The organism is Nocardia acidivorans NBRC 108247 (assembly GCF_001625085.1).
Classification (GTDB): domain Bacteria; phylum Actinomycetota; class Actinomycetes; order Mycobacteriales; family Mycobacteriaceae; genus Nocardia; species Nocardia acidivorans.
Genome location: NZ_BDAW01000084.1, coordinates 1 through 43,336 on the forward strand (window position 1 = coordinate 1; position 43,336 = coordinate 43,336).

At 65.8% G+C, this 43,336-nt stretch carries 44 protein-coding genes and 1 tRNA gene; 29 read left to right on the forward strand and 16 right to left on the reverse strand.

All coding sequences use genetic code 11. The annotated features are described in order from the left end of the window. Window positions 1–87 precede the first annotated feature (87 nt). Window positions 88–336 (forward strand): hypothetical protein, encoded by a 249-nt coding sequence (locus NA10_RS29695; protein ID WP_040814762.1) that lies wholly within the window; start codon window positions 88–90, stop codon window positions 334–336. Between the two features lie 293 nt (window positions 337–629). After that, window positions 630–1,583, forward strand: coding sequence for a MerR family transcriptional regulator (locus NA10_RS29700; RefSeq protein WP_067573850.1), 954 nt, complete (start codon window positions 630–632; stop codon window positions 1,581–1,583). A 515-nt stretch (window positions 1,584–2,098) separates the two neighbouring features. On the opposite strand, the gene NA10_RS29705 is transcribed toward NA10_RS29700, so the two are convergent. The 4 genes from NA10_RS29705 to NA10_RS29720 form a co-directional block, all read right to left on the reverse strand. After that, window positions 2,099–2,172 (reverse strand) — tRNA-Met (locus tag NA10_RS29705). 99 nt (window positions 2,173–2,271) lie between these two features. Further along, window positions 2,272–3,048 carry a PP2C family protein-serine/threonine phosphatase gene (locus NA10_RS29710; protein ID WP_157556821.1) on the reverse strand — a complete coding sequence of 259 codons (777 nt, stop codon included), beginning with the start codon at window positions 3,046–3,048 and terminating at the stop codon, window positions 2,272–2,274. A 142-nt stretch (window positions 3,049–3,190) separates the two neighbouring features. Beyond that, window positions 3,191–3,958 (reverse strand): trans-aconitate 2-methyltransferase, encoded by a 768-nt coding sequence (locus tag NA10_RS29715; protein ID WP_067573852.1) that lies wholly within the window; start codon window positions 3,956–3,958, stop codon window positions 3,191–3,193. 1,414 nt (window positions 3,959–5,372) lie between these two features. Then, window positions 5,373–7,133: an RHS repeat-associated core domain-containing protein gene (locus NA10_RS29720; protein WP_169812668.1), complete on the reverse strand. Its 1,761-nt coding sequence runs from the start codon at window positions 7,131–7,133 to the stop codon at window positions 5,373–5,375. A gap of 113 nt (window positions 7,134–7,246) precedes the next feature. Between NA10_RS29720 and NA10_RS29725 the strand changes: the two genes are divergently transcribed. From NA10_RS29725 to NA10_RS37205, 6 genes are all read left to right on the forward strand, one after another. Further along, window positions 7,247–7,570: a transposase gene (locus NA10_RS29725; protein WP_067573854.1), complete on the forward strand. Its 324-nt coding sequence runs from the start codon at window positions 7,247–7,249 to the stop codon at window positions 7,568–7,570. Beyond that, window positions 7,570–8,496: an IS3 family transposase gene (locus tag NA10_RS29730; RefSeq protein WP_067573855.1), complete on the forward strand. Its 927-nt coding sequence runs from the start codon at window positions 7,570–7,572 to the stop codon at window positions 8,494–8,496. Before NA10_RS29725 ends, NA10_RS29730 begins: the two co-directional genes overlap by 1 nt. Window positions 8,497–8,738: 242 nt before the next feature. Next, window positions 8,739–9,155 (forward strand): YbaB/EbfC family nucleoid-associated protein, encoded by a 417-nt coding sequence (locus tag NA10_RS29735; protein WP_157556823.1) that lies wholly within the window; start codon window positions 8,739–8,741, stop codon window positions 9,153–9,155. A 67-nt stretch (window positions 9,156–9,222) separates the two neighbouring features. Continuing rightward, complete coding sequence (locus tag NA10_RS37200; protein WP_157556824.1) at window positions 9,223–9,525, forward strand: hypothetical protein; 303 nt, start codon at window positions 9,223–9,225, stop codon at window positions 9,523–9,525. A gap of 4 nt (window positions 9,526–9,529) precedes the next feature. After that, window positions 9,530–11,899: a TPR repeat domain-containing protein gene (locus tag NA10_RS29740; RefSeq protein ID WP_067573858.1), complete on the forward strand. Its 2,370-nt coding sequence runs from the start codon at window positions 9,530–9,532 to the stop codon at window positions 11,897–11,899. After that, on the forward strand, window positions 11,896–12,483 hold the full coding sequence (locus tag NA10_RS37205; RefSeq protein ID WP_157556825.1) for a hypothetical protein: 588 nt from the start codon (window positions 11,896–11,898) through the stop codon (window positions 12,481–12,483). The genes NA10_RS29740 and NA10_RS37205 overlap by 4 nt, the downstream gene beginning before the upstream one ends. Before the next feature lie 71 nt (window positions 12,484–12,554). Here the strand turns inward: NA10_RS37205 and NA10_RS29750 are convergent, their stop codons facing one another. Together NA10_RS29750 and NA10_RS29755 are read right to left on the reverse strand one after the other, a co-directional pair. Continuing rightward, the gene (locus NA10_RS29750; protein WP_067573861.1) at window positions 12,555–12,890 is read right to left on the reverse strand and encodes a DUF397 domain-containing protein; all 336 of its coding nucleotides are present in this window, start codon (window positions 12,888–12,890) and stop codon (window positions 12,555–12,557) included. Then, window positions 12,887–13,756 (reverse strand): helix-turn-helix domain-containing protein, encoded by an 870-nt coding sequence (locus NA10_RS29755; protein WP_067573910.1) that lies wholly within the window; start codon window positions 13,754–13,756, stop codon window positions 12,887–12,889. The genes NA10_RS29750 and NA10_RS29755 overlap by 4 nt, the downstream gene beginning before the upstream one ends. A 246-nt stretch (window positions 13,757–14,002) precedes the next feature. Between NA10_RS29755 and NA10_RS37210 the strand changes: the two genes are divergently transcribed. From NA10_RS37210 to NA10_RS39290, 8 genes are all read left to right on the forward strand, one after another. Beyond that, the gene (locus tag NA10_RS37210; RefSeq protein ID WP_157556826.1) at window positions 14,003–14,203 is read left to right on the forward strand and encodes a hypothetical protein; all 201 of its coding nucleotides are present in this window, start codon (window positions 14,003–14,005) and stop codon (window positions 14,201–14,203) included. Continuing rightward, window positions 14,203–14,556, forward strand: a complete 354-nt coding sequence (locus NA10_RS29760; protein WP_157556827.1) for a hypothetical protein — start codon at window positions 14,203–14,205, stop codon at window positions 14,554–14,556. Before NA10_RS37210 ends, NA10_RS29760 begins: the two co-directional genes overlap by 1 nt. Before the next feature lie 292 nt (window positions 14,557–14,848). Beyond that, entirely contained in the window at window positions 14,849–15,124 is a 276-nt protein-coding gene (locus NA10_RS37215; RefSeq protein ID WP_157556828.1) for a hypothetical protein, read from the forward strand. A gap of 479 nt (window positions 15,125–15,603) precedes the next feature. Next, window positions 15,604–15,786 (forward strand): hypothetical protein, encoded by a 183-nt coding sequence (locus NA10_RS29775; RefSeq protein WP_067573868.1) that lies wholly within the window; start codon window positions 15,604–15,606, stop codon window positions 15,784–15,786. Window positions 15,787–15,844: 58 nt separating this feature from the next. Then, entirely contained in the window at window positions 15,845–16,162 is a 318-nt protein-coding gene (locus NA10_RS29780; RefSeq protein ID WP_157556829.1) for a hypothetical protein, read from the forward strand. A 292-nt stretch (window positions 16,163–16,454) separates the two neighbouring features. Continuing rightward, on the forward strand, window positions 16,455–17,528 hold the full coding sequence (locus NA10_RS29785; RefSeq protein ID WP_067573912.1) for a tyrosine-type recombinase/integrase: 1,074 nt from the start codon (window positions 16,455–16,457) through the stop codon (window positions 17,526–17,528). Continuing rightward, window positions 17,529–17,855 carry a helix-turn-helix domain-containing protein gene (locus NA10_RS29790; protein WP_067573873.1) on the forward strand — a complete coding sequence of 109 codons (327 nt, stop codon included), beginning with the start codon at window positions 17,529–17,531 and terminating at the stop codon, window positions 17,853–17,855. A gap of 3 nt (window positions 17,856–17,858) precedes the next feature. Continuing rightward, on the forward strand, window positions 17,859–19,490 hold the full coding sequence (locus tag NA10_RS39290) for a tyrosine-type recombinase/integrase (protein ID WP_218021613.1): 1,632 nt from the start codon (window positions 17,859–17,861) through the stop codon (window positions 19,488–19,490). 119 nt (window positions 19,491–19,609) lie between these two features. On the opposite strand, the gene NA10_RS29800 is transcribed toward NA10_RS39290, so the two are convergent. Together NA10_RS29800 and bioB are read right to left on the reverse strand one after the other, a co-directional pair. Beyond that, a complete protein-coding gene (locus NA10_RS29800; RefSeq protein ID WP_084515448.1) occupies window positions 19,610–20,164 on the reverse strand; it encodes a DUF4442 domain-containing protein in 555 nt (184 codons plus the stop codon). A 75-nt stretch (window positions 20,165–20,239) separates the two neighbouring features. Further along, entirely contained in the window at window positions 20,240–21,304 is a 1,065-nt protein-coding gene (bioB, locus tag NA10_RS29805; protein ID WP_067573875.1) for a biotin synthase BioB, read from the reverse strand. A gap of 334 nt (window positions 21,305–21,638) precedes the next feature. On the opposite strand from bioB, the gene NA10_RS29810 reads away from it, so the two are divergent. Next, entirely contained in the window at window positions 21,639–22,004 is a 366-nt protein-coding gene (locus NA10_RS29810; RefSeq protein WP_067573877.1) for a VOC family protein, read from the forward strand. 172 nt (window positions 22,005–22,176) lie between these two features. After that, window positions 22,177–22,677, forward strand: a complete 501-nt coding sequence (gene msrA, locus NA10_RS29815; RefSeq protein WP_067573879.1) for a peptide-methionine (S)-S-oxide reductase MsrA — start codon at window positions 22,177–22,179, stop codon at window positions 22,675–22,677. A gap of 126 nt (window positions 22,678–22,803) precedes the next feature. On the opposite strand, the gene NA10_RS29820 is transcribed toward msrA, so the two are convergent. Both NA10_RS29820 and NA10_RS37220 read right to left on the reverse strand, forming a co-directional pair. Continuing rightward, complete coding sequence (locus tag NA10_RS29820) at window positions 22,804–23,700, reverse strand: TRM11 family SAM-dependent methyltransferase (RefSeq protein WP_084515450.1); 897 nt, start codon at window positions 23,698–23,700, stop codon at window positions 22,804–22,806. A gap of 36 nt (window positions 23,701–23,736) precedes the next feature. After that, the gene (locus tag NA10_RS37220) at window positions 23,737–24,387 is read right to left on the reverse strand and encodes a hypothetical protein (RefSeq protein ID WP_157556832.1); all 651 of its coding nucleotides are present in this window, start codon (window positions 24,385–24,387) and stop codon (window positions 23,737–23,739) included. Window positions 24,388–24,871: 484 nt separating this feature from the next. Here NA10_RS37220 and NA10_RS29830 point away from each other — a divergent pair, with 484 nt between their 5' ends. The 11 genes from NA10_RS29830 to NA10_RS29880 all read left to right on the forward strand — a co-directional run bounded on the left by NA10_RS29830 (window position 24,872) and on the right by NA10_RS29880 (window position 38,890). Then, on the forward strand, window positions 24,872–25,738 hold the full coding sequence (locus tag NA10_RS29830) for a hypothetical protein (protein ID WP_169812669.1): 867 nt from the start codon (window positions 24,872–24,874) through the stop codon (window positions 25,736–25,738). After that, window positions 25,729–26,106: a pilin gene (locus NA10_RS29835; protein WP_245678016.1), complete on the forward strand. Its 378-nt coding sequence runs from the start codon at window positions 25,729–25,731 to the stop codon at window positions 26,104–26,106. Before NA10_RS29830 ends, NA10_RS29835 begins: the two co-directional genes overlap by 10 nt. Window position 26,107: 1 nt before the next feature. Further along, window positions 26,108–27,997, forward strand: a complete 1,890-nt coding sequence (locus NA10_RS29840) for a TrbL/VirB6 family protein (RefSeq protein WP_067573888.1) — start codon at window positions 26,108–26,110, stop codon at window positions 27,995–27,997. Continuing rightward, complete coding sequence (locus tag NA10_RS38320; RefSeq protein ID WP_067573891.1) at window positions 27,994–31,023, forward strand: PrgI family protein; 3,030 nt, start codon at window positions 27,994–27,996, stop codon at window positions 31,021–31,023. Before NA10_RS29840 ends, NA10_RS38320 begins: the two co-directional genes overlap by 4 nt. Window positions 31,024–31,061: 38 nt before the next feature. Further along, the gene (locus NA10_RS29850; RefSeq protein WP_157556834.1) at window positions 31,062–31,337 is read left to right on the forward strand and encodes a hypothetical protein; all 276 of its coding nucleotides are present in this window, start codon (window positions 31,062–31,064) and stop codon (window positions 31,335–31,337) included. After that, window positions 31,337–33,859 carry a type IV secretory system conjugative DNA transfer family protein gene (locus NA10_RS29855; RefSeq protein WP_067573895.1) on the forward strand — a complete coding sequence of 841 codons (2,523 nt, stop codon included), beginning with the start codon at window positions 31,337–31,339 and terminating at the stop codon, window positions 33,857–33,859. Before NA10_RS29850 ends, NA10_RS29855 begins: the two co-directional genes overlap by 1 nt. Window positions 33,860–33,921: 62 nt before the next feature. After that, a complete protein-coding gene (locus NA10_RS29860) occupies window positions 33,922–34,911 on the forward strand; it encodes a replication-relaxation family protein (RefSeq protein WP_067573897.1) in 990 nt (329 codons plus the stop codon). After that, window positions 34,911–35,909, forward strand: coding sequence for a C40 family peptidase (locus NA10_RS29865; RefSeq protein ID WP_067573899.1), 999 nt, complete (start codon window positions 34,911–34,913; stop codon window positions 35,907–35,909). Before NA10_RS29860 ends, NA10_RS29865 begins: the two co-directional genes overlap by 1 nt. A gap of 41 nt (window positions 35,910–35,950) precedes the next feature. Beyond that, complete coding sequence (locus NA10_RS29870; protein ID WP_067573900.1) at window positions 35,951–36,169, forward strand: hypothetical protein; 219 nt, start codon at window positions 35,951–35,953, stop codon at window positions 36,167–36,169. A 292-nt stretch (window positions 36,170–36,461) separates the two neighbouring features. After that, on the forward strand, window positions 36,462–37,256 hold the full coding sequence (locus NA10_RS29875; RefSeq protein WP_067573902.1) for a hypothetical protein: 795 nt from the start codon (window positions 36,462–36,464) through the stop codon (window positions 37,254–37,256). 203 nt (window positions 37,257–37,459) lie between these two features. Then, entirely contained in the window at window positions 37,460–38,890 is a 1,431-nt protein-coding gene (locus NA10_RS29880) for a cutinase family protein (protein WP_084515452.1), read from the forward strand. A gap of 144 nt (window positions 38,891–39,034) precedes the next feature. Here the strand turns inward: NA10_RS29880 and NA10_RS29885 are convergent, their stop codons facing one another. The 6 genes from NA10_RS29885 to NA10_RS29910 all read right to left on the reverse strand — a co-directional run. Beyond that, window positions 39,035–39,544 carry a hypothetical protein gene (locus NA10_RS29885; protein WP_157556835.1) on the reverse strand — a complete coding sequence of 170 codons (510 nt, stop codon included), beginning with the start codon at window positions 39,542–39,544 and terminating at the stop codon, window positions 39,035–39,037. Window positions 39,545–39,595: 51 nt separating this feature from the next. Continuing rightward, the gene (locus tag NA10_RS29890) at window positions 39,596–39,982 is read right to left on the reverse strand and encodes a restriction system modified-DNA reader domain-containing protein (protein ID WP_067573905.1); all 387 of its coding nucleotides are present in this window, start codon (window positions 39,980–39,982) and stop codon (window positions 39,596–39,598) included. A gap of 66 nt (window positions 39,983–40,048) precedes the next feature. Further along, window positions 40,049–40,306 (reverse strand): hypothetical protein, encoded by a 258-nt coding sequence (locus NA10_RS37225; protein WP_157556836.1) that lies wholly within the window; start codon window positions 40,304–40,306, stop codon window positions 40,049–40,051. Between the two features lie 34 nt (window positions 40,307–40,340). Further along, window positions 40,341–40,637, reverse strand: a complete 297-nt coding sequence (locus NA10_RS29900; RefSeq protein WP_157556837.1) for a hypothetical protein — start codon at window positions 40,635–40,637, stop codon at window positions 40,341–40,343. A gap of 107 nt (window positions 40,638–40,744) precedes the next feature. Further along, window positions 40,745–42,436: a vWA domain-containing protein gene (locus NA10_RS29905; protein WP_067573908.1), complete on the reverse strand. Its 1,692-nt coding sequence runs from the start codon at window positions 42,434–42,436 to the stop codon at window positions 40,745–40,747. Window positions 42,437–42,519: 83 nt separating this feature from the next. After that, on the reverse strand, window positions 42,520–43,336 hold an 817-nt coding region (locus NA10_RS29910; protein ID WP_067573922.1), incomplete at its 5' end, for an AAA family ATPase.

The window sequence follows — 43,336 nt, forward strand, 5'->3', positions numbered from 1 at the left end:
ACCAGGTCGGCTCGGTAGTTGTCATCACCGAAGGGCTGAAGATTGTTGGCTACTTCCACGTCGATGAACTGATCGAGGACTAACACCATGACTGGCAATATCTTCCAGGGGCGACAGATACAGATACTCGATGTCGACGATCTCAGTGTGGATCAGCGAGCCTTCGAGTTCACTGACCCGGCCATACCCGCGCCCGGCTCCCACTTCGCCGTTGTAGTCCCAGACGACGGAACATGGAACGATGCGGTGGTGCGCATCAGCCCGGCAGTAAATGAGGTTCCTGTCGATCTGCTGCTATGGGCGATCGCAAAGGCCAAAGAGGGCACCCGGTTGTAGCGGACTATCAGAGGTCCTGATTACCTCGCTGATCCCAGGGACCACCTGTTGCCAGGCCAGACCGCAATGACGCTGAGGGCGATGGGCTATTTTCGGCCTGTCCGCTCTTCGGCATTATGGTGCGTCGCCCCTGGCCGAACGAGGCTCTGCCCGTTGATTTTCCACAGGCCCGCGCTGGTGCTTTGAACCGCGCGGGAAGCGGCAGGAGAGGATGGTCGTGCATCGGAGGTTGCCGAGAATCTGCCGTGTTCGGGGCTTGAGTCTCCATCAGGGGGAGACAGGAGGGTTGGGGCATGGACGACGACACGCTCTTCACGATCGGGGCTTTGGCCGAGCGGACCGGGTTGACGGTCAAGACGATTCGGTTCTACTCCGACAAGGGGATCGTGCCGCCGACCACTCACAGCCCGACCGGCTACCGGCTCTACAACGCTGATGCCGCCGCACGCCTGGAACTGGTACGCACACTGCGCGAGCTGGGGATCGATCTGCCGACCGTGTCCCGGGTCCTGGCGCAGGAGACCTCTGTGGCCGCTGTTGCCGCGGCACATGCCGATGCTCTCGAGGTACAGATCCGGATCCTTCGCATGCGGCGAGCGGTGTTGCGAGCAGTAGCCGAGCGGGGTTCCCAGAGAGAGGAAATGGAACTCATGCACAACCTGATGCGCCTGTCCCAGGCCGAGCGACAGCGGCTGATCAACGACTTCGTCGACGCGGCCTACAGCGGTGTCGACGCGAACCCGGCCATGGTGGAGCTGGTCCGCACCAGCATGCCCGAACTCCCCGACGACCCGAGTACCGCTCAGCTCACAGCATGGATGGACCTTGTGGAGTTGGTGCAGGACACCGACTTTCGTGCCGCGGTCCGAGCCATGGCCGAGTATCAGGCTCGCGAACGCGCCAACGGCGACACCACCGGACTGCACCACGACCTGACCGAAGCAGTCCGCACCGAGGTCGGCGCGGCGCTCGCGGACGGACTGAATGCCGACTCGCTGGAGGCCGCCCGGGTGGTCGATGCCCTCACCGCCCGCTACGCCGAGACCTTCGGCAAGCCCGACGACGCGCTCCTGCGGCGCTGGATCCTGGAACGGCTCGAGGTCGCCAACGACCCACGTGTGGAGCGCTACTGGCGGCTGGTGTCCGCCATCAACGGCTGGCCCGAACTGCCCGACATGGCCCCGGTGTTCACGTGGCTCGCCACCGCCCTGCGCGCCCACCCGGGCGTGGACGCAGGACCCATGTAACCGCTAGATCTGGCGGGCCCGTCCGATCTGCGCGCCTGCCAGATCGCAGACATCACCGCGCGGGGAGCCAAGAAGTGAGCTGTCATCGGCAATACAGTGCACTTGAGTTGCTAGAGCTAGCCCTAATCGGCTTCCGAACGGACGGGCCCGTCAATGGACTCGCCCCTTCAGCGGAACCTATGACCTCGACCGCCGATAGCTCCGCCGCACCACCGGCATATCGGCGGAAATCCGCAGCTCACGGCGGATGAGCGTCTGTGTAGATGCCGTGCGTGCCACCCCGGAGATTCGAACCGACAACATCGAGCAATCGTTGAGCCAGCACCCCAACGAACGCAGTCCTCCCATGCAGTTCCACTGCGTCCAACGGAAAACGACTGGCAGCAATGGGTTTCACGGTGTTGGTCGTGCTACTGGGCAAGGACATACCGGACGGTTATCAAATCCGTTGCCACAAACCTCGATAAAGATTGAGGGCGGTCCTGAAACCTACCGGTCAGGACCGCCCTCATTTGTAGCGGGGACAGGATTTGAACCTGCGACCTCTGGGTTATGAGCCCAGCGAGCTACCGAGCTGCTCCACCCCGCGTCGGGTGAGAACGACGTTACCCCGGGGTGCCCGCAAACTCCAAAACGGGGTGATGCCTGCCTGTCGGAAGGGTTGTGCGGCGGCGATGGGCGCGGCGAGCTACGTGCGCTGAGCGGGCAGCGGCTGGGCGTCGACGACCAGGGCGGTGGCGTTGTCGGTGCCGCCGTTGGCGAGGGCGGTCTCGACCAGGATTTCGGCGGCGTGGCCTGCCGAATCACCCTTGGCCAGTAGGGATTTGATGGCGACCATATCGAGTTTCTTGCCCACGCCGTCACTGCACAGCAGCAGGCGGCCGGTGCTGGAGCCGGTGGCGGCCCGGCCGATGTCATCGGGTTGCACGGTGCGCGCGGAAGTCGTTACCAGATGGGCCATTCCGGGCATCGGCTCGTGTCCGCGCGACCGGAAGTATTCGGCCACGGTGTGATCGATGGTGATCCGCTGTAGCGCGCGGCCGTTCCAGCGGTAGGCGCGGCAGTCGCCGACCCAGGCGATATCGGCCGGGCCGTCGGGCCAACCGGCGGCGGGGACGACCGCCACCACCAGGACGCTGTCCGCCGCCTCCTCGGGCAGTTCGCGGAGCAATTCCTGTTGTGCCGCAAGGATTCCCGCGTGCGCACCCTGTACGACCGCCACCCGGGCGGCGGTCCGCGCCACCAGCCGGGCGGCCCGCGCGGCCGCGAGATGATCGCCGACGCCGTCCGCCACCACGAATGCGGTGCGCCCCAGTCGGGCATCGGTGAAGGTCGCGACGGCATCGGCATTGATGGTGCGGCGGCCGACCCGGCTCGCCGCCGACCCGGCGACCCGTCCCAACCACACCTGTCCGGCGGACTCCACGGGGTCACCGGCGCCGATCTCGATCGCCTCGCTGTGCATGGCCCCTCCTGGGACTCGGCCTCACGGGTGCTGTGGCCCAGCACTCCCCCATTCAACGACCGAAACCCGTGTGCTGCTCCCGATTTGCCTGTGCGATTGCTGTGGAATCCACCATAAGCCGAGATCAGACCGTTATCGCCGATCAGCTCGGAGTCTGCGCCACCGCGAAGATCCGTCGGAACGGCACCCAGGTGGTGCCATCGGATTGCTCTGGATACGCCTCGCGCAGCAGGGGCGCCAATTCCGCGCGGAAGTCCGACCAGTCGGCATCGTCGAGGACATCGCGCACGGGGGTCAACGCGGTCCCGGTCACCCACTCCAGCACCGGATCCGGACCGGTCAAACGCTGCAAATAGGTTGTCTCCCAAGCATCTACGACGCATCCGGCCGCGGTCAGCAATTGGGCGTACCCCGCCGGATCGAGCACCGCGCGCGGCTCCAGCAGTCCGGCCGGGGCCAGCGGCCCCCGCCACCGACCCGACCCCGCGAGCGTGCGGATCGCCCGATGCGACGGCGCGTCGAAGTTCCCGGGCACCTGGAAGGCGAGCCATGCGCCCGCGGGCAACGCACCGGCCCAGGCGGCCAGCAACTCTCGATGCTCGGGCACCCACTGCAGCACCGCGTTGGAGACCACCACATCGGTATCCGGGCTCGGCCGCCACTCCCGCACATCCAGCTGCCGCGCGTCGATTCCGCGCGCCCGGGCCGCCGCCACCATCTCCGGGGAGGAATCGCTCGCCTCCAGCGCCGCCCGGGGCCACCGCTGCCCCAGTGTCAATGTCAGATTCCCGGGCCCACAACCCAGATCCACCACGCGGCGCGGCTTATCGGCGTACACGCGCTGCACCAGATCGAAGAACGGTCGCGCCCGATGATCATCGAAGGCCAGATACTGCCGCGGATCCCACATGCCGCTCCTCCCGGACATCAACCGTGCCGATGCACTTCACCGGTACGGCAACACTTCGGCCAGAGAGACGACAAAGGCCCTCGAAGAAGATCTTCGAGGGCCTTTGTCGCTAGTAGCGGGGACAGGATTTGAACCTGCGACCTCTGGGTTATGAGCCAACACGACGCCATCCAGAACATTCCCGACCGCTCCAACACGTCCCGTCTGCACAGGTCAGAGAGTTTTCAACCGTCCGCCTTGTCCGGCTGATCCCACACCGTCCGTCAGGTCCCGCACTGTCGTGATGCCAAATTTGATGCCAAATCGACCCATTTGACCAGCAATTTCGACCGTCGGTGCAGTTCATTAGTGAATGCCCACACGTCCGGTGGTGACCGGCATAGATGAGGCATCCCGTCTCCGGCTAGCGCCCTACCGAACATGACGCACCAACCTCCACATAAACCCAGAACCGCATCCGTTCAACAGGCCACAGACCCACAACCGGCCGGAATCGCGCCCTGAGGAACGGCCCGATCGGATACATGGGTGAACCCCGGCGTCGTTCATCGATGAATCGTGACGATGGTCGAGACAGTCATGAAGCCGTATCAGCGAAATCTGACGCCAGACGACCGCTTGGCAGATGGCGCGTTCATCCGAGCTGAACGACCTTGTAAGCGGCTAGTAAGAGACTGGTGTCAGGATCAGATCCCATCCCATGTTGAGCACTCTCCAAGTATTGACCCAATTGACTGGGAATGGCCCGAAACCCGCAAGTTGCGAGCCATTCGCCTCAAGATAGTCAGTATTGCTTATGCAACCGCGCGGCGCCTGGGATGAAATGCATCGCCAGGGAGCGGCTTATGATACTTCCTTGCCCGGAGGGAAGCACCATTGAGGTTCACCGACTGCACCGAAGGTTCCGTCTTCTCCCACAGCAATGGCGGTCATCCTCCCATCAGATGTGACAAGCCACGCGAGTACCTCCTCAACCGGGGCGGGATCCTCCCCCCAGGGAAGTGTGCGGACACGCCAACCGGCCCCAGGTAAGGCGGCGACCACACGACCTGTCCGTTCGAGATGCGAGAAGTCCGGATAGTCTGTTACCAGGCGACGAACTCCCTGCTCGGCATCTACGATCAGGGCTGTTCCGGTGACTGGGTCCCAGCCATCGACGTCCCTTTGGCGAGCTATGACAGCCTCAGATCCACTGAAGTAGGCCATCCAGCCAGTGGTATTGAAGTCCCGAATATCCGACATGCCGAACTGCTCTCCTGATCTGCTGCGCTACGGCTGACGCCGCTTCTTTGTTCCGATACTCGTTGAGTTCCGGCTGGCAAACTCCGATCCTCGGAGTATCCGAATACTAGCCAGCCGAGAACTTTCGATCAACCGCCGCGTCGGCTGTCGCAAAACGCATTAGAAATGCCATCTAGATGGGATGTGCCGTAACAAGCTTGCCCTCCTTATCTATTACAACCTTAATTCCATTGCGCGGCTTGTTGGGAACCTTTGTATTTCCCGGGCCTTCTCTGCCGATTCGCTCACCGAAATCGTAGTCGAACTCGCGGCGATCGTCAGTTCTGGATCTCTCAAATCCTTTTTCGATAGCCTTCGCAATTCTATCCTTGATTGTCTTCTCGCTACCTTCAAAGATTCCCTTCGTAGGATCTGCCGGTTTCCCATTCAGCTCGGTGTGGTCGTCCTTGACGTGCTGCCAGTCGCCCTTTGCTACCGCGTCTTTGCCGTTCGGCCTGCCCTTCGAGGTGGGACTGTCAGCGGCGAGCGCTAAAGCTAGTGCACCCAGCCCGATACCGATAGCTAGACCGGTTCCGGCACCGCTGGCAGCCAAGGCGGCTAGCGCTGCGAGCTCCGCGGCCGTCAAGGCCTCATCATTCGTACCCGCCAAGTCAAGGTTGTTGACAGGGTCGCCAGACACGTAGTCGTAGGCATTGGCAGATCCGCCGGGAATTGGATCGACTTGCAGGAACCGACCGAGAATCGGCAGATACGTGCGCACTCCCATCTCGATCGATTGGATACCAGCGACATGTTCAACGGGGCGTTGATATTCACCAAGATATCCGTAATCCATGCCGCCCTGAGCCGTCGCCGCTATCGGGATATCGCCAAACGCGCCGGTCAAGGGGTTGATGTTCTGACCGTAAGGGTCGTAGAGGTATATCTGTGCGGATCTGGTGCCTGCGCCATCAGCGGTGAATAGGATGTCGCCGTGCAAATTCGGATACGACCAATTCGTCGATTGTGACTGCCCATATTTCTTTGTCAGCAGCACCCCGCCGGGCAGCTTTACGACGCGCTGTACCATTGCGCCGTTCGCGTCGAGAATTACATCTGCGCTATCGGATGCGGAACCATATCCGTAGCGAGTGCTGGTGTTGTCTGCTTGTTGGGCCGCCCCTGTCACGGTGCGGGCAATTAGTCGGTTGGCAGAATCAAATTTGTACGCGACCTGGGTTCCCGCAGAGGTTTTGGTGGAGATATGTCGATTGGTGGCGTCATAACCGAGTTGATCGCCTCCAACCTGGGTCGCGGAGCCGTGGTTGTCATAAGCGAACGAGAGCGCGGTTGCGCCACTGGTCGACAGCAAACGGTCTGCATTGTCGTAGCAATAGGTGGTGTTCGCGGGGGCCCCACCGTCGAACACATCGGAATACGATGTGCGGTTGGTGTTGTTGCCCGCGCTGACAGCGGGTCCGCATCCGTTCGCACCGTCGAACCGATAGGTCAGCTGGTGATGCGGAACGGTTGCGCCTACCAAGCGACCGATGGCGTCGAAGGTATAGGCGTAGGTGGCGACGGTCGTTCCGTCCGCAGTGATCACGTCGTCGGTGATCCTGTTGTTTCGGGACCGGGTCACTGTGTCCACTACGGTGGACTGCTTGGTCTTCCACGTCAACGCAGTCGGAACACCTGCACTGTTGCGACCCAACGCGTCGAGTCGAGAACCGTTGGCGTAGGCCACGCTGGCCAGTTCACCTGCATTGGTATAGCCAGGAGTAGCAACCGAGTTTCCGTCGAGACCGATAGACGTCAGCTGCGATGCATCATCCCAGCTATATGTGATCACGCTGGCAATACCCTTAACGGTGGTCGTACTCTTTGTCAGTCGCCCAGCAGGATCAAAGTTATTGTCGGACACCACTCCTGAGACGTCGGTGTATTTCACCACTTGCCCAAGCAAGTCGACCACAGTACTGATTGCCCCAGAGGCGTCGTGAGGTTCCCCCCGGATAGTGGACACCGATTTGGCAGGACCAGTGGTTCTGCTGGAAGGATGTCCATATGCCTCCTCGCAAGCGTCGGTCGTTCACGGCCGAGTACAAAGTCGAGGCTGCGCATCGGGTGATCGATTCCGATCGCACGATCACCGAAGTCGCGCGCGAGCTGGGCCTGAACGAGGGCCTGCTGAGCAATTGGGTCAAGGACGAGCGGCGCAGGATCACCGCCGCCGAGGTCCATGACGAGAAGCCTCTCGATGCGGCCGAGCGAGCCGAATTGTTGCGGCTGCGAAGGCAAGTCGGCGAGTTGGAGAAAGACAACGCTTTCCTGGTAAAAGCTTCGGCGTACTTTGCCGCGATGCAGAAGAACCGGCCCGGTTCGATCTGATGGCCAAGTACGCCGGCCCCGACGACGTCGCCGAGACCTCCGGCACTCCCACCCCGCAAGGGCAGCGATTCTCCATCACCCGCATGGCACGACTGCTAACCGTGTCCACGTCCGGATTCTACGAGTGGCGAAAACGCAGGGCCGCAGACACTTTGACACCACGACAGCAGCGGCGCGCGGACCTGACGGTGAAAATCCTTGCCGTGCACGCCGACTCCGACGGCACCTACGGATCACCGCGGATCACCGACGAGCTGCGCGAACACGGCGAGAGGGTCAACTACAAGACCGTCGCGAAGATCATGGCCGAGATTGGCGTCGAGGGCATCAGCCCGCGCACGTTCAAAGTCCGTACCACCGTGGTGGATCCGGATGCGTCGTTCCCGCCGGACCTGGTCTCACGGGAGTTCGATCAGGGCCGCCCCGATGCCGTGTGGACCACCGATTTCACGTACCTGACCTGCGGTGAAGGCGATATGTACCTGTGTGCCATCCGGGACGGGCACACACGCCGGGTCCTCGGGCACGCGGTGGCCGACCATATCGGCGCGGACGTGGTCGAGGCCGCGATCGAGCAGGCTGTGGCGGTACGCGGCGGCCGGGTACGCGGCACGATCCTGCATTCGGACCGTGGTGGCGAGTTCACTGCCGGTTTGACCGGGAAAGCCTGTGCCCGCCACGGTCTGCGCCGCTCGATGGGCGCTACCGGCATATGCTGGGACAACAGCCCGTCCGAATCGCTGTGGTCGACATTCAAACACGAGTTCTACTATCGGCACATCTTCGCCAGAAAGACCGAACTCGTTGTCGCAGTTGACAACTGGATCGACAGATACAACACTACCCGAAGACACTCAGCGATCGGCGGCATCAGCCCCATCCGCTACGAACAGTCCCTCACGACAGCATCGGCTAACGCCGCGTAACCAACTGTCCACAATTCGGGGGGAACCTCAAACCACCTTGATGCAATCAGAGGGTCGATCACCTTCGAACGAGCCCCGGACCGACGAGCCTCTCGGACTACCTGTTGCGTCGCCAAACCATAAGGGGGGCTTGCAATTACGCCAGGTAAGCTTCGAGACCGGCCTAAGATCAGAGGGGATCGACAACGGTCCGCATATCGGTACGTAGATTCATAGCGAACACACTCTCGAGGAGGGCGCGGATGAGTTCGCCACAATCAAGTTCACGTGGTTATGTCGAGTCTCTGGGCACCAAGATGGACCGGCTGGCCAGCGCTATGAGTAACGGTCGTGCTGCGCTGAGGGCCGAGGGAGTCTACGTCGATGTGTATGCCAATGGCCAGATACGAGCCGTTTCGATCGATGAGGCGGTGGCCCCGAGTGGCGCTCGACTCGGCACTCTGATTACTGATCTGATCAACAAGGCTCGTGAGCAGGCACAGGCTGAGATCGAGAAGCTCGTTCACGAGGTTCGGGCTGATCCACGTATCGCCAGCGCTGTCGAGCTAGTCGGCGACGCTCCAGCGCGGGCGCTTCCAGCACCTCCGGCCGCCGCCGAGGATCCTTGGGACGAGGACGACGATCCATATCGACGCAAGTCGCGGATCGCCGCGGACTGACTGCGACTCCACATCCGGTTACAGTGTCCAGCGAAGCTGACACAACAGACTCTCAGGGGGACCTGCAGTGAGCGCCGATGATTTCCTATACGTCGATCAGCCACGTGTGCGCGAGTTGATCACCGTTATGAATGCCAGCGCGGACACCCTCGGCACGATCCATGTGGATCAACAGGGTGGAGCAGTAGCTTCCGCTACCGCGGGGACAGGGGTGGGTGCAGCCTGCTCGTCTGGAGGACAGTCTGCGGCCTCGGCGATCGAATCGACGATCCAGCAGGTCCGGACTATGGCCAGCACCACGACATCGGGTTTGAATACGGTGGCAGCGACAGATCAACACAACGCTGGTCAATTCCCGCAGGGAAACTGATCCGATGGGCGAGACCGCGATACCCACTATCTCCCAGGTGAGCAGCTGGCAGCTCGACACTCTCGACACCCAGGCAACTACGTGGAAACAGCAGTCCACCACACTGAAAACCGAGCTCGACAGCGCATACACCAGCATCGGCAACTCGGCGGACTACCTGGTAGGCAAGTTCGGCAACGGGCTACGTGACAAGAGTTTGACCGTCCGAGACCAGGGCTACAAAACCGTCGGCGCGCTCGAGGCCGCCGGCACGGCCATCGCGATCGGCTCGCGCGGTATGCGGTTCGCGCAAACCACCGTGAGACAGACACTGGACACGGTTACCGCCGAGGGGTACCGCTGGGGCGAAGATGGCACGGTGATCTTGTCGCTGGCGCAAACAGCAAATGCGCTGTTGGACACGGACAATGCGGCCCTCAAACTCGGAGTGCTACAGCGCCAAGCTGACCAGTATTCGACCACGTTGAAAGGCGCGTTGCACGCCGCTTCGGTCGCCGCGCAAGGTGTCGTCGAGGGCATAACCAACGCGTTCAACGAACTGCCCCAAGCCTCTCAGGGTGCCAAGCCCGGCTCATTGACCAATCCTGATATCGCAAAGCAGCAGGGTGTTGACGACGGCAAGCTGGCCGCAGGCGGCAAGGCCACCGACGCCGACCTGCAACACATCGCAGCTCGACTATCCGCGGCGGGCATCGCACCCGCTGACGTCGCGGCGATCAACGCCGGACAACAGGTCACTCTGACCGAGGCGCAATGGGACTACCTCCACGAGTTCTACAACACCGCTGGCGTCAATGGACTGACCTCGATGACCGACCGTCTCACTGGCAACCACGACACCAATGCCGCAGCGACAGTGGCGAATCAGTTGAACACCCTGGCCAACCCGAACGTGCACTCAGCCGGGACGGAATCGCTGCTGGGAATTACCGTGCACCCCCAGGGCGGGCTCAACCAACTACCCTCGGATCTCCGTTCAGTGTTGACCAACAAGTACGAGGTCCACCCCGGTAAGCCGTACGCGAACTTGAACGCGAACGACCTGTCGAAGGTCACGAAGATGATGGGCCTCGCGGACTCTCGATCCGCACCGGGCAGTGACATCAACAAACAGCTATTGCTACAGGCATCAGCGATCGCCCCGCAAGCGAACTACGGCGTCAACGTCGATACCGACCACCGCCACGGCACCGGCGAGGGTCTGCTCCAGAGCCTGGTCGACGTCGGTGGCCGCGACAAGATCGCAGTGCACGACATCCTCACCGACACCGGTGTACCGGCTGGCACCAAAGACACAGCGATGGAAAATCTGCTGCACCACCATTGGGCCAATGATGGTGCGGGAGTGCAGAAGATGCTGTCCTGGGTGGAATCCGATGCCACCAACACGGACCCGAACGACCCGAATCACAATATTTCAGCGCGGGCTGGACAAACAGCATCCGCGGTCGCCGACTATGTCGCCGCCCACAAGGACAACCTGCTTCACCTCGACGGCGGCACCACGGCCTCGTTGGGCACCATCAATCCGCTTGCCGCGCAAGGACTCGGATCCGCTCTCAGCCCGTACATCGCCGACATGGTCGGAGTCCCCAAGGACTTCGTCAACACCCATGACTTCACGGGGCTTTCTCAAGATCGGGCCACCGCCGATCACTCCGGTGCGCGTGCGATCTTCTCGGTCATCGACACGGACAAGGATGCCGCTGTCGCATTCAACACCAAGGCGTTGTCGATAGCTCAGAACCTGCAAACCGAGTGGGTCCAATCGGTTCTCGTGGACCCGGCGAACCCGCATGGTGAGTTGGCATCCAAGTCGGGCGCGCTCCTCGGCATCGTCGATCAGGGGATTACCGGTCAATTGGATGCTCAGAAGGCGACCGATATCCGCGCCGCGATTCAGGACTTCGCCAAGGAAGGCGCGGGCTGGGACACCGGCAAAGGACTGCTGGCAACCGGGGTCAAATGGGCCCCGCTCGTGAGCCCGGTCCTCAAGGATGCGTTCGGACCGCTGTTGGATGTCTCCAACCCGTACGCCAAGATCAACATGATCGGATACGCCTACACCGCACCCGATCCCGCGCAAGCAAATTTCAGCAACGCTCACGACTACGCGCCAGCCCGCGCGCTGTACCAGGTCGCGCAAGTCCTGCAGTCACAGGACGGCACCCTCGCGCACGACCCCCGCTACAGCAACCTGTTCTCCGATGGCCAGCTGAAAAGCTATGAGGACGCCGCAAAAGCGGCTGGCGATGCGACCACCTTGGACTCGAACCTGGAGAACATTCTCGATTCTTATCGAGGCGGAATCCTCACTGATCAACTCGAGAAGTTCAAAACCCACATCCTGGAAGGCAGGGCCGCCGTCAAGTGAGCAACCGAGACCACCGCGCTCGTTCAGCGCGCCTTATCGCAGCCCTTGCTCCCCTGATCATCATCGCGTCCCTTGCCGGGTGCGATAGCAAGACCGACACCAGCAAACCGGCACCGACTGTCCAGGACTTCTGTGCTCCATTCCTGAACTACTTCCGTACCGACTTCCCGATCGACACCGTCAAACCGTCCTATCTCACTGGCAAACGCCAAGCGGATCAGCCCGTGAAGGACGCTTTCACCTGTGTCTTCAATCCGGTCACGGCTGGCAATCCATCACTCACCGCCAGCGTCGCACTCAGGCCGACCCGAGCCGACGAAGCAGATGGCGGCTTGACTCCCTATCTGAAGGAAAACAACTTCGCACCCCTGCCAGGGCACGGCAAGGAAATCTGGATCCACGACGCACGCATCAAAACGGGTCCGATCCAAACCAAAGGCGTCGTCGAACTCACCACCCGCATCGATCCATGGGTCGGTTCCATGGAAATCATCAATGAAAACGACACCCTGGCAATCACCGACGAACAGATAGGGAGCGCCGCCGAACTCCTCATCAAGAACATCGAGACCCTAAGCCAGTAGGCATAATCACCTAGCGTCGAAATCCGAGACCAGCACCGAACTGCTGTTTAGAGGCCCGGCCCAGCAACCGCTTACGCTGGTCGGCGGAATTGCTGGTCGACGATGCCTTTCAGGAAGGCATCCCATTCAGCCGCGGTGTAGTTCAAGGTCTGACCGCGCCCCGCGATCGATGCGCCCCCATCGTCGTGCACCGTCATGGCCAGCTCACCCAAACGCGCGGAGTTGCCACCGCGGGCAAGGTCGAGAAACTCTGTCCAGTGTGACGCCGGGACCGCTACCACTGGCCGAATCTCATCTGGCCCAACATACTTGCTGTCTCGGATCAAGACGACGTCGGAGCGATGAGCGATCTCCACGCAGCTTTGGTTCGCCCCGCTATAGGTGGACTTGAAGAACTCCGTGCTCACGTTTGCCCTATCTGACTTGCGATGCGGTCGATCAGCAGCAGGGAATCGTCCCCGCTCAGCGCAATTGCCCTAGCTTGCTCGTACAGGTACTGCAATGCATCAACTTTGCGCGCATCCTCGGTGAGTTCCCCGTAGATGGCCGTCTCCAACCAGCCTACGGTCGGGAGCCGTGCGCTCTGGAAGTCCAAGAGATGAAAAGTCGCGGCATTCAGGCCGGCGAGCGCATCGCCAGCCTCGAACGGGATCACCCGCAGGTCGACGGTGTTGGACCGATCCGCAGCGAGGTTTCGCAGGTGCTGCAGCTGCTGTTTGTGCACCTGCGGACCTCCGACCTGGCACATCAACACGGCCTGACCGATCACCACCGAAAACTGCAGCGGGTCCGGCGGGTCGAGACGACGCTGGCGATCCAACCGGGCACGGACTCGTTGCTCGGCTTCCGTGGGTCTGGTCGCTGCCGTGGATCGCATGAGGGCACGGGTGTAGTCCTCGGTCTGCAGAAGGCCAGGAACCACACTGTTCTCGAAGGTCCTGACAGCATGAGCTCCAGCTTCGAGTCCGTACAGCCGCATCAGCGATTCCCCGAACAGCGCGCTGTACGCGGCAAACGGCGCGCGCTCCTTCGCCAAATCCCGCAGGACCAGCAGCTCACGTCGCTCGTCGTCGTCGAACTCCAACAAGTCCAGAGTCTTCTCGAGCAGTTCGCGTGGGAACAAAAACTTGCCGACGGTCACGCTCGACCAGTACTGCGGCGTAATTCCGAGCGCTTTAGCGATCGCACCGCCCTTCAGTCCGTGCCGTTCGACCTGCTCGCGAATGCGAAGGCGCAACTCCCAATCAGCTACGACCGGCGATGTCACGACCACGAGCACTCCCGTCCTCAGGGTGAACTTCTCGCCACACCCTACTACAGACACGCGCATGATCCTGACTCCACATAGGACTATTTATTTTAGTAAAATGACGTCGTATGATCTGCATCACTATTTGTGTTCCTGTCCGCGAAGGTGAGCCGAAGGGGAGCAGTAGAGATGGCGATACATGTGGCTGGGGCGCTGATAACCAGCGACCAAACGACCCATTCAACGCGATCGGTCGGGCAAGGCGGGTGGGTGGTGTCGTGGCTGCCCGGCCGCACCCTCACCACTCAACAAGCAGTCGCGGCGATACAACTCGCCGAAGCCGTCGGCCCATTGACAGAACTGGCCCGCTGCCTTGGAGTTCCGCCGTGTGAAGCGACCGGCAAAGCGATGCTCGACTTCCGGCCGGTCGACGCGCTGTCAGTGCCTGTCTCCAAGGTCAGGGGATCGTGATGGCTGGCACTGCACGCATGCGACGACCATGGGCGTACGCGCTGATTCGTACAGACAGGTCGAAAGACCTCGAGACTGATCGGATCAGCAATCTTGCCGCTCGGCTCGGGTTCGAGTTGCGCGGAATCCTGGTCGCCGACTCCGATGCCGACTTCGCTGCGCTGTTCGCCAGCTTCGAGCTGTCCGGGATCACCGCGCTACTGGCGCCCTCGGTACTGCACATGACCGGATGGATGGACGTGGTTCGCCACCACGTCGATGTATGGACGCTCGACCCGCCGGGGAGATGGCCACGTCACTCCACGCCGGGAGTCACCGCTGCGTTTCTCCCCGGCATGGGCGGCCCCCGATGACAGCGCGCATGATCCTGCACCTTCACGTGGAGTTCGGCGCACTGATTTTGGACTTTCAGGGCGGTCGCGAACAAGTCGCAGAGGTCGCGGCCGAGCTGTCTACCAGCAGCTTGGGCGTGACCGTGACCGTGGACGACCGGGTCACAACAAGGATGCCGAAGCTGCCCTGCTCCTGGCTTTGGGATGAGCCCTGCGGGAACCGCACTTCGATATCGCACTCCACGCGGACCGGCCCAGCTCGGGGCCGGTCCGCTCTGTTTTCCGAGGTAGATCCACGAAAAGGAGAGCGGTGATGATCGCGCTCGTCATGTTCCTGTGCGGGATCGGTGTCGGAGGGTGGTTGGTGTGGGCGCTGGTGTCCTTTACAGCGTTGAACCCCACCTCCTCAGCGCTGCCCGAGGATTGGGTGCCGGTGCGGCTCATCCTCGAACGCGAAGGCTTCGACACCGCAGGCATTTCGGCAGCGGTCGCTGCCGGAGGGCGGCACAGCGCAGGTAGCCCGCGCCCCGCCCCGTATCCGCACAAAGGCGGACCTGCCTGCGGGAAGGGCCGGTCCTCTTATGTCTGAGCTGTGTCTGGACGAGCAGAGGCTCGCGCTGGCGGATCGCATGGTCGAGCAACGATGCGGGGTGTACCGCGCGCGATTCGCGATCGAGGTATTCCGCGACCCGCTCCACGGGCACATCGCCGCTTACACCGGCTCCGAGACCGCCGGTGTTCTGGCACCGCGCGCGCTCGCGGCGGCGGCGTGCGAGTTATTGGCCGGTGAGCCGGTTCCGGTGTTTGCCGTAGGTACGGACCGGTGGGCGTTCATCACCCAAGGCGCACCGGATTCGACTGCGGCTCAACAGTTGTCGTGGTCGGTGTTCACACATCCGATCGTGGGATCTTCGCCCCTATTCCCCTGGCGTTGCCGACACCTGGTCACGGATTGCGGAGCTGGTTACGCACGCCCCATGGCCCGGCTCGACCGCCGCTATCCATGGTCGTGGGCGCTCTCGTGACAGCGGCCACCCACCTCGGTTCCTGATCCACGCGGGAGACGCGATGTCCGAGTTCACTTTTCGCACCAATCTGTTCGTTCATGCCGACGGCCCGCTCGCTGAATACGTGTGCGCCGCCGAGCCGCTGGGCATGAGCACCCATCGCGCTGCGCAGCTTCACGAACTGCATGCCGGACACTCCGATACCTGCCGTGTCCTTCAGATCGCCGCGCTCCATTTGCCTTGATTCGCACTCAACTTCGCCCCTATTCGCTTCGGCTCGACTTAGCTCGAAGGACTTCGCCATGCTGCCCCAACGTAAGGTTGTCCCGCCCTCAGCGCCCCGGGTGCTCGGCTACATGAACCGCGATCGCATTCCGCCCGGTGTCACGCCTGAATCGGTGGGCGCACCGATGCGGGTGTGGGCCGAGGAGCAGGGATATCGTTGGGGTGGAACCTATCTCGCCTCACGCGATGACGCGCAGGCGGTGGCCGCGCTGACCCGTGCGACCGCCCGGCCCGATGTCGAGGTGGTCGTTGTTCCGAATAGCGCCCATCTGCCCGCAGGTCAGCATGTGGTCGTCGCGGGGAACCGGCGAACCCGTGTGATCGCCGTGCGATAGCGCACGGCCCGCAGTACCGCCCGCACTGATACCGATCATCCCCGGCCTGACGGGCAGGCCGGGGATGATCGGTAATCCGGGGCAGTTGAAACACGCTGTGTCCGAGCTGGTTTCAGGCGAGTACGACATCACTCAAGTTCGATCGGATTGGTGCGGTGCTATCCGGCCGCAGACCAGGTGCCTTTACCGTCAGACGCTCACGGATCCGCGTGTTGAGGTTGCTTCGGGATTTCTGAAGGCGTCCCATGATTACCGAACTCCTTCCGTTTTGGGTGAAGGCGAGGTGGGCGGGTTGGGCGTCGCGGCGGTGCGGGACTTGCGGTCGGCCCGGCCGGTCGCCTCGGTCGAGGAGTTGGAGCGCTTCGAGACCGATGTGCTGGCGGGGTTCGTGCTGGCGCGTGCGGCAACGGGGTTGGCCGATGGCACGATCCGGGGCGATCTGAGCAATCTGGAGCAGATCCGGTCGTGGTTCGGCCACCCGTTATGGGAGATGGAGCCACCGGACGCGGACGTCTACTTCGGGCAGGTGTTGCGCGGGGTGCCCAGCGGCACTCGACTGGCACGGGCGGCGGCGCTGTCGGTGTATTTCGAGTTCTTGGAGTTGCGACACAAGGTCGAGTTGCACGCCATGACCGGCCGAGTCGTAGAGTGCCCGATCGATGAGATGAATCGACCGCGGGATCGCAAGGACGCCAAGCTACGAATCCCGCCGCACCGCGACGAAGTCGAAACACTGTTCGCCGGGTGGGCGCAAGAGCTGGCGACCTGCCGCAAGTTCGCACCGACCGCGCGGAACTACACCGCGTCGCGGCTGATGGCCGAGATCGGGTTGCGGATCAATGAGACCCGCCATCTCGATCTGGACGATATCCGCTGGGAGCTGGGGTATTTCGGCAAGCTCCACGTCCGTATCGGTAAGGGGTCGCGAGGGTCGGGGCCGCGTGAGCGGATGGTACCGCTGCTCAATGGTGCCGACCGGCTGCTGCGCTGGTATATCGAGGATGTGTGGGGCCAGTTCGACGACGACTACACCCGCCCTGGTGCCCCGCTGCTGCCCTCGGAGCGGACCGCCACTGATGGGTCGCGAAATCGAGTCGGATACAACGCGTTACGAAGCGGCTTGGCCGAGGCGACGGCGGCGTATCTGCCGCAGTGGGTGGGCCGGATGTCGCCGCACGTGTTGCGCCATTACTGCGCCTCACAGCTGTACCTGAACGGGGTGGATTTGATCTCGATCCAGGAGATGTACGGCCACGCGTGGGTGGCGACCACGATGAAATACGTTCACGTGCACCGCACCCGGATCGAAGAGGCGTGGGTCGCCGGTCAGCGTCGCGCTGCTGCCCGGCTGGAAGGACTGATGTGAATGCGGTGGAACCTGCGCCTGGCGGCGGCCAACCGCGGCATCTGGCAAGCCTCGGATTTGCAGCGGTTGCTGGCCGAGCACGGGCTGGTGATCTCCGCAGGCAAGATGTCGCACCTGTGGTCGGGACGGCCGGCCTCGATCAAGCTCGCAGATCTGGATGTGATCTGCGTAGTCCTGGGCTGCGGTGTCGGCGAGTTGCTGATTCCCGAACCCGACACGGTGACCCGTCCCGATTCCGCTGTCGACGAGGCGGTGACCGCAGCGGAGAAGCCTCGACCGCGCGTGATCCCGCGCCGCCGCGACGGGCGCTCGATGCCCCCAGGATGAGCCATGGTCACTCGTAACGGTGGCGACCCGAAAATCGCGCGCTCGGTGACCAGTTGCGCGGAGTGCCTGGCCTGGGGGCAGATGTACGCCCAGGGTGTGTGCCTGGCCTGCTACAACCTCTCTGCCCGCTACCGTGACTGTGTCGGAGTCTGTCCGGCCTGCCTTCGGAAGGTGCCACTCAAGGACGGCTACTGCCGCCTGTGTTGGTGCCAAGCACGGCTCGATCGCGCCGCTGAAGCCGAAAACGCCCGCGACAGAGTGGTTCTCGCCCCCTACCTCCCCCGGGTCCGCTACCACCAACTGTTCCTGGCCGACAACTATCAGCCACACGCCCCGCCACGCGAAACAGCACGGCGGCGCGGAACCAAGGGCCGTCCACCGAAACCGGTACCGCCACCGGCATTCCGGCCGAACCCCGTCGGCGCGCAACTGACACTGCTCACCGGCCTGCCCCGCACCTACCGGCCAGCCAGCGTCGATCTGAGATCGGTTGTCGCACCGGATAATCCATGGCTCGCTTGGGCGCTGCACATGGCGTGTACGACGGCCGAGACCTACGGCTTCGACCCGACGGTGCGCCGAGCGCTCAACCGGAACCTGATCATGCTGCTGGCCACCCATGCCGACGGCGACCTTGTGCAGGTCTCGGATTTCCACCGGCTCATCCGCCGCCACGGCGGCGCGTTGGTCCATGTCCTCGACATCTTGTCCACGATGGGGATCCTGTTCGACGACCGACCGCCGATCTTCGATACCTGGCTGGCCGCCAAACTCGACGGCCTCGCCCCGGCCATCGCCCACCACGTCGAACAGTGGGCCCACACCCTCCACGACGGAGGACCCCGCCAACGCGCCCGCGCACCCACCACCGCCATGGCCTACCTCAACGCGGCACGACCAGCCCTGCTGGCGTGGTCGGCCTGCCACGACCATCTGCGCGAGATCACCCGCAACGAAGTGCTTGCCCATTTGGCCGATCTTCGTGGCGAGCCACGAGCGATTGCCCTGGTTGGCTTACGGTCCCTGTTCGAGTGGGCCAGGCGCAACAACGTGATCTTCCGCGACCCGTGCGCCCGGATCCGGGACGCCGCGAAACAGCGACGGATCTGGCAGCGCCTGTCCGACGAGGAGATCGCGGCCGTGTTGCGCGCCGCGGACACCACGGCGGCGCGACTGTGTGTCGCGCTGGCAGCCGTCTATGCGGCTCGCCCCCGTCAGATCCGGGCCTTGACGCTCGAGGACGTAGACCTTGGAAACCGGCGCATCGTCCTGGCAGGCCGGAGCCTTCCACTCGATGAGCTGACCGCCACGATGCTGCACGAATGGCTCGACCACCGACGCGTCCGCTGGCCGCGCACCGCGAATCCTCACCTGCTCGTCAGCAAGGAAAGCGCGCTGCGTACCGGTGCGGTCAGTGGCGTGTTCCTGCAGAATCTACGTGGCCTCACCGCCACGCTGGAACGGCTGCGCATCGACCGGCAACTCGAGGAAGCCATCACCTGCGGCGCCGATCCGCTGCACCTGGCGGTGGTATTCGGGATCACCGATACCACTGCCATCCGATGGGCCCGCAACGCACGACAACTGGCGAGCCCACCGCCTCCGCACTCAACAACCGATAATCCACCCGAGTAATTAGGCACCGGACCCGCCTCAGACTGCATGTTGATGATCATCTTCGCTACACAGCGAACCGTGCCAGGTACGAACCCGTGCACAAGGCCCTTGCCATCACTGGTCTGCGCTGTGGGTGCTCACCGCGCGGAGCGAACGTCGATCCCGGTGCGAAGCCGACGAACATACACATCCTGCGCTGCACGAGCGACCACGTTGCCGTCGGCGTCGTGGATCGTGGTGGAGTGCGTGGTGATCGACTTGGCACCGTCACTGGTGGCCTGCCGAATCTCCTCCGCCTGCACCGAGTCGAGTTCCATAGTCGCGGTGACGATCCCGCGCCCGGGCGCGACGAACTCGATACTGGATCTGGCGCTCCAGACCCGATAGCCCTCGCCGAGCTGCCCGCGTGCCATGAGTCCGAAGAACGGATCGGTCATCGAGTACAGCGTGCCGCCGAAGGCGGCACCATTGATGTTGCGATTCCAGGGACGGACTCGATGCGATACCCGGACCGAGGTCCAATCATCGGCAACGTGTTCGACCCGCACGCCCGCGAACAACAGCGGCGGATATGCGCTCATCAGATACCGAAACGCACGTGCCGAAGGTAACCGCACCGATTCCCCCATTCTGTTCATCGTGAAGCCCATTTCACCGTGTTCGCGACTGCCGCAGGTGGCGGCACTCGCCATGTTGAGCACGCTGAGGAGATCAACCCGCCTCAGCCACAGTCTTTTAAGTCTTTCGGCGGGATTTCGCCCATCGTTTCAGGCGTTGGCAGGTAAGTCTGTTCCGGCGCCCCGTCGACGGAGCGCTACGAGGTCGTGGCGTGGCTGTGGAAGTGTTTGCTCATCTGAGCCTTCAACGGTGAATCCCGCATCGGTGATCATCTGACGATCGTCGACACCGGGCTGGCCTTCGCTGGTCAGGTAGTCGCCCAGGAAGATCGAGTTGGCCAGGTGCAGCGCCAGGGGTTGCAGGCTGCGGAGGTGGATCTCGCGACCACCGGCAAGCCGGACCTCCACGTCCGGGAAGAAGAACCGGAACACCGCGAGGATGCGGAGACAGCGCTCCGGGGTGAGGTCCCACCGGTCGCCCAATGGGGTTCCCTCGAACGGGATCAGGAAATTCACCGGCACCGAATCCGGATCGAGTTCGCGCAGCGCGATCGCCACATCGACGATGTCCTCATCGGATTCACCCATGCCGAAAATCGCCCCGGAGCACGGCGACAATCCCGCTGCGCTGGCGCGCGCGAGCGTGTCCACACGATCAGCGAAAGTATGCGTCGTGCAGATGTCGGAGTAGCGGGCTTCAGCGGTGTTGAGGTTGTGGCTGTAGGCGTGCGCGCCCGCCGCGGCGAGCCGGTCGGCCTGCCCCTCGCTCAGCAAACCCAGGCACGCGCAGATCTCGACGTTCGGATTGTCGGTTTTGATTGCGGCGATGGTGTTTTCGACCCGAGTGAGGTCGCGCTCACCGGGTCCGCGCCCGCTGGCGACGAGGCAGACACGTTTCGCGCCCGCGCGTATCGCATGGTCGGCGATCTGCGCTGCCTTGTCCGGTGAGATCCATGAGTACTTGAGTACCTCAGATTTCGAACCGAGGCGCTGGGAGCAATAGCCGCAATCTTCAGGACACAAACCGCTTTTCATGTTGATGATCGTGTTTAGTTTGACTCGCATCCCGAAGAACTCACGCCGCACCCGAGATCCCGCGCCGATCACGTCGATCAGCGGTTCCGAACCCTCAAGCAGCGCAAGCGCTTCCGCCCGGGTAGGAGCTATCCCGCGTAACGCCTTGTCTACCAATAGGTTCAACAATCCACTCGTCATGACAGGCAAACTACCTCGAGATTGAACACTGTTCAAGTATGGTGATGAACAGCCATTATTCTGGCAAGCAGGTCGCTCACCGTCGATGATGACAGCCTTAAAGAGATCCAGACCGTGGTTCGACAGCCGTGGCCATAGTCGGTGGATCACCTTGCACGGCAACGCAAGAGGGAAGGATCGATGACCGGGGAGACCGCGTTTCGCACCCCCAGCTGACGGCGTAGCGAATATTTTTGGGGTGCAGCGAATCTCGGATCGCCGAGATGCACGCGACGGCGATGCGTGCCTATGGTGGTGATGGTTCCACAGTGGCAATTCCTGACAGGAGGCGGCAATGGCGATAGGTAGGCTGGGGGCCATCGCGCTCGACAGCGATGATGCCAAGATGCTCGGGCGCTTCTACCGCGACCTACTCGACCTCGAAGTCGTCTACGAATCCGAGGAACTGGTCGCCTTGAAAGCCGACGGCGTCTTCGTCACCGTCGAACGAGTTCTGGACTATCGGCCACCCGATTGGCCGGGCAATGCCATCCCCAAGCAGATTCATCTCGACGTGTTCGTCGACGACTTGGACGAGGCGGAAGGAGCCGCACTGGCGATCGGGGCACGCAAGCCACAGACCCAGCCCGCACCAGCGAAGTGGCGCGTATTGCTCGACCCGTCAGGTCATCCGTTTTGCCTGACGATTCCGGCATCATGACCGCGCACGCTGGCACGGTCTCAAGTGGCCGAGATTTGGGCGAGTTGCCCTTCGCAGCAACTCAATTCGCGTCGTTGCGGTATCGAGAATCGTGGGGTCGGGCGGAGTTGAGATGCGCCGCCGCGCTGTTGGTGATTGGATCAATTCAGGACACCATCGTCGAGGGGAAAGCGTGACCGAACTGCGGAAGGCGATCCTGGCCGGCGGATGCTTCTGGGGGATTCAAGAACTGATCCACCGACAACCCGGAGTCGTGTCGACGCGGGTCGGCTACACCGGTGGCCGACCCGGCCGCCCGACCCCCCGCGACCACCGAGGCCACGCCGAGGCCATCGAGATCCTCTACGATCCCACACTCACCGATTACCGGACGATGCTCGAGTTCTTCTTCCAAATCCACGACCCGACAACGCAAGACCGGCAGGGCCGCTATCTCGGCTCGGGCTACCGTTCTGTGGTCTTCTATGTCGACGACGAGCAGAAGCGCATCGCACTGACCACGATCGTCGATGTCGAGGACTCCGGCTTGTGGCCCGGCAAGGTGGTCACCGAACTGGTTCCCGCCGGTGATTTCTGGGACGCTCCTGCCGAACACCAGCACTACCTGCAACGCAACCCGGAAGGCGACTCCTGCCATTTTCCGCGACCAGGATGGAAGTTGCCGAAGCGATAGAGCCGTTCAGCAGCAGGCGGACCACGTCGGCTCACACCGCGGTTCGCCGAGTTCCGCGTCAACCCGAGTGCGCTCATCCCAGGCTAGAGCCGACGATCACTCGGGTTCCCACGAAAGATGCTTCAGTTATTGCGAACCCGAGCAGTTCAGTGGCTTGCGGAACACCAGAACGTCTTCGTGTGCGATGAGGTGGGTCGGCAGGCCCGCCTGGCGCTTCTTGACCACGAAATCGCGTTGGAAGAAGCTTGAGCGCGCGATGAACTCGCCCTCGGCCAGGCGCCCCAGCAGTGCGACGCAGCGTTCGGTCGGTTCGAGTCCAGCCAGGGTGGCGCAGGTGAGGATGTGGGCGGGTAGGTCGATCAGTTCGGTGTGCTGTCGCCACGGGCGGGCGGTGATGACGAGGTGCCCGCCGGGGCACACGTAGGGCGCGCTCGCGGCCAGGACGCGCGTGAATCCCGAGAGCAGTCGGCCCAAGCCGACGTTGGCGAGTTGCCCGCGGTCGAGAGCAGACGACCCGTAACGGTGGTTGATTTTCCGCACACCTTCACCGGGTTTGGTCTTGACGTGTCCGTGGGTCGAGTCGCCGTAGGGCGGGGAGGTGATCACCAGGTCCACCATGCCGAGGTAGTCGGCGGGCAGAACCGAATCGAGGCGGCGCGCGTCGCCGCAGTACACAGCAGCGTCGGCGTCGTATCCGGCGGTGCGGGCGAGGTCGATATTGGCGCGAGCGACGACGGCCCACCGGGTTTCGTATTCGCAGCCCAGCGCACGACGGCCCAGATGCAGAGCTTCGACCAGCGTGGTGCCCGTGCCGCACATCGGGTCCAGCACCAGATCCCCGGACCGGGTGTAGGTGGCGATGGCGTGGGCGGCGACGGCGGGCAGCATTTTGGCGGGGTGGGCGGTGCCGTCCGGGTGGTAACGGCCCCGACGTTGGGTGGCCGGGGCGTGTTGCCCGGTCGCCCATACCGATACCGGTAGGGCGGGTTCAGGGCCGGACGCGGTGGTGGGGAGTGCGTTCATGGCGATCCTTCCGAGCAGGGCTGGCAGCGGCTGGGGTTATGCGGCAGGGTCGAGCGCGGCGGCGGGGTGCTGGTCCTCGGGACGCAGGAAGACGGTCAGGTCGGTGTGGACGACCAGGTGCCGGGGCTCGCGCTCGCGTGGTTCGGCCGCCTCCGGTGTGGCGATGGTGTCGTTCTTGATGGGGGCGGCGACGATGTGGGCGAAATAGAGCAGGTCAGCGGCTTGGGCTGCGGTCACGACCGCTCCGGTGGGGTCGTGCAGGATGCCGGTCGGGGTGTGTGTGCAGCGGGTCAGCACGGCCAGGATCGCCCCGCCTCGCAGCTGGTCGGCCGCTGCGAACCCGAGGCGGGTGTGGATGTCGGGGCTGTAGGGGTGTTCGGGGTCGGGTAGCAGGCTGGCGAGGATGAGGTCGGCCTCGCCGCGGGTGGCCGGCGAGTTGGTCAGTGCCCGGGTGGTGATCTCGCGGCCGGTGTCGGCGAGGTCGGTGGCGGCGCGGCGGGCGGTGAGCTGATGGGTCGCGGTGGCCGCGAGCAGTTGCACTCGGGCTGCGGGGTGGCTGAATTCGATGATCGCGCGGCGCAGCACCTCGGTCGGCCACAGCTGGCCTGGCTCAGGCACGTCGGTGGGGCCGCAGGCCCAGATCGAGGCGGGGACGGCGGGCATGGGGGTGGGGTGGGATTCGGTCATGGGTGGCGGCCCTTCGTGAGGACGGAGTAACTCCTGCACCCGGTACTGCGTCTCCGCAGTCGAAAAGTCCTGTCCGTGCACATCCCGAATTCTTTTCCGAATCCAGTCAAAGGTTCCGGTGCCGATACCCTCAATTCTTGAAGAATTTCTTTTGGATCTTTTCTTCCTGTGAGTCCGGTGCCGACGCGGCATCATTCGACAACGCCACCAAAAGTCCACGACACATACACAACTGCACGTAGAGAGGTTTTCTTCGTGCGGTCCAGGTGCCGTGCTCGGTGTATCGGTTGAGCTCGGGGTGTGTGGTCGGTGTATTTTTCGTGGACTTTTCGAGTGAGGTTCGGGTAATTCCCGCGTATTTCTCGTGTATTCGTCTTGCTGTCCTTGCTGGGTCGGATTTCCCGATTTCCATTTCTGCAAGGAGTTGGTTCTGATGAATTCACGCGACTGTGTTGTGCCCAGGGATCCTCGTCTTCCGTTGTCGGTGGTGATCGCGCGGTTCGAGCGCGTGGCCGATGAGGTGGTGCCGCTGGGTGACGAGGCTGCGGCGGTATTGCCCGAATGGCCGGTGACGTGGGGGCGATTGGCGCGCTTGCTCCTGGACACCTCGGTCTCGTTCGAGGTGATGAACGTCGATGCGGTGTGGAAGGCGCTGATCGGCTGGGCGCGCCGCGAGGGTGATGAGGCGGTGCTGGTGTGCGCGGGGCTGGCGGTGCCGATGCTGGCCGCGACCGCCGCGCGTTTGGCGTATCGGATCGACGGTGACCGCGCCGATGCCGAGGCGGCGGTACTGGCCGGGTTCGTGGAAGAAATCCTGCGGCTCAACCTGGGTCGATCGCATGTGTGGTGTGCGCTGCGGTGGGCTGCCTACCGGGGTGGGCGCAGGTGGGAAGAGGCCGAAGCCATTACCACGGTGCCGATCCCGCGCCAGGGAGCCAGCATGCTCGCCCCGCGCACGGATGGCCATCCGGAAGGGTTGCTGGCCCTGGCAGTCGCCGAGGGGGTGATCGGTGCCAGCGATGCCGCGCTGATCGCTGATACCCGCTTGAGTGGTCGCTCGCTGATCAGCGTGGCCGCCGCGCACGCCAATTCCTACAAGTGGCTCAATGTCCGGCGCAAGCGCGCCGAGAAACAGCTCGAGACCTGGCTGCGGCAGCGGATCGGGGAGGCCGAATCCACCAGCATCGTCGAGGCTGCCGCGATCGACTCGACCGCGTTCCTGCCTCGGGTGGAGAAACCGCTTTCCCGGGCCACGGGGATTTTCCGGTCTTCGGGTGCCAGTACCGGGTGCGCCAGACCTTCGCGGGTCTGCGCGTATCCGACTCACCCGGAGGTCAAGCGATGCGCATAGCCCACTCCCCCACCATCCCCTCTGTCCGGACTCGACGCGTGCTGGCCCGCGCGATGGTCGTACTCGCCGCGGGCGGTGTCGTCCTGGCCGCGACAGGCGCGGCGAGCGCGGAACCGGTGTCGGTGCTCGCGGTCGCCGACTCGTTCGACACAGTGCTGACCAATCTGCGCAACTGGTTGATCGGGATCCTCGGGGCACTGGCCACGGTCTGCTTGACCATCGGCGGTACCCGCTACCTGATCAGCTCCGGCGACCCCGGCGAGGTCGAACGCGCCAAAATCGCACTCAAAGCCGCGTGCATCGGCTACGCGCTGGCGATGCTCGCCCCGGTCGTGGTCGAGGTCCTCAAATCGATCGTGGGCGGCTGAGATGGCCTCCCGACACCGCGCCGGTACCGCACCACCGATCGCCAGGGCGCTGCTGATCGTGCTGCTCGCGGTAGCGGCGATCGGGCTGTGCAACGCGATCGGCATCGCCGAACCCACCACCCCGACCCCGGCACCGCCGACGCTGACCGCACCAACCCCGCGCGCCACCACGGCCCCGCCCGCGCCCGCGACCCCGCCGACCACGTTGGCCCCGCCCACTACCAGCGGGGTTCCGGCCCCGGTGACCCCGCAACCGCGCCAGCACAGCCCAGGCTCGGGTGTTCCGGTCACCGAGTCCGACTGCGGGGTCACCGATATCTCCGCGTGTGTCAACGACGCGATCGACGGGTTCCTGGCCCGACTGGTCGAGTCCGGGCTCAACCCAGTACTCAAGCTGCTGTCCACGCATCTGCTGACCACGCCCCGACCCGACCAATTGCCGCGCCTGGGGGAGTTGTGGTCCTCGTCGTGGGAGCTTGTCCTGGCCATGTACGGGCTCGTGGTCATGGCCGCGGGTGTGCTGCTCATGGTCCACGAAACCCTGCAAACCCGGTGGGGGTGGCGCGAGCTGCTCCCGAGGCTGATCGTCGGGTTCATCGCGGGCGCGATGAGCCTGCTGATAGCGACCACGGCGATCCGATTCGCCAACGCCCTGACCGTGGCGCTCCCGGGAGGGGGCATCGATCCCGATGCCACGCTCACGGCGTTCCGCTCGCTGACCCAAGTCGATGGCGGCGCAGCCACCGGTGTGTTCACCTACGTGCTGCTGCTGGCCCTGACCATTGTGCTCACGCTGCTACTGATCACCTGGGTGATCCGCCTGGTGATCACGGTCGTGCTCGTGGCCGCCGCCCCGCTGGCGATGATGTGCTACGCCCTGCCCGGCCTGGACGGGATCGCCCGCTGGTGGTGGCGCGCGTTCGGTGCGTGCCTGGCCATCCAGGTCGTGCAATCGCTGGTGCTGGTCGTGGGTTTGCGCGTGTTCCTGGACCAGAACTGGAGCTGGTTCGGCCCCACCCCCAACGGGATGATCTCGATCATCATCGCCAACGCGATGGCCGTGCTGCTGCTGAAAGTGCCGTTCTGGCTGCTCTCGGTCCTCAAGATCGGCAACCGAGGCTCGATGGTGTCCTCGGTGATCCGCGGGTTCCTCATGTACAAGACCATGGGCCTGCTCAAAGGCAGCGGCAAAACCGCCGCCACACCCCGCACACCCAAGGCCAAAGCCAAAGCCACTGGCGGGCCGGTCCCCAAACCCAAGCGCACACGCCGCCGAGCACCCGCCTCGGCCAACCCGTACGCGAAGGTCCGCGCCACCGGTAACGGCCAGCTGATGCTCCCGCTGTCCGGGGTACACCGCGTTCCGCCCGCGCCAGCACCCCAGCCCCGGATCCCGCACGCCGCCTCGATCCCGGCCGCCGCGCCCCAAGGCCAGCAACTGATGCTGCCACTGCCGCAATTCCACGGCGTCAACCTCGGCCCCACCCCGGTCCTGGGCAGGAATGGGCAATACCAGCTGCCGATTTCCGTGCAGCGGGTGCGCAAGCCCGCCGCGCCACCGACTCCACCGGTCCCCAAGCCGCTGCCCGGTACCCGGAGCCCGCAACCCAAACAGCTGGCCTTCACCTACAACGCCCCCACGCCCAAACCCACGCCGACGCCCGCACCCAAGGCACCGGATCCGTACGCCAAGGTCCGCCCGACCCGCAGCGGCCAGTACCCCCTGCCGATCACGGTGCCCCGCGTCCCCAAACCCACGCCACCCCGCACCGCGACCCCGCCGCCGCCTTCGCCTGCGCCGGGCGCGTCCGGGCGGCAGTTGCATCTGCCGCTTCCGAATCTGCCCGTACGCCGCCGTACTCGCCGTACCCCAGGAAAGGGTTCCAAATGAGCGTCTCCGCCCGCATCCCCGCCGATGTCGATCGCCGCGACAAACTGATCGGCCCATTCACCGCCCGCCAACTCGCCATCCTCGCGGTCACCGCACTCACCCTCTACGCCGGATGGCTGTTCACCCGCGCGCTGATCCCGCCCCCGGTATTCGTCGCCGCAGCGGTCCCAATCGGTGCGTTGATGACCGGCCTGGTCCTGACCAGCCGCGACGGCCTCTCCGGCGACCAACTCCTGGCCGCCGCAATACGGCACCGCCTACGCCCGCACCGCCTCGTCACCGCACCACACGGGCTCACCGCCGCCCCGCGCTGGCTCACCACACACGCCACCAACGCACCGAAAACCAGTGCGCAGCAGCCGATCACAGCCAGCACCGCGTATCTGCCGCAGCACATCAGCGCGGCCGGTGAGGTCGGTGTCATCGACCTCGGCACCGAGGGTGTGGCGGCGGTCGCGGTCGCGTCCACCATCAACCTGGCCCTGCGCACCCCCGACGAACAAGCGGCCCTGGTCGGGCAGCTCGGTGGCTGGCTGCACTCGCTACGGCAACCGGTGCAGATCCTGATCCGCTCCACCCGCCTGGACCTGACCGGCCGCATCACCACCCTGCAGAACGCCGCCGCCGAAATGTCCCCCGAGCTGGCAGAGGCCGCCGCCGACCACGCCCGCTTCCTGACCGAACTCGCGGTCACCGACGACCTGCTGCACCGACAAGTGCTCCTGGTATGGCGCGAACCCCACCACAGCGCCACTACCCCCGCTCTGGCAGGACCCTCCGTGCGCACGCTGGCCGCGACAGTGCTGCCCTCGCACCGCCGTACCGCACGCGAGATCTCCGCCGCCGCGCGCCGCGCCGCCGAGACCCGACTGCTGCGCCGCGTCACCGAGGCCACCGACCTGCTGGCCCCGCTCGGGATCACAGTCACCGCCCTGGACGACCTCCAAGCCACCGCAATCCTGACCTCGGCCACCAACCCCGGCAGCCTGGTCCCGCACTCGGCCGACATCGCCGCACCCGAAGCCGTCATCACCACCAGCACCACCGAATTCGTCGGCATTGACGAGAGTGCCGCGAGCGCCGACACCGAGCAGTCAACACCCGGCCCGGTCATTGCAGAGCGGAGCTCACGACGGAAGCTGTTGGGGCGCACACGATTCGGCACCGGGTCACGGTTCGCGCCGCAGTCGCTGCACGTGGGTGCGCGCCACGTCGAAGTCGGATCGGACTGGGTTGCGACTCTCGCGGTCACCGGGTACCCGCGCGAGGTCATCGGCGGGTGGCTCGCCCCGCTCCTGGCGCATCCCGGCCGTGTCGATTTGTCCTTGCATATCGATCCGATCGATCCGGTGACCGCCGCGAACCGGCTACGCCGCCAGCAAGCACGCCTGGAATCCTCCCAACGCCACAACGCCGCCCACGGGCTGCTGGCCGATGAGGTGCTCGACGTCGCCGCCGAAGACGCCGCCGACCTGTCCGCGCGCGTAGCCCGCGGCGAGGGCCGCCTGTTCCGGGTCGGGCTCTACCTGAGCGTGCACGCAGCCTCGGACACCGAACTCGCCGAAGAAGTCGCCGCGGTACGTGCCCTGGCCGCGAGCCTGCTTGTGGACACCAGCCACCTGACCTACCGCGCGGTGGCGGCATGGACCGCGACGCTGCCGCTGGGTTTGGATCCGGTGAAGGTGGGTCGCACCTTCGATACTGGTGCGCTCGCGGCGGCGTTCCCGTTCACCTCCCCGCAGTTGCCGGTCGCCGATCCGGTGACCGCGCATCGCCCGCAGGGCGTGCTCTATGGCCGCGACGCCGCGTCGGGTTTGGTGTTCTGGGATCGGTTCGCCGAGGACATCCATAACCACAACATGGTCGTGTTGGGCCGAAGTGGTTCGGGCAAAAGCTATTTCGTCAAATCCGAGATCCTGCGGTCGCTGATGCGCGGCATCGAGGCCATCGTCATCGACCCCGAGGACGAATACCGGCCCCTGGCCGGTGCCGTGGGTGGCACCTACCTGCAACTCGGAGCCCCCGGGGTACGCCTGAACCCGTTCGATCTCGAACTACACACCCGCCCGGACGGCCGCCGCAGCGCCCCCGCCGACGCACTCACTCGACGGAAACTGTTCCTGCACACCATGATCCGGGTCTTGATTGGCGAACAGTCCCCCGCGCAGCGGGCGGTCCTGGATACCGGGTTGATCGCCACCTACGCCGCCGCCGGGATCACCGAGGACCCCGCCACCTGGACCCGCCCCGCCCCCACCCTGACAGTGCTGGCCGAGCAGCTGCACGCGGGCGGCTCCAGCGTCGGTGTCGAGTTGGCCCAGGCGCTCTCGCCCTTCGTGAACGACGGCGCGTTCGCCGGGCTGATCGACGGGCAGACCACCACCACCCCCGAGGGCGCGTTCGTGGTGTTCTCCCTGCGCGAGCTGCCCGATGAACTGAAAACCCTCGGCACCGTGCTCGCACTGGACGCGACCTGGCGGCGCGTATCGAATCCGGGTGATCGACGCCCTCGCCTGGTCGTGGTGGACGAGGCATGGTGGCTGCTGAGCCAGCAAGCGGGCGGGGAGTTCCTGTTCCGGGCCGCCAAGAGCCTGCGCAAGCATTGGGCCGGGTTGACCGTGGCCACCCAGGACTGCGCCGACGTGCTCGCTACCGAGCTAGGCAAGGCGATCGTGGCCAACTCCGCCACCCAGGTCTTGTTACGCCAAGCCCCCCAAGCCATTGACGAGATCGCGGGCGCGTTCGCGCTGTCCGAGGGTGAGCGCGGGTTCCTACTCGCAGCCGATCGCGGCCAGGGCCTGCTCGCAGTGGGTACCGATCGCACCGTATTCGCCTCGCTGGCTTCGGATTTCGAGGACAGCCTGATCACCACCTCACCGCAATTCGCTATTGGTGAGGACCTCGACGATCTCGGCATCGACCTGCCCGACCAGGACAGCGGTCCCGTGCTCGACATCGCGGACAGCGAAAGCATCGGCACCGACGACGACAGCGATGTCTTTCTCGACCTGCCCGAGGCGGCGTGATGAGGCCCCCGCTACCCGAGGGCTCACGGGACTATCGAGTGGCGACCGGATTTCTCGGGATGTGCGAGCAATGCGGCAAAGCGGGTTTCGCGACCCGCAGGATCGCCCGCCAGTACGCGCGAGGCCGCTACCCCGGCACCGCGCTGCACGCCTACCGGTGCCGCCATTATCGCGAGAACTGCTGGCATGTAGGCCATCACGCGCCGGAAGTGGTGTCCGGCGAAGTTCCCGGTCACCTGTTCTACGGCCGGGACGGGATCGGGGTTCACCGGCACCGCTGCGGCACCCGCCGCCGCCCGCAAGGCAGGCCGTGATGTCCGCCCCTACCCCCATACCGCCGGTTCAGGAGCCGTCGCTCGAGCGGATCCAGGAGTTGGTGCTGGCCCCGCACCGACTCCTGGAACGCCTCACCGGCGCACTCACCGCGGCAGGCACCACCGCCGCGACCGTGCTGGCCTCCCTGGTGGCCGCGAGCCTGATCCTGGCGGTGCTCGTGCGCGCGGTGCGGCGCGCACGGCTGGCACGCGAGGCACGGCAGGTCGTCATCTTGTGCCCGCCGACCATGCAAGCCCATGCAGCGCAAGCGTTCTGGGCGCACCTGGTCGGCTTGCTGCGCCCGGGGTGGAAGCGGCGACTGTTCGGGCAACCGCACCTGAGTTTCGAGTACCGGGCCACCGGCCACGACGGCATCACCCTGGCCGTGTGGGTACCGGCCAGCGTGCCACCGGGATTGGTCGAACGCGCGGCGGCCTCGGCATGGCCGGGAGCACGCACCCGCACCCTCGAGCACACCGAGCCCCCGATTCCCGGCCCCACGAGCGGATCTCGGCAGGTGCTGGCTTCTGGTCGGCTGCGGTTGGGGCGTGCCGCCTCGTTTCCGATCCGCACCGACTACGACCACCTCGATATCGCCCGCGATATCCTCACCGCCGCTACCGATCTCGCCATCGGGGAGAGCGTGTGCGTACAGATCCTGGCGCGCCCGGTCACCGGAGCTCGGGTACGGCCCGTGCTCGCCGGGCGACCCGGCGGGCTACTCGCCGCGGGATGGCGGATCGTGTCGAGCGTGGCGGTCGAGGTCCTCGGCCTGCTCACCCCCGGCTCTTCCACACGCGCACCACGCACTCGCCAGCCCGTGCCGGTGGATCGCTTCTCCCGTATGCAGGACACCACCCGCACGCGTGCGGCGGTCACCAAAACCCGTGGCGGGCACTGGGAAACAGTGATCCGTTACGCCGCCGCCGTGGAGCTGTCCGCCGACGCCGACCGCGACCAGCACCGTCGCGCGCGGGCGATCGCGCGGGGCCGCGCGCACGCGGCGGCAGCGGTCTTCGCCTCCTGCACCGACCTGAACTTCTATCGCCGCCGCTACGTCTGGTGGCGACCTAACGCGGCATTGGCCGGGCGCTGGTTGGGGCGTGGGGATCTGCTCTCGGTGCCGGAGCTGGCGGGGATCGCGCATCTGCCCGGCGAGAGCGTGGTCGTGCCCGGCTTGCCCCGCGCGGGCGCACGCGCCCTGGCCCCCGACACCGCTATCCCCAGTGGTGGCCCGCACGCTAAACCGCTCGGGCTCGCCGATTCCGGGACCGGCCGACCGGTCGCTCTGACCGTGGCCGATGCCCGTCATCACACACATATCCTGGGCGCGACCGGTGTCGGTAAGTCCACCCTGCTCGCGCATTGGATTCTGGCCGATGCCGAGGCCGGGCGCGGGCAAGTGGTCATCGATCCCAAAGGCGATCTCGTCACCGACATCCTGGCCCGGCTACCGAAACGGCTGGCGGACAAGGTTGTTCTGTTCGACGCGGACGCCACCTCCCGCCCACCCTGTATCAACCCGCTCGACACCACCCCCGAGGGCCTGGACTTGGCGGTGGAGAACCTGGCCACGATCTTCTCCCGCATCTACGCCCGCTGGTGGGGACCACGCACCGACGATCTGCTGCGCGCGGGACTACGCACGTTGTGCGCGCGACCGGGCACGGTAACCCTGGTCGATCTCGCCCGCCTGCTGACCGGGGAAGCCAACCTCGACCGCATCACCCGCGATGTGGACGATCCGGTGCTGCGCGGGTTCTGGAACGCCTACGCCGAGCTATCCGACTCCGCCCGCGCCCAGGTCGTCGGACCACTGCTCAACAAACTCCGCACCGTCCTTTTGCGGCCATTCGTACGGGCGGCGATCGCGGCCGGCGAGTCCACCGTCGACCTCGCCGAAGTCCTCAACGACGGCGGTATCTGCCTGGCTCGCCTCCCCAAAGGTTCCCTCGGCGAGGACACCACCCGACTTATGGGATCACTGCTGGTGGCTCGTACCTGGCAAGCGGTCACCGCTCGCAGCATCACCCCCATCAACGAACGCGCCGACGCCAGCATGGTCCTGGACGAAGCCCAGAACTTTCTCAATCTGTCCACACCGGTGGAAGACATGCTCGCCGAGGCCCGCGGCCTGCGCCTGTCATTGACCCTCGCGCATCAGCACCTCGGGCAACTCTCGCGGGAGATGCGCGATGGGATCTCAGCCAATGCCCGCAACAAGGTGATCTTCTCTGCCTCGCCCGAAGACGCCCGCGATCTGGCTCGACACACCAGCCCGTGGCTGTCCGAGCACGACCTGACCCACCTCGACGTCCACCACGCCGCCGCCCGAATCCTGCTCGGAGGCCAGCAAGCACCCCCGTTTACCTTCACCACCCGACCTCTGCCAAATCCCGCCCCGGGCCGGGCCGCCGACATCCGCCGCACCGCGCGAACCCGCATCAGCACCCGGCCGGTTGCGCCCGAAGCTGCCGCCGCGACGGGTGAGAGTTCCGAAACCGATCCACGTCTGCGCTGACCGCGCACCCGCCCCGATTCTCTTGTGCCGCTGAGGCTTCCAATCGCCCGTAGGAGGCTGTGATGATTGCTCGCCCCACCCGCCAACATCAGTTGCGCGGCCTCGCCCCCACCTCCCCCGCGCTGGCGCGCCAGCACGCCCGGCTGGCGGTGTGCTTGACCGAGCGCGATCGTTGGATCCTGCGCATGTGCCACGAGCACCGCGTCCTGACCACCCACCAGCTCACCGCGCTCGGGTTCGGTACCGGCTCGGCCGCACGCCGACGCCTCAACTGTCTACGGCACCGAGGGGTACTCGACTACTTCCGGCCCCTGAAAGTGCACGGGTCCGCACCCGCGCACTGGGTCCTGGCACCCGCCGGAGCCGCCGTGCTGGCCGCCGAAGCCGCGATCGAGGTCCGCGACCTCGGCTACCGGGCCGACCGCGCCCTGGGTATCGCCCACAGCCTGCACCTGGCCCACACTCTCGGCATCAACGACTGGTTCACCGCCCTGGCCACCGGCCCCGATCCTGCGGAGAGGCTGCTGGCGTGGTGGTCGCAGTACCGCTGCGGTGCCCTGTGGGGTGATCTGGCCCGCCCTGACGGGTATGGCCGATTCGCCTCGGCGGCAACAACTCTGGATTTCTTCCTCGAGTTCGACTTGGGCAGCATGACCTTATCCACGGTCGCGGCCAAGCTCACCGGCTACGCCGAGTTGGCCCGCACCAGCGCGGTCATCACCCCGGTGCTGTTCTGGACACCCACCCTCGCCCGCGAGACCGCTCTACGGAAAGAGCTGCGCCAGAGCTGGAGCGGGCTCGCCGACCCCGACCTGGTGCCCGTCGCCACCGCTGCCGCCGAACTCGCCTCCGGCACCGCTGGAGCAAGCCCGGCCGAACGCCTCTGGCTGCCACTGGAAATCACCGGCGCGCAACGAATCACCCTCGCGCAGTTGGCTTCCACCTGGCCACGCCGCACGCCGGTACCCGCGAGCGTGCCGACCCCGCCGACGAGCCGCCACGCCATCCTGGCTCCGCCACCGCCGCGTCCGCCCGAGACGGGAGGTCGGTGATGTTCGGGCGTGCGCTCGCCGCGGGCGTCGGGAGCCTGATCTTCACCTCGGTCGTGATCGCCGCTGTTGTGTCCACTGTCGTTGTGTTCGATCACAAGCCCTCGCCGGGCGTGCTCGCGCCCGGATCGGGTGCGGCACCGAGCCCGGAAGCGGTCTCCGATATCCCGGCGAACATGCTGGTGCTCTACCAGCGGGCCGCGCCGGTGTGCCCTGGGCTGGACTGGTCGGTGCTCGCGGGTATCGGCAAAGTCGAGACCGACCACGGCCGGGTCGACATGGCCGGGGTCAGCTCGGGGGAGAACTTCGCCGGTGCCGGTGGGCCGATGCAGTTCCTGGCACCGACTTTCGACTCGGTATCCGCGCGTCACCCGCTCCCGCCCGGTGGTGCCACGCCGCCCTCGCGGTACAACCCCTCCGATGCGATCTACGCCGCCGCCTACTACCTGTGCGACTCGGGTGCGCCCGGCGATATGCACGCGGCGATCTTCGCCTACAACCACGCCGACTGGTACGTCAACCAAGTCCTGGACCAAGCCGCTCGCTACCGCAGCCAAACCCCCAGCGGCACAGGAGATTGCGGCACGATCACCGGCAGCGATCCCGCCTCGGTGGTGCTCGCGTTCGCGTGCGCGCAGCTCGGGCAACCCTATGTGTGGGGCGGCGACGGCCCCGAGGCCAGCGGCGGCTGGGACTGTTCCGGGCTGACCAAGGCCGCCTACGCGCGCGCCGCGATCGCCCTGCCTCGCACCGCCGCCGACCAATATCATGCCGGACCGGCGATACCCGAAAGCGCTTTGCGTCCAGGTGATCTCGTGTTCTACGGCACCGACACCAATATTCATCACGTCGGGCTCTACCTCGGAGCCGGGAAGATCGTCAACGCGCCGACCTTCGGCATCCCGGTCCAGGTCCAGGATCTGCATTACCCCGGCGACGACTATTACGGCGCGACCTCGCCCCTGAGCGCGCCTGCCGCTGCCGCGAATTCGGCTCAGTGACAACGCAATTCCCCTGATCTCGTGCGCGAAAGGCTGGGCCGATGGCGAAAAAGCCCCCCAAGACCGTGTACGCGCTCGCGGACTGCAGCTACCTGCCGCCCGGAGCCAAAATGTTCGAACCCTGCATCGACGAGGTCGAGATCCCGTTGGCTACCGTCGAGCGTTGTACCCACGAGGGCACGATGTGCCCGGACTGCGCCTGGCAATGGCAACTCGATCACCTGTTCTGCGACCCCCTGCCCTGGGAACAGGACCGCTAACCCAGGCGGCCCCGCCACGCACACCACGGGTACGTAAATGCTTGTCCACGAGCAGAATTCGACAGTGATGTCGATTTCCCTGCCGGGTGTCGCGGGCAGTGGCCCGCGAATTCGGGCAATTGCACAAGACATCCTTCTTGTTTGGCGATTCCGCTTGACATCGTGGCGGGTACGGAGCGTCCATGTAGGGGGAACCCCGCACACATCGGTAGCGCAACCAGCGGGCGACCGTCCCGGCCGGGACATGACCACATCCATTGCACGGCTTCGACATTCACGAAGGGGACCTGTCATGTCCACACCCACCACCCCCGCCGATACCCGCACCGACCAGCAGGACGCGCTGTGGCAGGCGTTGGCCGCCGCGCCCGGTGCCAGCGCCAACGAACTGGGCGAGGCGGCATCGGTGCCCAAACCCGCCACCCGCAAAATCCTCAACCAATGGGCCGCAGAGGGTCTGATCGTGCGCGCCAACAACGGTGACGACCGCAACGGATTCCGCTGGCGCATCGCCGAGCAGCGCCCCGCCACCCACACCAGCTCCACCACAACCGAACCCGACCCCCAGCCCGCCACCGCCGAACCGGCCCTGGCCGACCCCGCGCCCACCGACGATCCCGCACCCGATGCGCCCGGCCACACGCAGGCCGCTGACCTGCAGCCCGCCACCGCCAGCCCCGCGCCCGCCTCCCCGACCTCGGAAGCCACCCAGGACACCGCACCCGCAGGCGACACCGAAGCCGCAGCGGGCGAGGGTGATTCGACGCCGGAGACGACGGCCCCGGCGGAGGGGGTGTGCCCGACCTGCGGGCAGCCGCCCAAGCGCCAACCGCGCGAGTCCCAGGCCGGGGTGCTGCGCGGCATGGTCGAGGACTTCCTGCGCGAGCACCCGGGCGAGGAGTTCACCCCGGGTCAGATCGCGAAAGCGTTGGGCGGCAAGTCTTCCGGCGCGGTGTACAACGCCTGCTTCGTGCTGGTCGGCAAGTTCGTGGCCGAATACACCTGCGAGCGGCCCAACAAGTTCCGCCTGCACCCCGACCAGGCCACCCAGCAAGCCCAGGAAGCGGAACCGGGAACACCCGCCTGACCTCGACAGCGCCTCGGCCGGTACGCGATCCCCGCGTACCGGCCCTTGTCGCGTCCACACCCCGCCCCAACCGCTGACGGTCTCGACCAAGCGGGGCAACGATTTTCGGAATCGGGCGGGATTTTCGGGCTCGAGGCTGCCAGTACCGGGTGCACGGCGATCACCTGCCGCGCACCCGTCCAGCGCCTCCGAAAGGCCCACCCATGAACCGCTCCCACCACCCCTCCCCTATCCCCGCCACCGATTCCCCCCACCCCACCGGCACCCTGTCCCGGGTGACCGCCGCCGTCGCCGCTACGGCGATCGTGGCCGCTGCCACGGCCACCGTGATCGGGTCGGGTACCGCCGCCGCCACCCCGGGCGGGTGCGCGCAGGTGACCGCGATCCTGGTGCCCGGCACCGGCGAAACCACCACCACCGCCAACCCCGCCCAACCGGTCGGGCTCCTGGCCACGCTGGGCAACGGCCTCACCGCCCGCTACGGCGGCGACATCGACGTGCGGTATCTGCCCTACCCCGCCGCGCCCGCGCCGTATGCCAGCTCGCAATCCGCGGGCGTGCAGAATCTATCGGGGATGCTGTCCGGACTGTGCTCGGGCACGCAGGTGGTGCTTGCGGGTTACTCCCAAGGCGCCGATGTCGCCGGTGATGTCGCCTCCGCGATTGGCACCGGCTCGGACAGTATCGCGGCCTCGCAGGTGGCGGCCGTGGCGTTGATTGCCGACCCTCACCGCGACCCCGCCACCGTCCAGTTGGGCGGTGACACCGGCGGGCAAGGCGTGACCGGCCCGCGCGCTGGCGGGTTCGGATCGCTCGCCGAGCGGGTGCGCACCGTGTGCGCGGCGGGTGACTTGTATTGCGCGACCTCGCCGCAGAACTCACCGGCCTGGACCGCGTTGGGGAAGGCGTTCACCGGCGAGGGCACCGATTCCTCGCCCGCGGCGAGCACGACCGGCGAGGATGGCCTGGATGCGTCGACCCTGACTCGCCAGGTCGTGCTCGTCGCGTCCGGGCTCGCCGAGTTCGCCTCCGGTGTGCCGAGCTTGCTCGGTGACCTCGCCGCGCTGCCGGGCGCGGTCGTGACGGGCAATATCGCCGAGGCACATCGGCTTTCGGGTGAGATCAACACCAGCTTCAGCCCGCTGGTGAACTTGGCCGATGAAGCCGACCTAGGTCTGGTCGCTCGCGCGCTGGAGCTGGCCTCCCCGATGGATACCTCGGGCGTCACGGCGATCGCGGCACAGATTGTGCGCATCTTGGCACACACCGACCTGCACCGGGTCGCCGCCGATATCGGCACAGCCCAGGAGATCGCGTGGCGAGCCACTGACAAGCTCGCTGCGGGCGATGTGCTCGGCGCGGGCATCGACCTCGTGGGCATGGTGCCCGTCGCGGCCGATCTCGCCGCTACCGCCGTCCAGGCGCTCACCGGCACGAGCGGCTCGGGGTCGTCGCTGGCGGGAGCGTTGACCGATAACCCCGGCACCGGCGGCGCGCTCTCGGATCTGGCGCGCCAAGGCAATGACGCTGCCGCGTTCTACCTCTCCGGGGTCCACCAGAGCGGCTACGACTCCACCCTGCCCGCCGTGCTGGACTGGATCGGCACCCAGATCGACCACGCCCGCGCCCGGTAGCAGTCAACCCCGGCAGGGCCGCCGCCTGTAACAGTGCGGTGCGCCCCGGCGGGGGCGCGGTGAACAAAGAGCGTTGTGGGGGAACAAGACTCGGGTCTTGTTCCCCCACAACGCTCTTTGTCGAACGGGCTCTATCGGTGGGTGTCAGTGGTCGGTGTTCTGTGGGGGGTAGCGCCATAAGCAGCCCGCCCCGTCCGGGGTGGGGTATAGCATCACCGGCCCGGATCGCACCGGCGCGGAGTCGCCGTCGTAGGCCACCAGCAACGCCGCCACGTCCTTGCCGTTGCAGCGGGTGATCAACCGGCACGCCCCGGCGCGAGGCTGGGGCTCAGCGCACCGGCACCGCGCGAGCGAGAAGGTACACCGCGCGCAGGTGCGGCGGCATTCCCCGGCCGGGTGGTGGCAGGTGAACTCGAACCGCAACCCGCGCCGTGAGGCGACGGTCACCTCGACCGTGTGCCGGTACGGCACGATGATCTGCTCGAACGTATCGGCGGTGAACACCGCGCCACCGGCGAGGCTGACCGACACCGCCTCGACATAGCCGTGTGTGTCGGTGAATTCGGTGATCGCCTCGATGCGGTCTTCGCCGAACATGTCCCCGACCTTCAACTCGTCGACAACGACAAGCTCTCCGATTCCATAGCGCCTCATCAACGCACACCTTTCTCATTCGCCGAAAATGGGGGGCGGCCTCGCGCGCGGTTATGAGGTCAGGGCCGCGTTGGCGGCGGCGGAGGGGTTGTCGAAGACTCGTCCGTCGCTGAGCATGAGCCCGCCGGTGTCGGTGACGACCGCCGTGGTGGCGGTGTCCTCGTCCATGACGAGAGTCGCTCCTACGGTGAGCATCCCGGCGGCCAGCAGATCAGCGACGGTGACCCGGTCCACCCGCGCGAACGCGAACGGGTCCGCGAAGTCGTAGTCCAGTTGCCAGCCCGGCGCGCACTCGGTGCAGATGGTTTCGCCGTTGTGGTGGTTACAGTCCGGCGGCTCGACGACCTCGAACGCGACGTGGCGCTCGCGCACGACCCGTTGCCCGGTCAGCAGATGGGTATAGGACTCGTCGAGGCGCGCGGTCACGTAGTGATGCATGGTTACTTCTCCTTACGGGAATGATCGAACGAAACGGAACAGATGAACGGCCGTGCCGAGCCGGGGTCAGGCGTACGGGTTCGGGCCGAAGGTGTCGGTCCAGCAGCTCGGGCAGGTGCGGCTTTTGATGAACTCGCGGTCAGGTCCCGACAGGTGCGCGAAAGCCTCCTGCATAGGCATGCGCCGCTGTGACCAGGCGGTGAATCGGGCGCGGCTGACCCAGAAGCTCCCGGTGCGCCCGCAGGTGTCGCAGGTGACTTCGAGGGGCAGGTCCAACGGCGGGTCGCTGTCCAGGCGCTTCCAGTGGGCGGGTAGCTCGGGCATGACAGGCTCCTTCGGGGTGTGGTGAGCGGGCGATCTAGCGGGGCAGGGCGGCGGCCAGGGGCCAGGGAGCGGTGTTGATGCACACGGTGACGTCGGTGTCGGGGTGGCGTTTGCGCATGATGCGCACGGCCCCGGCGGCGTAGAGGGCAAGATCGGGATGGGTGACCCGACACAGGATCGGGGCTTGGGTTCCGGCGGGGGTACCACTCAGGTGCGCCACGGTGTACACCGTGCCCAGGGTGTTGGGGTTCGGGGCGTAGATGACGAACGTGTCGCCGGTGGTGAAGTTCTTGGCCAGGTAGAGCACGGGCAGCGACGCCACCCCAGGCACGGCCGGTACAGCATCGGAGCTAGCGGGATAGGGCATCATTGCTGTTGTCTCCCAAGGGTTTCGATGGATGGATGGCCCCGCCCCCGGATGGGGGCGGGGCCGGGGTGTCAGGCGGTGCGGACGGCGGCGATAGCGGTGCGCGCGATCGCGGCGGCGGTGTCTGCGGGATCGGTCAGGGGGTGCACGGTCGCCCCGCGCATCGGGGTGGACCCCTCGGGGGCCAGCCACAACACCGCGCACCCGCTCGCGCGCAATCGGTCGAGTTTGGTTTGCGCGGCGGCGCGCGGTTCATCGCGGAAGTAGCCGTCGGAGATGATCACCAGCAGCCTCGTGTTCTCCGGCCGGGACAACCCCAACGCGCCGTCGAGGGCGTCGATGGCGACATCGATGGCCTCATAGAGTGCGGTGGCCCCGAAGTCGGTGACCTGTTTGGGCGCGGTGCCAGGGAAGGTGATCGGCAGCACCGCACGCCCGAAGGTCAGCGCGGCGGTGTCGGCGGGCATGGTCGCCAGGTGCGCGGCGGTCGCGATGATCCACGCGGCCGAGGCCACCTCGGCGGTGTACTCGTCCATCGAGCCCGAGACATCGCATGCGATGCCGACCCGCAGCGGCGGGACCGGGACGGGTTTGCGGGTGGTGCGGGTGAACGGTTCGGCGGTAGGGATGGCCCCGGCCGCGCGCTGGGCATCGCGGGCCATGGCCCCGCGCATCCGCAACCGGCCCGGCGGCAGCGCCGAGGTGGTTGTGGTGACCGCGCGTTCGCGCTGGCTCGCGGTGGTGAACGCGCGCGCCAGCACACGCGCGGCGCTGCGTTCGCCCTCACGCGGCGCGCGCACTGTCCGCCCGGTGCGGGGGCCGGTACCAGGCCGTTTGGCGAAGATGTCTTTTGCGGTGGTCTCAGCGCGGTCAACGGCGCGGGCCTCCTCACGCGCGGCGCGCTCGGCCCCCTGCGCGGGGTCGACCGGGAACCGATATGCGGCAACACTCTTGGCGATATCGGAGAGGGTTCCGGTGATCGCGGTACCCAGCGGCGAGCCCGGGTAGGGGGCGGCGTGCGGGTCGGGACCGATCAGCGCGAACCAGCGCCGCCCGAGTTCGAGCATGCCGTAGGTGTTGGTGTCCGAAAGCCGGTGCGCAATGCGCCACAAGCTCCGCAACTGCCGCAGCACATCGCGCCCGAGAATCGCCTCGATCGCCGCAGCGGCGGGCGCGGTTTCGGTGGCATCCAGGACCCCGGCGTCCACGCGCGCGAGCATGAGCGCGGCGGTGTGAGCGGCGGCGTGACGGGTGGGGGCCAGCGCGGCGGCGGTGTCTTCACCGCCGGTGTCGGCGAAGACGAGTTCGCGGGTGCTCGCGCGCAACCAATGCCGGTCCCCGGGGCGGCGGCGCAATTGGGCGGCTTCGATGCGGGACTCCTCCAACAGCGTTGCCGCCGCCATGATCTCGGGGTCGGCGGGGGTGGTGCGGTCCCATCGGGTGTGTGCGGCGTGCGCGCATTCGTGCACCAGCGCGCCCCAGGTCGGGGCGTAGCGGCGGCGGTCGGCGTAGCGCCACGGGCGGGCGGTGGCGGGGGCGATACCCAGGTGCGCGCCCTCGATCGCGATCGTCGCCAGCGAGGGCACGAACATGGCGAGGTTGCCCCCGGCCGCGCCGGGCGCGATCACGACGGTCAGGTCGTCGCGGTCGGCGATCGCGGGGGTTTCGGCGGTCATCGCGCCCGACAGGGCCTCCCACCCCGAACGGGCGGGCGGGCGCGGGGCCGGGGCGGTGGGGGCGGTGATCACGTGCGCGGTAGTCATGGCAGCGAATTCCCTTCGGGGCGTGCGGAACAGGGTTCGGATGGTTCCGGTGCCCCCGGCCGGGCCGGGGCACCGGCGGGCGGTCAGACGGTGATGCGGGCACCCAGCGCCAGGGGCTTGTATGCGGTGCCGAATTCGGTTTTCACCACGTCCGCGACGATGGCGCGGTCCTCTTCGGGGGCGGTGCCGATCAGGTTCGCCGCAGCGGTCGCGAGATCGGTCGCGGCGGCGATCTTGGCGAATGCCAACAACTCTCGCAGTTGCGGAGCCCACCCGATTTCGCCCTTAGCTACGCGCACGGCCAGGGTGCGGGCGGTGCGCACCGCGCGCGGTTCGACCCCGAGACCGGTGGCGAGGTCATAGTCCGATGACACTTCCACCTGAAAGGCGAACCGCGACGACAACGCATCAGACAAGATCGCGCCGTGCACGCCGGGGTTGTGCCCGGCGACCACGAAGAATCCGGGCTCGGCTTTCACGATTTCGCCTTTGTGCGCTTTGATCACGACTTCCCGGCGTCCGTCCATCGCGGGATACACCACCGCCAGCACCGACGGCGGAATCAGGGTGGCGTCATCGATGAACAGCACCGACCCCGCACGCATGGCACGGATCAGCGGGCCGTGCACGAATTCGTAACGACCATCAGGGGTTTGGGTGTACTCCCCCACGAAATCGGCGACCGTGGTGTCCGAATCACCTTGCACGGTCAAAAGATCGGGGTAGGCGGCCTCGATCAGCGACGTCTTGCCCGTCCCGGGCGGGCCGTACAACAACACCGGCACCCCGTTGGTACGCATGCGAGCCAGCACTTCCACATCGGGCAACCCGGCCAGGGTGCGCGGGTGGTAGGTCTGCCCGTTCGGGCGCACCACCGGCCCCGCCGGGGCGGCGGTCGCC

What these genes read in the sequence shown, in the direction of transcription:
- NA10_RS29695 (WP_040814762.1), top strand. Translation starts at nt 88, where the DNA reads ATGACTGGCAATATCTTCCAGGGGCGACAGATACAGATACTCGATGTC.
- NA10_RS29700 (WP_067573850.1), top strand. Translation starts at nt 630, where the DNA reads ATGGACGACGACACGCTCTTCACGATCGGGGCTTTGGCCGAGCGGACC.
- NA10_RS29710 (WP_157556821.1), bottom strand. Translation starts at nt 3,048, where the DNA reads ATGCACAGCGAGGCGATCGAGATCGGCGCCGGTGACCCCGTGGAGTCC.
- NA10_RS29715 (WP_067573852.1), bottom strand. Translation starts at nt 3,958, where the DNA reads ATGTGGGATCCGCGGCAGTATCTGGCCTTCGATGATCATCGGGCGCGA.
- NA10_RS29725 (WP_067573854.1), top strand. Translation starts at nt 7,247, where the DNA reads ATGCCTCCTCGCAAGCGTCGGTCGTTCACGGCCGAGTACAAAGTCGAG.
- NA10_RS29730 (WP_067573855.1), top strand. Translation starts at nt 7,570, where the DNA reads ATGGCCAAGTACGCCGGCCCCGACGACGTCGCCGAGACCTCCGGCACT.
- NA10_RS29735 (WP_157556823.1), top strand. Translation starts at nt 8,739, where the DNA reads ATGAGTTCGCCACAATCAAGTTCACGTGGTTATGTCGAGTCTCTGGGC.
- NA10_RS29740 (WP_067573858.1), top strand. Translation starts at nt 9,530, where the DNA reads ATGGGCGAGACCGCGATACCCACTATCTCCCAGGTGAGCAGCTGGCAG.
- NA10_RS29760 (WP_157556827.1), top strand. Translation starts at nt 14,203, where the DNA reads ATGGCTGGCACTGCACGCATGCGACGACCATGGGCGTACGCGCTGATT.
- NA10_RS37215 (WP_157556828.1), top strand. Translation starts at nt 14,849, where the DNA reads ATGATCGCGCTCGTCATGTTCCTGTGCGGGATCGGTGTCGGAGGGTGG.
- NA10_RS29775 (WP_067573868.1), top strand. Translation starts at nt 15,604, where the DNA reads ATGTCCGAGTTCACTTTTCGCACCAATCTGTTCGTTCATGCCGACGGC.
- NA10_RS29780 (WP_157556829.1), top strand. Translation starts at nt 15,845, where the DNA reads ATGCTGCCCCAACGTAAGGTTGTCCCGCCCTCAGCGCCCCGGGTGCTC.
- NA10_RS29790 (WP_067573873.1), top strand. Translation starts at nt 17,529, where the DNA reads ATGCGGTGGAACCTGCGCCTGGCGGCGGCCAACCGCGGCATCTGGCAA.
- NA10_RS39290 (WP_218021613.1), top strand. Translation starts at nt 17,859, where the DNA reads ATGGTCACTCGTAACGGTGGCGACCCGAAAATCGCGCGCTCGGTGACC.
- NA10_RS29800 (WP_084515448.1), bottom strand. Translation starts at nt 20,164, where the DNA reads ATGGCGAGTGCCGCCACCTGCGGCAGTCGCGAACACGGTGAAATGGGC.
- bioB (WP_067573875.1), bottom strand. Translation starts at nt 21,304, where the DNA reads ATGACGAGTGGATTGTTGAACCTATTGGTAGACAAGGCGTTACGCGGG.
- NA10_RS29810 (WP_067573877.1), top strand. Translation starts at nt 21,639, where the DNA reads ATGGCGATAGGTAGGCTGGGGGCCATCGCGCTCGACAGCGATGATGCC.
- NA10_RS29820 (WP_084515450.1), bottom strand. Translation starts at nt 23,700, where the DNA reads ATGAACGCACTCCCCACCACCGCGTCCGGCCCTGAACCCGCCCTACCG.
- NA10_RS37220 (WP_157556832.1), bottom strand. Translation starts at nt 24,387, where the DNA reads ATGACCGAATCCCACCCCACCCCCATGCCCGCCGTCCCCGCCTCGATC.
- NA10_RS29835 (WP_245678016.1), top strand. Translation starts at nt 25,729, where the DNA reads ATGCGCATAGCCCACTCCCCCACCATCCCCTCTGTCCGGACTCGACGC.
- NA10_RS29840 (WP_067573888.1), top strand. Translation starts at nt 26,108, where the DNA reads ATGGCCTCCCGACACCGCGCCGGTACCGCACCACCGATCGCCAGGGCG.
- NA10_RS38320 (WP_067573891.1), top strand. Translation starts at nt 27,994, where the DNA reads ATGAGCGTCTCCGCCCGCATCCCCGCCGATGTCGATCGCCGCGACAAA.
- NA10_RS29855 (WP_067573895.1), top strand. Translation starts at nt 31,337, where the DNA reads ATGTCCGCCCCTACCCCCATACCGCCGGTTCAGGAGCCGTCGCTCGAG.
- NA10_RS29860 (WP_067573897.1), top strand. Translation starts at nt 33,922, where the DNA reads ATGATTGCTCGCCCCACCCGCCAACATCAGTTGCGCGGCCTCGCCCCC.
- NA10_RS29865 (WP_067573899.1), top strand. Translation starts at nt 34,911, where the DNA reads ATGTTCGGGCGTGCGCTCGCCGCGGGCGTCGGGAGCCTGATCTTCACC.
- NA10_RS29870 (WP_067573900.1), top strand. Translation starts at nt 35,951, where the DNA reads ATGGCGAAAAAGCCCCCCAAGACCGTGTACGCGCTCGCGGACTGCAGC.
- NA10_RS29875 (WP_067573902.1), top strand. Translation starts at nt 36,462, where the DNA reads ATGTCCACACCCACCACCCCCGCCGATACCCGCACCGACCAGCAGGAC.
- NA10_RS29880 (WP_084515452.1), top strand. Translation starts at nt 37,460, where the DNA reads ATGAACCGCTCCCACCACCCCTCCCCTATCCCCGCCACCGATTCCCCC.
- NA10_RS29885 (WP_157556835.1), bottom strand. Translation starts at nt 39,544, where the DNA reads ATGAGGCGCTATGGAATCGGAGAGCTTGTCGTTGTCGACGAGTTGAAG.
- NA10_RS29890 (WP_067573905.1), bottom strand. Translation starts at nt 39,982, where the DNA reads ATGCATCACTACGTGACCGCGCGCCTCGACGAGTCCTATACCCATCTG.
- NA10_RS37225 (WP_157556836.1), bottom strand. Translation starts at nt 40,306, where the DNA reads ATGCCCGAGCTACCCGCCCACTGGAAGCGCCTGGACAGCGACCCGCCG.
- NA10_RS29905 (WP_067573908.1), bottom strand. Translation starts at nt 42,436, where the DNA reads ATGACTACCGCGCACGTGATCACCGCCCCCACCGCCCCGGCCCCGCGC.